The sequence below is a fragment of the Mycobacterium hackensackense genome (genome assembly GCF_025822555.1).
GTDB lineage: Bacteria > Actinomycetota > Actinomycetes > Mycobacteriales > Mycobacteriaceae > Mycobacterium > Mycobacterium fluoranthenivorans.
The window spans coordinates 55,397-112,538 of the sequence record NZ_JACKUC010000029.1; the positions used below are offsets into that span (position 1 = coordinate 55,397).

Genomic DNA, 57,142 nt, shown 5'->3' on the forward strand with positions numbered 1-57,142 from the left:
GGGCGTCGGTGTAGCGCAGCTTCCACATCAGTTCGACGATGCGCCCCAGATCCGGACCTTCGAAGGCCAGGATCCACTCGTAGTCGCCGAGCGCGAACGCGGGCACCGTGTTGGCCCGTACATCCGGGTACTCCCGGCCCGCCATCCCGTGCTCGACGAGCATCTTGCGGCGCTCGTCGTCGGGCAGCAGGTACCACTCCAGGGACCGCACGAACGGGTAGACGCAGACGTAGTCGCCCGGGTCTTCGCCCGCGATGAAGGCCGGGACGTGGCTCTTGTTGAACTCGGCCGGGCGGTGCAGCGCGACCACGCTCCAGACCGGATCACTGGCCTGCCCCAGGGTGGTGCGCCGGAAGTCCCGGTAGGTGGTCTGCAGGTCCTCGACCCGTTCGGCATGGGTCCAGATCATGAAATCGGCGTCGGCGCGGAAGCCGGCGACGTCATAGAGCCCGCGCACCACGACACCCCGCTCCTCCTGCTGTTTGAGGAACGTCGCGGTCTCATCGATGAGCGCGGACCGGTCCGCGTCCAGCGAGTCGGGCTGCACGGCGAAAACCGAGATCATCATGTATCGGGTCATCGAGTTGAGCGCGTCGTAATCGAGCTTGGCCATGCGGCTATCGTGCCACGCCGGGGCCCGCCAGTTTCCCGGCCGCCCGGGTGGCGGCCGCGACACACGCGGGCACCCCGATACCGTCCAGGTAGGCGCCCGCGACCGCCAGTGTCGGCGGCAGCCCGGCTCGCACTTCGGCCACCAGATCGGCGTGTCCCGGACCGTACTGCGGCATGGCGTCGATCCACCGCTGCACCCGGCAGTCGACCGGGTCGGCGACGATCCCGAAGAGCCGGTCCAGGTCCTCCAGGGACCAGCTCAGCAGTCGGTCGTCGCCCACGCTGCGGGCCAGCTGATCGCCGTAGCGGCCGAATGACAGCCGCACCAGTTCGACATTGCCGCGCCGTCCCCACTTCTGCGAGGTGAGCGTGATCGCCTTGGTGTGCAAGGCTTCTCCGCCGGCGACCAGCACACCGGACTGTGGGGGCAGCGGGGTGCCGCCGGGCAGGGCCAGGGCGACCACGGCCGACGAGGCCACCGTCACCCGCCGTGCCGCCGCGGCGCTGCGCGGCGCGACGTGCTCGATCAGTCTGCTCAGCCGCGGCGCCGGTACCGCAAGCAGTACCGCGTCCGCACTCCAGTGGCCACCTTCGTCGTCCACCAGATCCCAGCCGCGCGCCGACCGCATCACCCGTTCGATCCCGACCTGTACCCAGCGCACACCGGCCCGGCGGGCCAGTTCGTCGACCAGCAATCCGTAGCCGCCCGCGATGGCGCCGAACAACGCGCCGTCCCGCGGCGGTGGCAAGGCATCGCGCACCGCGGCGCTGAGGTTGCGGGCGCCCCGATCCAGTGCGGCGGCCAGGGTGGGAACCGCCGAGCGGATCCCGATGGTCTCGGCCGAGCCGGCGTAAACCCCGGTGAGCAGCGGCTCCACCGAACGCGTCACCACCTGCTCGCCGAATCGGTCCCCGATCAGCTCGGCGACGGACGGATCCGCGCCGGTACGCCAGTGCAACGGCCGCCCGGGTTCGGCCTCGATACGCGCGACCGTCGCGTCGTCGACCAGACCCGCCACCGACGCGGCCTGCGCCGGGATGCCCTGCAGGGTTCCGGTGGGGACCGGGTGCAACCGGCCCTGGGTGAACAGCAGCGGCCGCGCCCCGGTGCTGGCGACCTGCCGGCCGGCCAGGCCGAGTTCGTCGAGTAGCGCGGGCACCTCGGGCCGCCGCGCGATGAACGCCTCGGCGCCCAGGTCCACCGGCACACCGCCGACCTGTTCGGTGCGCAACACCCCGCCGAGGCGGTCGGCCGGGTCGAACAGGGTGATCGACGCATCCGGCCCGGCGGCAACGCGCAGTCGATACGCGGCGGTCAAGCCCGAAATGCCGCCGCCGACAACGCAGTACGCCGATTTCACAATGAATGCACCAGCTCCACCAGATCGGTCACCACCCCGGGCTCGGTCGCCGGCAGCACGCCGTGACCGAGATTGAAGATATGCCCGCCCGCGCCGGCTTCCTGGGCGCGGCGGCCGTCGGCCACGACGGCGCGTGCCGCACGTTCCACCACCGGCCAGCCGGCGAGCAGTACGACCGGATCCAGGTTGCCCTGCAGGACGGTGCCCGGTCGCACCCGCGTCGCGGCGTCGGCCAGCGAGGTCCGCCAGTCCACGCCGACCACGGTGGCCCCGGCGTCACCCATGGCGCCGAGCAATTCGGCCGTTCCCACCCCGAAGTGCGTCATCGGCACGCCTTCGCCCTTGAGCGCGTCGAACACCCGTGAGCTGTGCGGCAACACCGAGGCCCGGTAATCGGCCAGCGACAACGTGCCCGCCCAGGAGTCGAACACCTGGATGGCGTCCACGCCAGCGGCGAGCTGCTCGGTCAGGAAGGCGATGGTCAGGTCGGTGAGCGCCGTCATCAGCGCATGCCAGGTGTCCGGGTCGCCGAGCATCATGGCCTTGGTCTTCTCGTGGTTGCGGCTGGGCCCGCCCTCCACTAGATAGGACGCCAGGGTGAACGGGGCGCCCGCGAAACCGATCAGCGGCACCTCGCCCAGGGCGGATACCAACAGCTTGACCGCGTCGGAGACGGGTGCGACCTGGTGCGGTTCAAGGGGTTTCAAGGCGTCGACGTCGGCGCGGGTGCGTATCGGGTGGTCGATGACCGGACCGACGTCGGGCACGATGTCCAGCCCGACACCGGCGGCCCGCAGCGGCACCACGATGTCGGAGAACAGGATGGCCGCGTCGACACCGTGGCGTCGCACCGGCTGCAGGGTGATCTCGGCAACCAACTCCGGGTCGAAACACGCATCGAGCATCTTGTGGTGGGCGCGCAACTCCCGGTACTCGGGCAGCGAACGACCCGCCTGGCGCATGAACCACACGGGTATACGCGAGGGCGTACGTCCGGCGGCAGCGGCGAGAAAAGGAGACTCGGGCAGGTCACGGCGGGTATTCATCGGCCCCCATGTTAGCCGCGGGGGTCTGCGCCGGACTCTGGCGTGCCTCGAGGCAGAAATCCGGCGCGCCTGCGCACCCCCGGGGCCGGTTGGGTCTAGCGTGATTTGGTGTGACGTCCGCCGAACCGGCCCAGTTCCGTACCGCGGTCGCAGCAATGAATGCTGCGACGGTGCGGCCGGAAATCGAGCTGGGCCCGATCAGGCCGCCGCAACGGCTGGCCCCCTTCAGCTACGCGCTGGGCGCCGAGGTTCGCCACCCTGAGACGACGATCGTTCCCGAGCGTTCCGAGGGTGACGCCTTCGGCAGGCTGATCCTGCTGCACGATCCCGAGGGTGCCGAGGCCTGGGACGGCACCATGCGCCTGGTCGCCTATATCCAGGCCGACCTGGACTCCACCGAAGCCGTCGATCCGCTGTTACCCGAAGTGGCCTGGAGCTGGCTGGTGGACGCCCTGGAGTCGCATGCCGAGGCCGTCACCGCGCTGGGCGGCACCGTCACCGCCACCACGTCGGTGCGTTACGGCGACATCTCCGGCCCGCCCCGGGCCCACCAGCTGGAGCTGCGCGCGTCGTGGACCGCCACCAACCTCGAGCTCGGTCCGCATGTGCAGGCGTTCTGTGAGGTTCTCGAGCATGCGGCCGGCCTTCCGCCGGCGGGAGTCACCAGCCTGGGCTCCCGTACCCGCGCCTGATGACCGAGACCGACCCCGAGCCTGACGGCGCAGCCCCTGACAGCGTCGAGCCAGAGGCGATTCCCCTCCTGGCCCCCGCCGAGGGTGTGCCACCGCTGTCGATCTATCCGAGCGATATCGCCCGTGCTGCCGAACGGCTGGCCGGCGGTACCGGCCCGTTCGCCATCGACGCCGAACGGGCGTCGGGATTCCGCTACTCCAACCGGGCATACCTGGTGCAGATCCGGCGCGCCGGGGCCGGCACCGTTCTGATCGATCCGGTCAACCACGGCGGGGACCCCCTGCAGGTGATGGCACCGGTCGCCCAGGTACTCGGCACCGACGAGTGGATACTGCATGCCGCCGACCAGGATCTGCCGTGCCTGGCCGAGCTCGGGATGACGCCACCACGGCTGTACGACACCGAACTGGGCGGCCGGCTGGCCGGCTTCGAGCGGGTGAACCTTGCCGAGGAAGTCCGTCGGCTACTGGGGCTGGGCCTGGTGAAGGGGCACGGCGCGGCCGACTGGTCCAAACGGCCACTCCCCCAGGAATGGCTGAACTACGCCGCACTGGACGTCGAGGTGCTGGTGGAACTGCGGCACGCAGTCGCCGCGGTGCTTGAGGAGCAGGGCAAATCCGACTGGGCTGCACAGGAATTCGAGTTTCTGCGGACCGCCGAGGCCACAGTCACCAGGCGCGACAAGTGGCGCCGCACCTCCGGTATCCACAAGGTCCGCAACCCGCGGGCCCTGGCCGCGGTGCGGGAATTGTGGACCACTCGCGATCACATCGCCGCCCGCCGGGATATCGCGCCCGGCCGGATCCTGCCCGACTCGGCGATCATCAGCGCCGCCACCGCCGATCCGGACACCATCGAAAAGCTCACCGCACTACCGATTTTCGGCGGAAGTCGACAGCGGCGCAGTGCACAGGTCTGGCTGGATGCGCTGGACCGGGCCCGTCAGGACACCGATCCGCCGACCGGCACCGAACCCGTCAACGGCCCGCCGCCGACGTCTCGGTGGTCGCGGCGCAAGCCCGAGGCCGCCGAACGGCTGGAGAAGGCGCGCGCCGGACTGGCCGAACTGTCCCAACGGGTTTCGGTTCCCGCCGAGAACCTGTTGACTCCGGACACGCTGCGCCGGTTGTGCTGGGACTGGCAGCCGGTGCCCGACGTAGCGACCGCCGTCGACGAGTTCCTGACCCAGGCCGGGGCACGACCATGGCAGCGCGAACTCACGGGGCCGGTGCTGACGGCAGCGCTCACGATCGATGTGAGCTGAGAGCGCGGGGCTGTCGCTCAGTCGACCTGTTCGCTGACGTGGTCGCCCACCGGGCTGCCCAGCGCCGCCACCCAACCGGTGATCTGCCGGGCGAGATGCTGATCGGTGAGTCCGATCTCGGTGAGGATCTCCGAGCGCGACGCGTGCTCCAGGAACTCCTGCGGAACCCCGACATCGCGGCATGGAACGTCGATCTCGTTGCGGCGCAATGCAGCCGAGATCAGCGAACCGATCCCGCCGTTGACGCCGTTGTCCTCGAGGGTGACCACGAGTTTGTGCGCGGACGCCAGCGCGTGCAGCGCCCTGGGAACCGGAATCACCCAGCGCGGGTCCACGACCGTGACACCGATGCCTTGCTGCTGCAGACGCTCGGCGACGGCGAGTCCCATCACCGCGAACGAACCGACCGCCACGAGCAGCACGTCGGTTGACAGACCGTCGGCCGGTACCGCCAGCACGTCGACCCCGTCGCGCCGCTCCAGCGCCGGAATATCTTCGCCCACTGCGCCTTTGGGGAATCTGATGGCGGTCGGGCCGTCCTTGACGTCGATTGCCTCGCCGAACTCCTCGCGCAGCCGGGCGGCGTCACGCGGTGCGGCGACCCGGATACCGGGCACGATGCCCAGCATCGAGAGATCCCACATACCGTTGTGGCTGGCACCGTCGTTGCCGGTGACGCCGGCGCGGTCCAGCACCATGGTGACCGGCAGCTTGTGCAGCGCGACGTCCATCATCAACTGGTCGAACGCCCGGTTCAGGAATGTCGAGTAGATGGCCACCACCGGGTGCATACCACCCATCGCCAGCCCGGCCGCCGACGTCATCGCGTGCTGCTCGGCGATCCCGACGTCGAAGAAACGGTCCGGGTACTCCTGGCGGAACGCGCTCAGGCCCGTCGGGCCCGGCATGGCCGCGGTGATCGCGACGATATCGCGGCGCCGGGCGGCCTTCTTGATGAGTTCGTCGGAGAACACCGCCGTCCAGCCGGGCGCCGCCACCGACGTGGGCCGACCGGTGTGCGGGTCGATGACGCCGGTGGCGTGCATCTGTTCGGCTTCGTCGTTCTCGGCGTGCGAATACCCATTGCCCTTGCGGGTGACGACGTGCACGATCACCGGGGCGTTGAACCCGCGCGCGCTGCGCAGCGCCGCCTCGACCGCACGCTCGTCATGCCCGTCGATCGGGCCGACGTACTTCACGCCGAGGTCGGTGAACATCACCTGCGGCGACAGCGCATCCTTGATACCCGCCTTGACGCTGTGCATGCACTGGTAGCAGAGCTCGCCGATCAACGGCACACCGCGCACGGTGTCGCGGCCCTTCTCCAGCAGTTTCTCGTAGCCCGGCTGCAGCCGCAGGGTGGCCAGGTGGTCGGCGAGCCCGCCGATGGTCGGTGCGTAGCTGCGTCCGTTGTCGTTGACGACGATCACGATGGGCCGGTTGGCAGCGGCGATGTTGTTGAGCGCCTCCCAGCACATACCGCCGGTGAGGGCGCCGTCGCCGACGACCGCGACCACGTGGCGATTGCGGTGGCCGGACAGCTCGAAGGCCTTGGCCAGCCCGTCGGCGTAGGACAGCGCGGTGCTGGCGTGGCTGGATTCGACCCAGTCGTGCTCGCTCTCGGCGCGGGACGGATAGCCCGACAGGCCACCCTTCATCCGCAGATTCACGAAGTCCGCGCAGCGGCCGGTGAGCATCTTGTGCACGTAGGCCTGATGGCCGGTGTCGAAGATGATGGGATCGTGCGGGGAGTCGAAGACCCGGTGCAGCGCAAGGGTCAGTTCGACCACGCCCAGGTTCGGGCCGAGATGACCGCCGGTTGCAGCAACCTTGTGAATCAGGAATTCACGGATTTCACCGGCCAGGTCGTCGAGCTGCGACTGGGAAAGGTGCTGCAGATCTGCGGGGCCGCGGATCTGTTCAAGCATCCCGCCAGTTTACGCACGCACCACGTGTCAGTCCCGTCGAGCCTGATAGATGTCGGGCACCCCATCGTGGTCCGCATCGGTGGTTTCCAGCACATGGATCCGCCGGTATGCGGCGTTGCGGCTGGCCAGCACGACGGCCGCCAACGCCCCGGCCAGCACAGATCCGGACAGCACCGCGATCTTCACATCGACATCGGCCACGCTGCCGTCTTCGAAGGCCAGCTCACCGATGAGCAGCGACACGGTGAACCCGATCCCCGCCAGTAGTGCGACGCCGAGCACATCACGCCAGGCCAGCTCGTCGTCGAGGCTGGCCTTGGTGAATCGGGCCAACAACCATGTGGTGCCGAACACACCTATCGGCTTGCCCACCACCAAACCCGCGATGACACCGAGCGTCACGGGGTGTGTCAGGGCGTCGGCGAAGCCGTGAAATCCACCGACGGTGACACCTGCGGCGAAGAACGCGAACACCGGCACCGCCACCCCCGCCGAGAGCGGCCTGATCGTGTGCTCGATTGTCTCGGCCGCGGCGTGGCGGCCCAGTGCAGGCACCGTGAAACCGAGCAGCACGCCGGCCACCGTCGCGTGCACACCGCTGGCGTGCACCAGCGCCCACGCCGCGACGGCCAGCGGGACGAGCAGTGCCGGATGCCGGATGCCTTTTTGCACGGCCAGCCCGAAGAGCGCGATGGGTATCAGGGCGGCGAGCAGAGGCCCGGGCGCCAGGTGGTCGGTGTAGAAGGCGGCGATGACGGTGATCGCCAGAAGATCATCGACGACGGCCAAGGTGAGCAGGAAGGTTCGCAGGGCCGTCGGCAGGTGGGTGGACAACACCGCCAGCACCGCGAGTGCGAACGCGATGTCGGTGGCGATGGGCACTGCCCAGCCGCCGAGGTTCTCCCGGTGATGCGCGTTGACGGCGATGAAGATGCCCGCCGGGACGATCATGCCGCCGATGGCGGCCGCGATGGGCAGAGCGGCGCGGGCGGGGTCTCGGAGGTCGCCGGCCACGAACTCCCGTTTGAGCTCCACCCCCACGACAAAGAAGAAGATGGCCAGCAGACCGTCGGCCGCCCACGCGCTGATGGACAGATTCAGATGGAGCTTCTCTGGGCCGAGGACGAAGTCCGACAGTTCTTTGTAGCTCGCCGCCCATGGCGAGTTGGCCCAGATGAGCGCCGCTCCCGCCGCGATGAGCAGCAAGACGCCACCGACGGTTTCGCTGCGCAGGGTTTCGGTGAGCCGCTTGGTCTCCGGCCAGGAGCTGCGGGTGAACAATCGGCGCGTGATCATCTCGTTCCTCGGTCAGCAGTCAGCGACGCCGACCAGACTTCCCGGCACACCCGGGGCCAAGGCTATCGTGCGCACCTCCAGCTCGCCGCGTCTCGACCGCAAGCGACGACGCGCGAGCCGGCGCCGGCACTTGTCACAGAGCCGAGGTAATATCGCACATATGTTCGAACACTCGGCAGATCGGTGCACCCGCGAGGCAGCCTTGCGGGACCGCATCGCCGAGCTCGAACGACAGAAATCGGCCGCGGTGGCCGAGCAGGCCCGCCTGAGCGTGGAGTGGGAGAAAGTGCGCCGGACCGCCGAGGCCACGGCCGGCGTGCCCGTGTCCAAACGCGGTCGCGGCCTCGGCAGCGAGATCGCGCTCGCCCGCCGCGAGTCCCCGAACCAGGGGTCCAAACTGCTCGGATTGGCCAAGGCGTTGGTCCACGAGATGCCCCACACCTTGGCGCTGCTGACGGCGGGGCTGCTCTCGGAGTGGCGCGCCACCCTGATCGTGCGGGAATCGGCCTGCCTGACCGTCGAAGACCGCCGCCGGCTGGACAACGAACTGTGCGCCGACCCGAACGCTCTGGAGGGGTTCGGGGACGCTCGAATCACCGCCGAAGCCAAGAAGATCGCCTATCGACTCGACCCGCAGGCCGTGGTCGACCACGCCGCCAAAGCCCCCAAGGATCGCTACGTCTCCGTCCGTCCCGCGCCGGAGGGCATGACCTACGTGACGGCGTGTGTGCCGATGCCACAAGGCGTCGCCGTGTACGCCACCCTCGACAAGGCCGTCAAGACCAACGCTGATGACCGCACCCGCGGGCAGGTCATGGCCGACACCCTGGTCGAGCGGATCACCGGGCGTCCCGCCGAAGAACCCGTCCCCGTGACGGTGAATGTGGTGCTCTCCGACGACACCTTGGTCGACGGCGGCGACGATGCAGCCACCGTGGAGGGTTACGGACCGGTCCCGGCCGATGTGGCGCGCTCGCTGATCACCGACAGCCTCGACAACGACGGCGAGGTTGCCCTGCGCCGCCTGTATGCCAGCCCGGCGGGCGGCGCGCTGGTCGCCATGGAGTCGAAGTCGCGCACCTTCCCGAAAGCGTTGGCTCAGTTCATCCGGTTCCGCGATGACACCTGCCGCACCCCGTACTGCAACGCCCCCGTCCGGCACATCGACCACGCTCACCCAGCCCATCGGGGCGGACCGACCACTGCCGTCAACGGTCAGGGCTTGTGCGAACACTGCAATTACGTCAAAGAACAGTCCGGCTGGGCGGTCCGCGTGGTTCCCGGCGAATCCGGCCGGCATACCGCCGAATACACCACCCCCACCGGTGCGGTCTACCGGTCCACCGCGCCACCGATCGCCGGCGGTATGCGGGTACTCACCCGCGACATCCACATCGTCATGCCACGCAGGGCGGCATGACTCAGCGGGTCAGTACCGCCACGCATTCCACGTGATGCGTCAACGGAAACGCGTCGAACACCCGCAGCTGCTCCACGGTGTAGCCGTGCCGCAGGTACTCCCCCACATCGCGGGCGAATGATGCTGCCTCACAACCGATGTGGATCACCCGCGGCACCCCGGCGATCAGGTCGATGATCTCCCGGCCGGCACCTGTGCGGGGCGGATCGAGCACCGCGACATCCGCGCTGTCACGCCGCCCGGTCAACGCCCGGCGCACGGAGTCGGTCACCACCGACACCCACGGCATATCGGCCAGCGCGGTCCGGGCCGCCCGTGCCGAGCCGCGCGAGGTGTCGACCGTCAGCACCTGCCCGGTCTCCCCCACTTCGGTCGCCAGCGCCGCCGCGAAAACCCCTGCGCCGCCATACAGATCCCACGCCGTCATGCCGGGCTCCAGCCGCGCGGCATCACGGATCAACGCGCTGTAGACCTCAGGTGCATCGCGATGCGCCTGCCAGAACGCCGTCACCGGCACATGCCACTCGCGGTCCCCGATCCGCTGCAGCGCCTCGTACTGTCCCTCGACCACCTGAGTCTGCTTGGCCGGCCCCGTCTGAACGATGTGGCGCACACCGTCGTCGTCGACCGCGATGTGCAGCTGCGCACCGGGTGGCCAGCGCGATCCGTCCACACCGTCCACCAGCCCCGGCGCAAGCTGACCGCAGTTCAGTTCGGGATACAGCTCGGTGCTGTGGTAGCGGTGAAACCCGGCGTGCCCGGATGCGGAGACGTCGAGACGGACCCGGGTGCGCCAACCGGTGGACCCCACCGCGCCGACCTGCTCGGCCGCCCCCGACCATTCGTAACCGCCCAGGCGGCCCAACTGGTTGGCCACCACCTCACCCTTGATCCGGCGAGCGGCCTCCGGTGCGGCGAAGGCCAGGTCACAACATCCCGCACCATCCACCCCGGCGATCGGGCACAGTTCCTCGACACGGTCGGGTGATGCTTCCAGCACCTCGACAACGTCTGCGTGCCAATAGGATCCGCGTTCGGCACGGACCCGTACCCGGACGGTTTCACCGGGCAGCGCGTACCGCACGAACACCACTCGGCCGTCGTGGCGCGCCACGCAGCTACCACCGTTGGCCGCGGGCCCCGTGGTCAGGGTCAGCTCGGTCGTCGACTCGCTCAATCCAGGAACCCTCTGCGCGCGTCACCGGGCGCCGACTGCGGCGCCAGCTTCTTGAGCCGTTCCGACGAGCTCAGCTGCCACGGCACCGAGGTCACCATCACGTTGGGTTCGAACAACAGCCGGCCCTTCAGCCGCAGGGCGCTCTGGTTGTGCAGCACCTGCTCCCACCAATGCCCCACCACATACTCGGGGATGAACACCGTCACCACCGTCCGTGGCGACTCCTTGGTCACCCGCTTGACGTAATCGAGTACCGGCCTGGTGATTTCCCGGTAGGGCGACGCGATCACCTTCAGCGGGACGGTGACATCGCTGTCCTCCCATTCGTGCACCAGCTGCCGTGTCTCGGCGTCATCCACGCTCACGGTGATGGCTTCCAGCACGTCCGGGCGGGTGGCTCGCGCGTATGCCAGCGCGCGCCGGGTCGGCAGATGCAGCTTGGACACCAGCACGACGGCGTGATTTCGGCTGGGCAGCACGATGTCGCCCTCGGACTCCTCCTGAGCCACCAGTTCACGGGCCACCGTGTCGTAGTGCTTGTGGATGAGCTTCATGATGACGAACAGCGAGGACATGGCCAGGATCGCAATCCAGGCACCGGCAAGGAATTTCGTGATGACGACGATGACCAGAACGGTGCCCGTGCACACCAGTCCGATGGCGTTGATCACCCGGGACCGCATCATGTGCCTGCGCACCGCCGAATCGGTCTCGATGCGCAGCAGTCTGGTCCAGTGCTTGACCATGCCGATCTGGCTGAGGGTGAACGAGACGAACACGCCGACGATGTAAAGCTGGATCAGCGCGGTCACTTCGGCGCGGAACGCGATGACGAAGGCGATGGCCGCGAACGCCAGGAACAGGATGCCGTTGGAGAACGCCAGCCGGTCACCGCGGGTGTGCAGCTGCCGCGGTAGGTAGCGGTCCTGGGCCAGGATCGAGCCCAGCACCGGGAACCCGTTGAATGCGGTATTGGCGGCCAGGACCAAGATCAGCGCCGTGACACCGGCGATGGCGTACAGGCCGATCGGGAAATCGTGGAACACGGCGTCGGCCAGCTGCGCCACCAACGTCTTCTGGTGATACCCCTCGGGTGCCCCGATGAGCTGTTCGGAGCTCTCGGCCATCTTCACGCCGGTCTCCTTGGCCAGCACGATGATGCCGAGGAACAGCGTCGTGGCGATGCCGCCGAGCAGCAGCAGAGTGGTCGCCGCGTTGCGCGACTTGGGTTTCTGGAATGCGGGCACACCATTGCTGATGGCCTCCACGCCGGTCAGCGCCGCACATCCCGAGGAGAACGCGCGGGCCACCAGGAACACCATCGCCAGCCCGAGCACGTCGCCGTGCTCGGAGTGCACATCGAAACCAGACGACTCGGCGCGCAGTTCATGGCCCAACACGAAGATCTGGATGAACCCCCAGGCCAGCATGAGATACATGCCGATCATGAAGGCATAGGTGGGAATGGCGAAGGCGGTACCGGATTCGCGGATACCGCGCAGGTTGAGCGAGGCCAGTATCAAGATGGCGGCCACCGCGAACAACACCTTGTGCTGGGCGATGAACGGCACCGCCGACCCGATGTTCGACATCGCCGAGGCCATCGACACCGCCACCGTGAGGACGTAGTCGACCAGCAGCGCGCTGGCCACCGTCAGTCCCGCGGTGCCGCCCAGGTTGGTGGTGACCACCTCGTAGTCACCACCGCCGGACGGGTAGGCGTGCACGTTCTGCCGGTAACTGGCGATCACGACCAGCATCACGGCGGCGACGGCCAACCCGATCCACGGCGCCATGGTGTAGGCGCTCAGCCCGGCCACTGACAGCACCAGGAAGATCTCCTCAGGTGCGTAAGCGACCGACGACAGCGCATCGGAGGCGAACACGGGCAGCGCGATCCGCTTCGGCAGTAGCGTGTGCGCGAGCTTGTCGCTACGGAACGGCCTTCCGAGGACCAGCCGTCGCGCGGCGGTCGAGAGCTTGGACACGAGTGCCAAGACTAAGCCCACCGGCGATTGGCTGTAGCGTTCCGGGTGCGCAGGGTTGAATGGACTGTGGATGAAACGCTGTTCCTGGCAGACGGCCGAGAGGACCCAGGGTGCGGGTAGTGGTGATGGGATGCGGCCGAGTGGGCGCATCGTTGGCCGACGGGTTGTCCCGGATCGGCCATGAGGTAGCTGTGATCGACCGTGACAGCACGGCCTTCAACCGGCTCAGCCCCGAGTTCACCGGGGAGCGCGTGCTCGGAATGGGTTTCGACCGGGACGTGCTGCTGCGAGCCGGTATCGAGGAGGCCGGCGCGTTCGCCGCGGTGTCCTCGGGCGACAACTCCAACATCATCTCGGCGCGGGTGGCCAGGGAGACGTTCCGGGTGGAGCGCGTGGTGGCCCGCATCTACGACGCCAAGCGCGCCGCGGTCTACGAGCGCCTCGGCATCCCCACGGTGGCGACCGTGCCGTGGACCACCGACCGGCTGCTCAACGTGCTGACCCGCGAAACCGAGACCACCAAGTGGCGCGACCCGTCCGGCAACGTCGGCGTGGCAGAGCTGCCGCTGCACGAGGAGTGGGCGGGCCGGCCGATCACCGCCCTGGAGACCGCCACCGGCGGCCGGGTCGCCTTCCTGCTCCGGCTGGGGACGGGACTGCTCCCGGACGCCAAGACCGTCATCCAGGCCGGCGACCACGTGTTCTTGGCCGCGATCTCCGGCCATATCGCCGAAGCCATGGCCATCTCCGCACTGCCGCCGAGCGAGGACGAGAACTGATGAAGGTAGCCATCGCCGGTGCCGGCGCCGTCGGCCGCTCCATCGCCCGCGAGCTCGTCGAGAGCCACGACGTCACTCTGCTGGAACGTGATCCTCAACACATCGACGTCGACGCCATCCCCGCCGCGCAGTGGCGGCTCGGCGACGCCTGCGAACTGAGCCTGCTGGAATCGGTGAAGCTCGAGGAGTTCGACGTCGTGATCGCCGCAACCGGCGACGACAAGGCCAACGTTGTGCTGAGCCTGCTGGCCAAGACCGAGTTCGCGGTACCGCGGGTGGTGGCCCGGGTCAACGACCCCCGCAACGAGTGGCTGTTCGACGACAACTGGGGCGTCGACGTCGCGGTGTCCACGCCACGGATGCTCGCCTCACTGGTCGAAGAGGCGGTCGCCGTGGGTGATCTGGTGCGGCTGATGAGTTTCCGCACGGGACAGGCGAATCTGGTCGAGATCACCCTGCCCGACGACACCCCGTGGGGCGGCAAGGCCGTCAAACGCCTCCAATTGCCGCGTGACGCCTCGCTGGTGACGATTCTGCGCGGGTCGCGGGTGATCGTCCCGGAGAGCGACGAACCGCTTGAGGGCGGCGATGAGCTGATCTTCGTGGCGGTCGCCGAAGTCGAGACCGAGTTGCGCGAACTGCTGCTGCGCCCCGAGCGGGCTTAGCCTTCCGCCGACTCGCACAGTGCGGCGTGATGCGCGTGCACGGCACGCTGGGCGAACCGGATGGCGAAGTAGGTGACCACCGCGGCGACTCCCGTCAGCGGCCATCCCATCGCGATGCGGGCCACGCCGAGCCAGCCGGTCTGATCCGAGTCATACAGGTGGTGCTGCACCACGAAGCGTGACGCGAACACCGCCACCCATACCAGGGTGGCGATGTCGAAAGCGAGTACGGCACGGCGCACTTCGCGCCAGCCCCGCCCGTGGTCGTTGATCCAGCCCCACACGTAACCGACGATGGGCCGCCGGATCAGCACCGACAGGGCGAACACCGCGGCCCACACCAGCGAAGACCAGATTCCCAGCAGGAAATAGCCTTTCGAGGCGCCCACCAGGTAGGCGATCAGCGCGCTGATTCCGACGCCCATGAAACCGGACACCGCGGGCTGCAGCGATTCCCGACGGACAAGCCGCCAGACGAGAACCAGGGCCGCCACGCCGAGTGCGGCGAAGATGGCGGGCATGAGGCCCGCTGTGGTCGATACCGGGACGAAGACGACCACCGGCAGCGACGAATAGATCAGGCCGCTGATGCCGCCCATTTGGTCGAGAACCGCGCGTGCATTGTTCTGCTCTGTCCCCTGGTCGGGGTGGGTCACTTCTGAATCTCGTAGTGCGGGTTATAGATCGCCTTGGCGCCGTTCTCCAGCGTGCCGAGGCGGCCGTGCACCCGCAGGGTGAGGCCGGATTCGATACCGGGGATACGGCGCTGCCCCAGCCAGACCAGCATCACCGAATCGGTGCCGTCGAAAAGTTCGGCGCGGACACCGCTGCCACAACCCTTCGCGTTGGTCTCGACACAACGCAGGGTGCCGACCATCGTGACTTCTTGACCGCGATGACAGTCGATTGCGCGCTGCGCGCCGGTACTCGCCGCCTCGCCACTGAGCTCTTCGACGTCGAGCTGCTCCGGGTCTTCTGTGAGCCGCCGAGTGAGCCGGCGCAGATACCCTTCGGCCGTAGCCATGGCCTCTCCCTTGCCGTAAATCCGTCGTGGATTTACTTCCTGACTGTCGCCACGGTAGACCTCTTGGGTCCGAATCGCCACGTCGCGTCGGGCGCGTCGCACCGATGGGTGCACCATCATGTGGTGGCAGTGAATTTGCGTGGGGTGACGACGGTCCTGCTGGCCGGTACCGGGTCCGACGACGACTATGTGTACCGGGCGTTTTCGGGTGCATTGCACGAGGTCGGCGCGGTGCTGGTGACCCCGCCGCCGCAACCCGAACAGCTCATCGCGGGATACCTGGCCGCGTTGGACGAGGCGGTGCGTGGTGACGAACGCAACATTATCGCCGTCGGTGGCGTGTCGATCGGTGCGGCCGTCGCGACGTCCTGGGCCCTCGCCCATCCGGCACACGCGGTCGCGGTGCTGGCCGCCCTTCCGGCGTGGACCGGACCGCCCGACAACGCGCCCGCAGCCTTGTCGGCCCGGCACACCGCACAACTGCTGCGCACCGACGGGCTGGCCGCAACGGTGGCCACGATGCGCGCCTCCAGCCCCTCGTGGCTGGCAGAGGAACTCACCCGGTCCTGGCTGGCGCAGTGGCCGGCACTGCCCGACGCGATGGACGCGGCGGCCGGGCACGTCTCGCCCACCAGCACAGAACTGGCCACCTTGACGGTCCCGATGGGCGTGGCCGCGGCGACCGACGATCCCATCCACCCGGTCGATGTGGCCCTGGAGTGGGTGGCCGCGGCACCGCACGCCGCGCTGCGCACGGTCACCCTGCACGAGATGGGCACCGACCCGGGCGTACTGGGCGCGGCGTGTGTCGGCGCCCTGCTGGATCTCTAGCCGCCGGTGATGGTGCTGCGCAGCTGCTGCATCGCCGACATGGCGGTGCGCCGGGCATCCGGCGCCGGCTCTGCCGGTTCCCCGGCCTGAGCCTGCGCCTGGGCCTGGGCCGCGCGCAGCTGCTCGGCCATCGGGTCCGGCAGCTGCACGGTCAGCGGGGTGCGCACCGGCAGCGGTGTGTCGCCGCGCCGAACCACGGTATCCGCCAACGCTTCCCGGGCCTCGACCGCAAGCGCGTCGATGGTCTCGGGTGAGCCGTTGACCACGCACCGGATCATCCACCGGTAGCCGTCGATGCCGATGAAGCGCACCACGCCGGTGCCCTGACCTTGCGGAGCCGCGGTGACGCCGACGACCTCACGGCCCCAGCGCCCGTCCTCGATCCGCACCTTCGCGCCGTCCTTGCGCAGCGAATCGGCCAGCTCGCCGGCAACCTCACGCCAGAGCCCGGTCGACTTCGGCGCGGCGTACGCCGCGATGGTGAACCGGCCGCTGGGGGTGACCACCCACACCGAGCTGGGTACCCCCTGCTCGGTCAGCTCGACCTGTACCTGCCCGGCCTCGGGCATCGGGATCAGCACGGAACCGAGGTCCAGGCGGGCCACCGTGGCCACCTCGGGATCGTCGAAGTCCTCGATATCGAACGGGCCGTCGAAATCTTCGTCGTTATCTGCCATCACAAACTCGCATGTCCGCCGGAGGAACCGTGGCCACCAGCGCCACGGGAAGTGTCAGCCAGCCCGGCCTCGTCGAATGACGACACCTCGACCAGCTCGGGAAGTTCGACCCGTTGCACCAGCAGTTGAGCGATGCGGTCACCGCGCTTGATCGCTATCGGCTGGTCCGGGTCGAGATTGATCAGCGCCACCTTGATCTCGCCACGGTACCCGGCGTCGACGGTGCCGGGACTGTTCACGATCGAAAGCCCCACGCGCGTAGCCAAACCCGAACGCGGATGCACCAACCCGACCATCCCGTGCGGAATGGCGACGGCGATCCCGGTCGGCACGAGGGCGCGGTGGCCGGGTGCCAGATCCACGTCGACAGCGCTGAACAGGTCCACGCCTGCGTCGCCGTCGTGGGCCCGGCTGGGCATCGGTAGCTCGCGGTCCAGACGCACGACCGCCAAAGTGGCTGACACGACGGCTTACTCTACAACCGCGGCGATTACTCTTGGGCACGTGTCGGACACGCGCGCAGCCACCCAATCGGTCCGTTATCGGGAACGGCTTCGGGTGCCGTGGTGGTTCTGGCCGCCGGCCCTGGGCCTGGCGGCCCTGATCGCGACCGAGGTCAACATGGGCGTCGCCGCCCTCCCCGATTGGGTACCGTTCGCGGTCCTGCTGCCGGTGGCCGCCGCCACGCTGCTCTGGATGAGCCGCTGGGAGGTCCGGGTCGTCGACGGCGCCGACGGCCGGGCCGAAGCCGAATTGTGGGCCGGACAGGCGCACTTGCCGGTGGGTGTCATCTCCCGGTCGGCGGAGGTGCCGAAGTCGGCGAAATCGGCGGCCCTTGGTCGCCAGCTCGACCCCGCCGCCTACGTCCTACACCGGGCCTGGGTAGGACCCATGGTTCTGGTCGTCCTCGATGATCCGGACGACCCCACCCCGTACTGGTTGGTGAGCTGCCGGCACCCGGACCGGGTGCTGGCAGCCCTTCGCTCGTAGTTCAGGCCGCGCAATCGGTGCAGATCATCACGCCGTTCTTCTCGCTCGCGAGCCGGCTGCGGTGATGCACCAGGAAACAGCTCGAGCACGTGAATTCGTCGGCCTGCTTCGGCACGACACGCACCGACAACTCTTCACCCGACAGATCCGCGCCGGGCAGTTCGAACGATTCCGCGGACTCGGATTCATCGACGTCAACGACCGCCGATTGAGCCTCGTTACGCCGCGCTTTGAGCTCCTCAAGCGAATCCTCGGACACGTCATCGGTCTCTGAACGCCGCGGAGCGTCGTAGTCGGTAGCCATCTCATCCCCTCCGTTACCTTGCAGCAGAGCTTTGTACCAGCGTCGAACGCCTACACCAAATGATTCGTGCCCCGAATCCACTCAGAACGGGTGTGATTTATATCACATCCCAAATCCCCAGGTAGGGGATGGTGCCGGTATGAGCCCTTAAGGTGCAGGGGTGGTCGCTCTCATCACCGACGGCACGGCGTTCGACAAACACGGTCGCCCGTTCCGCAGACGGAACCATATTCCCGTCCTGTGTCTGTTCCTCGCGCTGGCAATAGCGACCGGCGTGGTGTGGGTGATCGCCCTGAACCGGCCGACCGATGTCCACGAAGCCGTCGTCTGCAACGCTCCCCCGGCGGCCACCGACCCGAATCAGCCGAAACTGGGCCAGCAGGTGTCGCGCCAGACCATGACCGAGGTGGTGCCGGCCAAGCTCGCCGACACCAAGACCAAGGTGCTCAACGCCAGCGGCCAGGGCGGTCAGGCCGCCGAGGTGTCCAGCGCCCTGCGTGATCTGGGCTTCGCCCAGCCGACCGCGTCCAACGACCCCGTCTACGCCGGCACCCGGCTGGAGTGCCAGGGCCAGATCCGGTTCGGCCCGGCCGGCCGCGCGGCCGCCGCGGCGGTCTGGCTGGTGGCGCCGTGCACGGAGCTGTTCCAGGACCAGCGCACCGACGACTCCGTCGACCTGGCGATCGGCACCGAGTTCGGCGAGTTGAGCCACAACGACGATATCGACGCCATGCTGGCCAGCTTGCGCCCGGACGCCACCCAGCCGCCCGATCCAGCACTGCTGCGCACCATCCACGGCGCCGCCTGCTGAGCTAGCGGGCGCCCAGGGTCCGCAGTGCGTCGCCGAGCGCGGCGGCCACCCCCGGGGCGGCCGCGCACAGCAGGTCCGGGTCCGGCAAGTCGACGACGGCACCGGCTTCGGTCGCGATGAGTACCCCGGCCGCCCAGTCCCAGACGTGCACGTCGTCCTCGTAGTAGGCGTCCAACTGGCCGGCCGCCACCATGCACAGATCCAGGGCGCACGAGCCGATCCTGCGGATGTCGCGTACGTCCGGCAGCAACCCGGCCAGCACCTGCGCCTGCCGGGCCCTCCGCTGCGACTCGTAGGAGAAACCGGTACCGACCAGCGCGAGCGACAGGTCGTCGATGGCGTTGCAGCGCAACGCCGTTGACCGACCGTGGCGTGTCACGGTGGCGCCGTGCCCGAGCGCGGCCGAGTACAGCTCGCCGGTCGCCACATTGGCGACCGCGCCCGCGACGGACCGGCCGTCGATCTGGACCCCGACCGACACGGCGTAATCGGCGATCCCGTAGACGAAGTTCACCGTGCCGTCGATGGGGTCGATCACCCAGACCGGACGGCCCGGTTCGACATCCGTGGACCCGCCCTCCTCCTCGCCGAGGACCTGATCGCCCGGCCGCAGCACCGCGAGCCGGTCGCGGATCAGCCGTTCGGTCTCGGTATCCACCACGGTGACCGGGTCGGTCGGCGTGCTCTTGGTACGGACCGGACCGTCGGCGCCGGGGGCGCCGGCGTCGTCTCCGAACACCTCATCGCGGCGGCGCACCACGAAAGCGGCGGCCTCGGTGGCCAATTGCTCGGCCACGGCGCGCAAAGTCAGCGGATCACAGTTGTTGGTTTCCACTCGACCATCGCAACACAGCACGTCTCGGGGCACTAATGTGTGTGGCGCGTCGCACCCGCCGGACCTTGTACGAGGAGCGTTCTATGACCGCCACCGAACCGCCCGCCGCCGAAGCCGGTAGCAGCACCCCACGCCGCGGATTCGGCGTCGACGTGGGCGGCAGCGGGATCAAGGGCGGCATCGTCGACCTGGACACCGGCGCCCTCATCGGCGATCGCGTGAAGGTCCTGACCCCGCAGCCCTCGACCCCGGAGGCCGTGGCCAAGACGGTGGCCACCGTGGTCCGCGAATTCGGCTGGACCGGCCCGCTCGGTGTCACCTACCCGGGTGTGGTGACCGACGGGATCGTGCGCACCGCGGCCAACGTGGACAAGGGCTGGATCGGCGCCAACGCCGCCGAGATCATCGGCAACGAGCTGGGCGGGCAGGTCGTGACGGTGCTCAACGACGCCGACGCGGCCGGAATCGCCGAGGCCCGGTTCGGCGCGGGCAAGGACAAGACCGGGGTGATCGTGCTGCTGACCTTCGGGACCGGGATCGGTTCGGCGGTGATTCACAACGGCGTGCTGCTGCCCAACACCGAGTTCGGCCACCTGGAGGTGGGCGGCAAGGAGGCCGAGCATCGCGCCGCGTCCTCGGTGAAGGAACGCAAGGAATGGAGCTACGAGCGCTGGACCGAAGAGGTCACCAAGGTGCTGGTGGCCATCGAGAATGCGATCTGGCCGGACCTGTTCATCGCAGGTGGAGGCATCAGCCGCAAGGCCGACAAGTGGATCCCGCTGCTGAAGAACCGCACCCCGGTGGTGGCCGCGACCCTGCTCAACGAGGCCGGCATCGTCGGTGCCGCGCTGGCCGCCGACACGGCGCACGGCACCGCCTGACGCGACGCGCGCGAGAAGGCCAATTTGCCGCACGGCACAGCCGTATCTCACACTGTCGTTACAATGGTCAACGGCGGCCGCCTACCGAAATAGCGGCGGGTTTCCGAGCAGAGATCATCGCCGATATTCGACACAGCCGACGCTTTCCGGTGACGCATGCGTGCGCCCCGGAATCCGCAAGACCGAAAGGGTGTACGTGGCAGCGACAAAAGCAAGCCCGGCAACCGACGAGCCGGTGAAGCGCACCGCCGCCAAGACTCCTGCCAAAAAGGCTCCCGCCAAGGCCGCAGCTGCCAAGGCCCCCGCGAAGCGCGCAACCAAGGCTCCCGCCAAGAAGGCCGCAGCCAAGGCTGCGGGCGCGCCGGACCCCGATGCCGACGTCGTAGACCTCGCCGAGGATCTGGAGAACGACGATCTCGAGGCGGAGCCGGGCGACGATCTCGAGGTCGAGGAGGTCGAGATCGACGACGACCTCGACACCGACGACGCAGACGAGAGCACCGACGGCGACGAGGACGGTGAAGACGCCGAGACCGACGGCGAGGTCGAGATCGTCGCGGTGGTCGTGCCGGGCGCCAAGCCGGCGGCGAAGGCCGCCGACGAGGAGCATCCCGAGCCGACGGAGAAGGACAAGGCCTCCGGTGACTTCGTCTGGGACGAGGAAGAATCCGAGGCCCTGCGCCAGGCCCGCAAGGACGCCGAGCTCACGGCATCGGCCGACTCGGTCCGCGCGTACCTGAAGCAGATCGGCAAGGTCGCGCTGCTCAACGCCGAGGAAGAGGTCGAGCTCGCCAAGCGTATCGAGGCCGGGCTGTACTGCACCCAGTTGATGGTCGAGTTCGCCGAGAAGGGCGAGAAGCTCACCACCGCTCAGCGCCGCGACTACCAGTGGATCTGCCGCGACGGTGACCGCGCCAAGAACCACCTGTTGGAGGCCAACCTGCGTCTGGTGGTGTCGCTGGCCAAGCGCTACACCGGCCGCGGTATGGCGTTCCTGGACCTGATCCAGGAGGGCAACCTCGGTCTGATCCGCGCGGTCGAGAAGTTCGACTACACCAAGGGCTACAAGTTCTCCACGTACGCCACCTGGTGGATCCGCCAGGCCATCACCCGCGCCATGGCCGACCAGGCCCGCACCATCCGTATCCCGGTGCACATGGTCGAGGTCATCAACAAGCTGGGCCGGATCCAGCGCGAGCTGCTTCAGGACCTGGGCCGCGAGCCCACGCCCGAAGAGCTGGCCAAGGAAATGGACATCACGCCGGAGAAGGTGCTGGAGATCCAGCAGTACGCGCGTGAGCCGATCTCCCTGGACCAGACCATCGGCGACGAGGGCGATTCGCAGCTCGGTGACTTCATCGAGGACTCCGAGGCCGTGGTGGCCGTGGACGCGGTGAGCTTCACCCTGCTGCAGGATCAGCTGCAGTCGGTGCTGGAGACGCTGTCCGAGCGCGAGGCCGGCGTGGTCCGGCTGCGCTTCGGCCTGACCGACGGTCAGCCCCGCACCCTCGACGAGATCGGCCAGGTCTACGGCGTGACGCGGGAACGCATCCGCCAGATCGAGTCCAAGACGATGAGCAAGCTGCGCCACCCCAGCCGCTCGCAGGTGCTGCGGGACTACCTGGACTGAGCGACACTCTCAATTATTACTCTGACCAGCAGATTCGCTGGTCAGTTCAGAAATAGTAGACAGCTACAGCGCTTCCAGTCAAGATATCGGTATGGCGAGTCGCAAACCGATACCCCTTGATCTGGGAGCGCTGTTGCCGTCCTGGGAGCTGTCATTGCGTGCTGAGCGCAAGTCTGCGGCCACCATCAAGGTCTATGGCGACGGTGTGCGGGCGTTCTTGCGGTGGTGCGCCGAGCGCGGACACTCCCCCGCGCTCGACCGCGATCTGATGAAGGCGTTCGTCGCCGATCTGCTCGACGCTGGAGCCGAACCGTCGACCGCGCGCTCGCGCCAGCTGGCCATGCGCCGATTCTCCGCGTGGCTAGAAGAGGAAGGCGAGATCGACGAGGATCCGCTGCTCGGCCTCAAAGCGCCGAAACTGGACACGAAGGTCACCGACTCACTGTCCGACGACGAGCTGCGTAAGCTGATCAAGGCGTGCGGCGGCAAGGAATTTCGAGACCGCCGCGACGAGGCTATCGTCCGACTGATGGCCGAAACAGGTATGCGGGCCGGAGAGGTGTGCGGCCTCACCGTCGATGACATCGACCTGAACCGTGGAATAGTCACCGTCCGGCGCGGCAAAGGCGGCAAGGGTCGCATCGCGCCGTTCGGCCCGTCGACCGGCGTCGCGATCGACCGCTACCTACGCACCCGGCGAACACACCTGCTCGCCGCGACATCCACGCTATGGCTTGGTGACCGCGGCAAAAGCCTGGAGTACTACGGCCTACACAAGACTCTGAAGTATCGGGCAGATCTGGCGGGGCTCAAGCACTTTCACCCACACCTGCTGCGGCACACCGCCGCCTCGCGCTGGCTCGCCGCAGGTGGCTCCGAAGGTGGTCTCATGTCAGTCGCCGGGTGGGCAACCCGGGACATGATCGACCGCTACACCCGTTCCACCGCAGCCGACCGAGCTGCGGCCGAGGCGCGCAATCTGAACCTGGGAGAGCTGTGACCATGGGCAAGACGTCGCCGAAGCCGCGGGTCACCTTTATTTGCCCGAAATGCAAGCAGCGGATCGCATGGATTCTCACCCCCGCGCAACTGCGCGTCAAGGATGCGTTGACGGCCAATCCCGAGGACGAGACAGTACCGCCTCCGCCGTGGCCGGTGCTTTTTCACCGAATCGCCGAACCCGAACCGCTTGCCCCGCGAAAAACAGCAGCTTTGTCTCGGAGGCTAAAAGGTCAGCGCAGCAAGGGGTTTCACGGGTCCTACCTTGCGCAAAACGCCGACGACATTGTGGTGTTGTGCCATGCAGCGTGCGGCGCGAAGTTCTCAGTTCCAACGAACGGTCTGCTGGCCGCCATGGCCGATGGTCACCGACCCCGTCAACTGCTGCCGACACGCCGAGCGCTGTAGGTTGCCGAGAGACCCGAATCGGGCAGCGCTATGGTGGCGTGAATCGTGCCCCGAGCTAGCTCGGAACGACTCGCACTTTTCTCGATGGGCGGCGGGTCAAGACTCCCTTGAAACGGAGCTTGACTGTCCATGCCTACATCACGTGAAAGCGAACTGCTAGGCCGCATCGGCGCGTACAAATCGTGGGCCAACACCCCCGACCGCGCCGCTCGCACCGCCCCCGCCCGGCGCGCACTGCTGGACAAATTCGAGCAGCAGGTGGACCCAGACGGCGCACTCACCCCCGCAGAGCGGGCAACGAGAGCGGCGTACGCCCGCAAAGAGTACTTCCAGCGACTTGCCCTCAAATCGGCCAGAGTTCGGCGCAGCCGTGCGGCGAAGGCAGGCAAGGCGGCCGGGTGAGCTACTACTCAGCTGACGGCAGCCTCATCGACCACGAACGGTCGGCCTGTCTGGCTGATGTCGGTGCGGCAGGCTACCTCGCGGCCGTCTGCATCACCCCAACCGGGGACGACGTGCTGTGGTTGGTCTGCTGCAAGGAGCTTCACAACGAGCGCCCTGCTCACGGCGAGCCGGATCAACCACACGAGAAGCTCGGCCGACTACCGGGCAACGTTCGCGACCGCGTGTGGGGGGACGCGATCCTGTGTGGGCATCCCCGCCGAAACGGGCTGCTCTGCCGGCATCGAGTCAAAGAGCCGGGCCAAGCCTGCGGCTTCCATTCGGCGAGGGCGGCCAAGTGACATCGGCCCCATTTCTGCGCGTCATACCCGCTGAGGTCCGACGTTACGGCCCCCCTGCCGCCATTGTCTTGGCGCACATCCGCTTCCGCTGCCAGACAGACGGGCATGGCTGCGTCGTTCGCGACGGTCACAGGTGGTGGCGCGCATCTCGCAGCGTCATCGCGATCGAAGTCGGCATGTCCGTCAAGGTCGTCAGGAAAGCACTGCAGGACTTGGGCGACGCAGTAGTCGTTGCACACTTTCCACCATTAAGCGACCAGTCGCTTGCATACCGGATCGACACAGCGCTGACCAGCCAGAAGCCCCATAGGGCAGACGCTGACCAGCCAGGAGCCCCACAGGGCAATTCAATTGCCCCACAGGGCAAGGCACCGTGCCCCACAGGGCAAGGCACCGTGCCCCACAGGGCATCTGTACCTCTATGTAGAGAACTTAAAGAAGAAGAGAGTGAGAAGGCAGCTGCCTCACCCGGGCATCTGCTTGATGACACACACACCGATCGACCTCCATCGAGATTCTGTGATGCCCACCCCCAGGGCACTCGCAAGCGCTGCCCTGATTGCGGTAACGCGCGAACCGCTTTCGAGGCATGGAAGGAAAATCAGGCCGCCGCTGACGTGGCTATCGCGGCTGCCGAGGACCGTGACCGCGTGCTTCGACGCACCCTGATCGCGAGCTGCCCTGACTGCCACGAAACGAACGGTTGGGTGACCGCGGACGAGGACGGCACCCCAAATCTGAACGGGCAGTTCTCAGCTAAGTGCAAACACCCCAACATGACAGTCGCGCCGGTCAGGCGCGTGTCGTGAAGCACTACCGAAGCTCGTCGAGGAGGAAATCGATATGCCATGCCGTCACTGCGCACACTGCCGCAACGGGGGTGACGTCAAGGAAACCGACCGCGCCAGGTGGATTCGTCGACTCATTGACGAGTGCGACAGGTGCGATCAGGCAGGCCGACTCGAAGATCAAACCCACTGCCCGGACCATCCCAACTTCCGGATGCCGAAGAGTGAGACCGAGGCTCAGTGGGGCATCTGACCCTGACGGCACTGAACTTGCCCCCAGCGCTGCCAGGGGCGCGTTGTCGGGGCCGTCCGCATTTGTTCGACGGGGCAAGTTCTCGCGAGGCCACAGCGACCGCTCAGGCCCGTCTCGCTCAAGCGCTGAGGCTCTGCGCCCTCTGCCCTGCCTTGGACGACTGCCGCACCTGGCTAGAGGCCCTACCGCCAGACGACCGACCAATTGGCGTCGCCGCCGGACAACTCCACCCACCCGGCCCCCCGAAGGCCGACCACGAACAACCACGAAAGGACCACGACGAATGACATTCCAGGCACCCAGCACCGCCGAGTTACAGGCGGCCATTGAGACCGGTCAGCCGATCAACGTCGGCTGGACAAACCACGAGAACTCGCCTGCGTTTCGGAACAAGATCGCCCAGCTCGCCTCTGCGCCCCGTGATGACGGGTACTACGCGTCATCGCAAATCGCCTCGGCCGCAGCCCTCATGCCAGGCCAGGGCGACCCGTCAGCGCCCGCGTCGGGGTTTACCCCAGATCCTCATCAAGGAGGGTCCGGGATGAGGCCGAACCCCGGTCAGGGCACCTCTGGCGGGGGCGGCTTCTTTGACATCGCACCGCCGAGCATGGCTGACAAATCGAAGCAACTTAAAGCTCTGCAGCACAACATAAACCGAATCCCCGGCACGTACCTCGGACAGGACTACTGACCATGACCACACCGATTCACAACCAGGTTGTCGACCTCGAAGACCAGATCAATGCAGCCGAAGCGCGTGCGCAGCAGATGCGCGAACACGCCAAAGCCATCGACACCGCGGGCTACGAAGCCCGGAACGCAGCCGACTACGAACACGTGCAATACCTCCACACGGCGGCCGATGAATGCAACCAGGCCCGTACCAAAGCCGAGGCTCGCTTCACCGATCTCAGCACCGCAGAACGCCTGGACCACGCCAAGCTGTTCGCAGCGTTCATCGCGCTCAAAGACGCCGACGCACGGTGTGAAGCGGTTTCCGTCGACTACATGACCAGGATTGGCCGCCACGAGGAACCGACCGTCAGCGTGCACACAGGCGTGGCGATGGGTCACCGCGGTGTCGGCACATCGGCAAAGTTCAAACGCACCACATGGACCGAGACGCTTGAGGGCGTCATCAGCGCCCGCCACGCACGCATTGCCACCGAGCACCGCGGTGAGCTGATCAAGCGAGCAGATGACAAAGCCGAGGCCGCGAGTGACCAGGCCCGTGCTGAGGCGTCGGCAACAGCGCAAGCGGCGCTGGCCGCCAGCGAGTAGAGAACCTGCGGACGGGCTGGGTCCGATCATTGTGGAGGTTAAACACACCTGGCGCACTACCCAGGCGCGCCAGGAACGCAAGGACGATGAGCGGAGTACCCTTTCGGCCGCCGCGGTGACGCGTCCTGCCTCCTGGATCGATCCCCCCAGCCCGTCCGCGCGGCACTGCATGCCAGGGGTACGGGGTAACCCCCTCCCCCGGGGCCTAACCCCGAGAAGCCATAGCACCTTCAATGCTGCGTGCGACTCTGACCGCTGTTTTTGCCTAGGGCACTACTCCCATCCACCGAATGTGATAACGGCCGTAGTCCAAAAAGCGGGCCGCAGAAGACCGCACAGACCGCCCCACACCCTCCTCAGTAGCCACAAAACCAGGTCCTCACCAGCCACTCAACCGCACGAAATAGCACCGAAAGCGAGCCTCTGATGGCCGATTACGACGGCGGATCTGCGTCAGTTCGCATCCGCCCCAACATGTCCCGGTTCAGCACCGACCTCGACGCCGATCTGCGCCGCGTTGATGCCACCGTCGAAGTCGCAGCCCGCATCGGGGATATCGACGACGCGACGCTGACCGCGTGGCGGGCCGAGCAAGAGGCGCGCGAGGTCCACGTGCGGGTCACCACGGACACCTCGGCGATCGACCGGGCGGTCAACGAACTGTCCCGCAGCACGGGCGGCCTGGGTGGCGGCTTGAACCCGGGCGGGCTGCTGCTGGGCCTGTCCCCGGCGCTGATCGATCCGGTGATCGCCAGTGTCGGGGCACTGTCCACGAGCGTGCTGCAGCTCGCTGAGGCGGGGCTAGTGCTGCCCGGTGCGATCGGCGGCGCGGTTGCCTCGATCGGCACGTTCAAACTGGGCCTGTCGGGCATGGAGGACGCCTACACGGCCCTGGAGAAGGCCCAGGACGGCAGTGCGAAATCGGCGGCGGCAGCCAACAAGGCGATGGGCGAGCTGGCCCCCAGCGCGCGGGCGTTCCTCACCGAATTCATGGGCATCAAAACGGAGTTCATGGACAACAACGTCCAGCAGAATCTGTTCAGTGACCTGGCCACCTCCGCCCGGGAGCTGGCCAGCCGCGATCTGCCCATCCTGAAATCGGGGCTGGGTGACATCGCGACCAGTCTCAACGACAACATCAAAACCCTGTTCTCGTCGCTGGGGTCCGAACAGGGGCAAGGCATCCTTGACAGAATTCTGGGCAACACCGCCGATGCCCAGGCGCGCCTCTCGGCCGTAATTGACCCGCTGGTCCGGGGACTGGGCACGCTGACCGCCGCCGGTACCGACGCCCTTCCTGGGCTGGCCGACGCGCTCGGCACGGCCTCCGAGCGGTTCGCCACGTTCATCGAGGCCGCCGACAAAGACGGCTCGCTCAAAAAGTGGATCGATGAGGGGATCGACGCCGCCGGGAACCTGCTGGGCACCGTCAAGAACATCGGTGACGCGTTCGTGTCCATCGCCCGAAACGCTGGCGGGGACGGACTGCTTGGCACCCTCGATGATCTCACCGGCAAGTTCGCCGACTGGCTGCGCACCGCAGAGGGTCAGAACAGCGTCCGCCAGTTCTTCGAGGACGCGAAAAAGTCTGCGGCGGAATGGCTTCCGATCCTGCGCGACATCCCAGGCATTCTCGGCGGCATCATCCAGGGCGGGCGTGACATCGCCTCGGTCGTCGTTCCGCCGTTCAGGGACATCAGCCATTTACTATCCGAGAATCGCGATCTCGCCAAGGCGGTCCTGGAAGGATTCCTAGCCTGGAAGACGGCACAATTCGCCGCCGGAATCGTTGGCGAGATCACCAAGATTTCAGGCGCGCTGGGCGCCAAGGGCGGCGGCGGCCTGCTGGGCAAGCTCGGCGCTGCGATGTTGATGTTTCAGGTGCTCAATGACCAACATCTGCCCGGGGTCAACGGACCTGGTCCCTACACTGGCCCGGATCTGGGCGGGCAGGCCACGTCGGCGGCTACCGGTGCGTTACTCGGCGGCCAGGTCGCCGGTGTCCCGGGCGCGGTCATCGGCGGCGCCGCGGGCGCCACTGCACCGGTCATCATCGACCTGGCCACCCCTGACCCGTCCGCAGAAAACGGCGTCCTGCCCACCGCGCCCAACAGCGCCAACCCCGCCACAGTGGGCGGCATCCCAATCCCCGGCCTGCAAATGCCCTCGCGCGAGCAGGGCGGCGTGACAGACGGCCCCACATCGGGGTATCCCGCGATCCTGCACGGCCGCGAGTTCGTCCAGCAGGCATCAGCGGTCGCCAAATACGGCGTGCCGTTCATGAACGCCGTCAACGAGGGCCGCCTCGATCCAAGTGACCTGCCGATGTTCGACACCGGCGGCTACATCGATGAGCACGGCAACCCGATCTACCCCGGTGGCGCGATGCCGGGCCCGGTCGGCCCGGCCCCGCAGCAGGCGTCCGGCGGGCTGATGTCGGCGCTCGGTTCGTTCCTGTCCGGCGTCCAGGCCCCACTCGGCAACGTACTGGCCCTGGGGCAGGGTCTGGCGGGCCAGCACGGCGGCGGCGCTGACGGCCCGGCGCAGAGCTTCAACGGGTTTTCCAACCCGTTGGCCTCGGTGCCCGGCGTTTGGGGCCTGGCGGGCGCACTGGGCGGCCAAAACCCAGCATCGGATCTGATGCAGTGGGGATCGAACACCGCCGACTGGATGGGCAAGTTCGTGTCCAACACCGCCATGAAGTTCGGCACCACCCTCTGGCAGGGCGCACTAGGCATGGTGGGGCTGGAGAACAGCATCCTCTCGCCCAACAACGCCTACATGAAAGCGGCCATGGAGGGCCTGGGCTACTACGGCGACCTATCGGGCAGCCTGGCCGGGGATTCGTCCGGCCGTGGTGAGGGCAAGGGCGCGACGGCCAAGCAGATGCGCGAGGCCGCCGACCGGATCTCTGACCGTGACGCGGCGGTCGCGATCGCCGAAGCCCGGGTGCGCGAGTTGGGCTCCGATGCCACTGATTCGCAACGACTTTCGGCGCAGAATGCACGCGATCGGGCGGTCCGCGAGGCGGCCGAAGCGCGCGACGATTTGGCAAGCCTGCAACAGGGCGGCGGGACGGTGCTCAATCCGGCCGGCGGTGCCTCGTTGTACGCGACCGCCCCGACCGGCAGTAGTGGCGGCGCAGAGCGGTGGCGCCCGACCGTCATGGCCGCGCTGCAACAGGTCGGAGGCCGCTACGGCATCACCAACATCGACGGCTGGGCTGACGCCCTGATCGGCCAGATTCAATTCGAATCGGGCGGCAACCCAGGTGCACTGAATCCCAAAGACTCAGACGGGCTGCCCGCGATCGGACTGGGCCAGTTCAAGCAGGGAACATTCAACGCGCACAACATCACTGGCGGTAGCATCAACGACGGCGTGACCCAGATTTACGCCATGATCGACTACGTTTCCAGCCGCTACGGCCAGAACGCAGCGGGCATTCCCAACGGGATCAACCAGGGCCACGGCTACGCCGTGGGCGGCGAGATTCAGGGCATTGGTGGGCCGACCTCCGATCTGGTGCCGATCATGGCCAGCGCCAAGGAGCACATGTTCAGCGTCGCTGATGTGGAGGCGATGGGCGGCCACGACAACGTGTACGCGTTCCGTGCCGCCCTGCACACCGGCGGCGTCGGTGGATACGCCCCCGGTGGTGAATTGCTGATGTCTCCGGGCATGCGGCAGGCGTGGAACGCGACAATGCAGCACGCGCCCACCCCGCCCCGGCCCAGCTTCAACGACGGTCAGCACGCCCAAACGATGAACCCGCGCCCATCGGCGCCTGCCCCCGCACCAGCCCCCAGCGGCCCGCCCGCCGCCACACTGGCACCCGCCGCGCCTCCGGTGCCCGGCCCGGCACTGGAGGAGCCCAGCGCGCCAGGGACAGAGCTGGCACCCCCGCCCGTGTTCACCACCAACGCCCCGGCCCCTACGTCATATGACCACAACCTGGCTGCCGTCAACACCGCGATCGATTCCTCGGCGGCGGTCCTGGGCAACATCGCCGCCACCGCCGCGTCTATGGGCATGGGCGCAACCGGCGGCGGCGGAATGGGCGCCGGGCTGGCGTCCTCCATGATTCAGGGCGGCGTCCAGCAGGCCGGAAAGGTCGCTAAGGGCGTGGCCAACGTCGTATCCAGTTCCCTGGTCGGCAACACACAACTCGGTACGCCCAACCTCCCGGCATACGGCTGGCCCGCGACGATGGTCCGGCCGCAAGAGCTACCGAGCGCGGAGCTTAAACCGCACGCCCAGGCGGGAGGCGGGGGGCCGCGCACCTACGTCGGCGGCATCTACGGCCACAACACACAAGACGTATTCCGCGAGCTTCGCATCCGCGAAGCCCAAGACCAACAAGGGAGCTTCGCCGGACTATGACAACACCAACTTTCACCGTGCTCGACTCACTCAAAGAATGCGCCGCACGAGGCCACTTCACCCTCCGCTGGGCCTGCAAACTACTCGACCTGGCCGACATGCTCGCCCCGCCCTACGAAGTCGAAGCACTCAGATTCGAACTCGACCAACTACGCGAAGTCCTCACCGAAGCGATCCACGCGCATGTCCCCGAAGACGACGAACACGCCGACTACTTCAGCGACGGCCGACCCATAGTGACAGCCGTTTCGCTGGGCAGCGACGGCGCGATCGGACAACCCTGGTCCGCCGACCCCACCAGCTGGCGCGATCAACCCCGGATCGCCCGCGAGTTCCGAGTCCCCTCCGGCACTCAGTGGCGCATCGCCATACTGAGACCCGGCGAAGTAGACGCGGTTGCGATCCACAGCAAGTCGTTGGGCTACAGCCCCGATTGACCCCAGGGTCAGAGGTCTGGCGTCAAGGGTGGCTTGACGCCCGCTTCCAGATCGGCGGAGGTTGCAAACCGGTGGCCTGGCAGCAGCTCGGCCAGGTTGTCGGCGAGCTGGCGCGCGTCGGCGGTCACCGTGTCCTCGTTGGCTCCGTAGACATCTATGGCGACGGCGAAGCCCGGATATTCGTCGCCGAACTCGACGCCAGTTTCGATCGGTCGGCCCACGGTCGGCAGATACGCGTCCACAGCGGCGCGCACTTCATCCACCGTCGCGCCGTGCGACACGTACACCGTGGCCGAACTCATGGCGTCCATGCTACGGGCCAATCGCGCCTTTCTTCGCCGTGAATGAAATGAGGGCACGGTACCGGCGGGGCGCAGGGGGATGTCGTCATTCCACCGGTCGACCGGGCGTTCTGTCATTTCCGCGACCTAATCTCGCCCATGGGCTCCGGGATCGCCATATTGCTGAAAATACTTGTCGGCGGCGCGAGCGTGCCGCTCACTGATTTGCTGGCGATAACGTCCCAGGCTCAAAGCAGCTATAGCTTCCCGCTGACGTTCGTTTGACACCCGCGTGTACATCTGAGTCGACTGAATCGACTTGTGCCGCATAAGTTCCTGAACGACTCGAATGTCGTTGCCGTCATCAAGCAAGCTAGTGGCGTACCAGTGCCGCAGGCAATGCGGCGTACCGCGTACGCCCGCTCGGCGCATAGTTAGTCGAATCACGTCAGACACCGATTTTGAGTGCATGGGCTCGTTGGGATGCCCGCGCATCGGGAACCAGTAGCCCGTGGCTGGCATCGTACTGGCCAGCTCGATTAGCAGAGGATGCATTGGGATTGACCGCACCCTGCGGCCTTTACCTTTAACCCACAGCAGCCTGGCGGGCAAATCCACGTCCTGACCCCTGACTCGCGCGATTTCGCTAACTCGTAGCCCCGCCAATAAGGCCAGCAGAATCATCGATCGAGTGGATGACCACATTCTTGCTGCAAGAAGCACTGGCACGTCAGAATCTGCGATTGGGCGAGGAACACGGTCCGGCGCCTTCGGGGTTCCGACCTTGATCATCGGATTATCGGCGCGGCGGTCTACGATCTGCAACCACTTAAACCAAGACGCGAGATAAGACGTGTAGGCACAGGCAGTAGAGTCCGACCAGTCATCTGCATGGTCGGCCAACCACCGCGAAATATCCAGCGGTCCAGCGCTGACGGGCTGCACCTGGGTTTCCTCGTAGAACGCACGCAGCACCCGGACCCTCTCGGACACAGTGACGGTGGACAACCTTTGTCCGTGCTGCCACAGCTCCCAGTCGTCTAGGCCGACCACCACCGTGCTCATAGCGGTGTCACCGAGAAGGCATCACCGAGAGTTGCAAACATCTGCCCACAATGGACGCATCGTGGAATCCCAGCCCTAGTGTGGTTGGCCACCGCCTCTCGCAGCCACGCCTCTTTGTGGTGGCCGCACGCATTGGCCTGCTCACATCCGTGCAAGTTGATCCTCCAGGACGCGGGACGGCGGCAAGCGGCACCTGTCAGTGTCGCGATCTCGCAGTGCACGCTGTCGTGAAGTCTCGCTACGAGCGTGTCGAAATCACGGATAGTTGTCATGGAGGATGACCTCTCTCGTTCAGTGAGAGTCGCCTTACTCAGTCCAAGATATTCGGGGCTACCCCGCTCGCACCCGATCTGCTCAGATCAGGCCCCCTACAGCGCATATCGACCCCTAGTGCGGGACTACCTGGACTAGGTTCTTGAGAACGACGACATGGTCGCCACCCGGTTGGGGTGGCGGCCATTCGTCGTTCTAGTGGGCCGCGTGCTGTTTGGAGCCGTAGACGCGCTCCATCATCGCGGTATCGGTGTGTACCACCACCCGGATCGTCTTTCCGTCGCGAATGGTGAAAACTTCGGCGTCGCGCGCCTTTTCACCGGCGGCGGCGACCTCGGTGAGCGCCACCACCGTGTCTCCGTCGGCGAGCAGTTTGTTCATCGTCACCGTCGGGCTCTTCTCACCCAGCTTGGCCAGGTACTGGCCCAGCTCACCCTTGCCGTGGTAGGTGCCGCTGATCGTGCTGTTGCCGGGCTGCACCCACTCGACGTTGTCGTCGAACAACGCCATCACGGTCTCCATATCGCCGCTGGCGAAGGCCTGGTAGCCCCGTGTGACGAGTTCGATATTGTCCTGTTCCTCTGACATTGCCGTTCCTTCCGCCGATCCGATATTCGGCTGTGACGGGCTGAGCCGCTCAGGGAAGTCACGCGAAGTCGGCTCTCGGATCAGTCAGACCCTTCACGCGCCATATCGAATGTAAGCCTCCCGCCGCTGGATGTACACGCAAACATTCACCGGTCCTCGCGGGGCTAACCGGCCTTCGCCGCACACCGTTTGCCGGCCACGGTCGGTCTAGACGTCGAAGATCGTCTGGCCCGCGCTGGAACCCGTGTAGGAGATGTAAATCGGCCCCAGCGCGAACGGCGCCGTACCGGAGTTCATGTAGGTGTCCGACGTGACGGTCGGACGGTTCCCGGACGTCGTCGTGTACGAGTACAGCAACGTCGTGCCGTCGCTCGTGTAGACCTTGATGACCGTGCCGACGGGCACGCTCGATCCTCCCCCGACCAACGACGACGGGATGGTGCCGTAGACGCCGCCGGAATCGATCACCGTCAGCACCTGCGTGACGACCCCCGTGCCGACCTGCACCTCCAGCGTCGTCCAGGGAGCCCCACTGAGCGTCACGAGAGCCGACCGCGGGTTGGGGCCGAATTCCAGCAGACCGTCCTGCTCGTCGATCAGCACGCCGTAGTTCAGGTCACCGGGCAGCGCGGAGATCACCGAACTGGGGCCCGGCCCATACGAATTCGGTCCGATACCGAGGATGCCGACCACCCCGTCGCGGGCGGCGAACGAGGCGAACGCCGACTGCGAAGCCGCACTGACGATATCGACCGAGGTGGGCCCGGAGACGATTCCGTTGCCGAAATCCACTGTGGTCGTGTAGGTGTCGAAGGTGTAGCTCAGTCCACCGGAGTATCCGCTGGCCCCCGATCCCGTCGAGGTACCCAGGTCCTGTTGTGTCCCCACGTACTTGGAGGTGATCACCAGGCCCACGGATCCGGTGTCCACCAACACCGGCACGCTCGGCCCACCGTTGACCGAGATGTGGATCACCGGCTCGGTGCCGTAGACCATCTTCAGCGCGACGGACGCGTTGACCTCACCCGAGACCGGCACGGTGACCGTCTGGGCGGTCGTCGCCAGGCCGTTGGTGGCCACGACGGTGAACGTGTCGGTGCTGCCACTGGTCAGCGCGGCGGCCAGGCGGGCGGCGACGGTCGGGGTGTAGGTGAACGCACCGGTCGACGTCACCTTCACCGTGCCGTCGGCCGGCGCGGTGATCACCTTGTACGTCAACGTCTTTCCGGACGGGTCGGTGTAGGAGACGGTGCCGGTGACCGCACCGGTGGTGGTGCTGGGCGTACCGACCGTGATGGTTCCCGCCACCGGTGTGTCGACGCCGTTGGTGACGGAGAGGGTGGCACCGGAGCCGCTGAGCAGCGTGTCGACCGCGACACCGAGTCCGGTGGTGACGGCCAGCCTGTTGGTGGCGGCGTTGATCACCGACACCGAGTCGGCGCCGGTGTTGGTGACATAGAGCGCGCTGCCGTCGGCACTGATCGCCAACCCGACCGGTGCACTGCCCACTCTGATGGTTTTGGTGACGATCCTGGTCGCGGTGTTGATCACCGTCACCGTGCCCGAACCCGCGTTGGCGACATAGAGCCTGCTGCCGTTGAGCCGCAGCGCCAGCCCCGAGGGCGTGCTGCCCACCCTGATGGTCTTGATGACGGTGTCGGTGGCCGTGTTGATCACCGACACCGTGCCCGAACCCGCGTTGGCGACATAGACGGTGGCACCGTCGGCACTGACCGCGATGGCGCCGGGGTTCTTTCCGACCGTGATGGTTCCGGTGACGGCGTTGCTCGCGGTATCGGTGACCGACACCGTGCCCGCGCTCGCGTTCGCGACGTAGGCGGTCTTACCGTCGGGGCTGAGCGTGCCGGTCCGTACGAACGGGGTACCACCCGTGCCGGTGCTGTCGGTGACCCCGAGCACGGCGGGGGCGACCGTCACGGTGACGGTCTCGGCGGTCGAGGTGATCGAATTCGCGGCGCTCACGGTGAATTTGTCGGTGACCGGTGTGGTCGAGACTCCGGCGGCCAGGCGGGCGACCGTGTTCGGGGTGTAGGTGAATTCACCGGTGACCGCATCCAGGGTGATCGTGCCCTTGGTGGTCGCCGTGGTGACCGCGTAGGTCAGCGGCAGCTGCGGGTAGGGCTCGGTGAATTCGACTGTGCCGGTGACGGTTCCGGTCGAGTCTGCCGAGCCCACACTCGGCGTGCCCGCGACCGGCTTATCCCCCAACGGGGACACCGACACCGTGACGGTCTTGGTGACCGTGGCGCCGTGACCGTCGTCGACCGCGACGGTGAAGGTGTCGTGTGTGGCGGCGGTGCCGGCACCCTTGGCCGCGGCGGCCAGGCGCGCGTCGGTGGTCGGGGTGTAGGTGTACGCCCCGGAACTCGCGTCCAGCGTGAGGGTGCCTTTGGCGGTGGCAGTCGTCACGCTGTAGACGACGGTGTCCTTCTCGGCGTCGGTGGCCTTGATCGTGCCGGTCACCACTCCGGTCATCGAATTCGGACTGCCCACGGTGGCCGAGACTTTCGGCGCACTGTCCCTCGGCGCAACGGTCACGTCGACGGCGCTGGTGACGGTGCCGCCGTGGCCGTCGGAGACGGTGATCGTCACGGTGTCGGATTTGTCGGCGTCGGTGGCGGTATCGGAGGCCGCGGCGTGCCGGGCAGCGGTAGTCGGGGTGTAGGTGAACGCCCCCGTGCCGGTGTTGATGCTGACGGCGCCTTTGGCCGCGGTGGCCGCATAGGTCAGCTTGTCGTTGTCGGCGTCGGCGGCGGCGACCGTGCCGGTCACGACACCGGTGGCGGCGTTCGGTGCGCTCACGGTCGGGATGGTGCTGATGACCGGGGCCGTATCGGCCGGGGTGATCGTCACCGTCACCTTGGTCACCACCGTGCCGCCGTAGCCGTCGGACACGGTGACGGTGAAGGTGTCGGTCTTCACCGAGGACGACGCCCCGGTGGCGGCCGCGGCGTGCTGGGCCGCCGCGGTCGGGGTGTAGGTGAACGCACCCGTCGACGAGAAGGCGATGGTGCCCTTCGTGGGCGTCGCGCTGTAGCTCAACGTGTCACCGTCGGGATCGGTGGCGCTGACCGCGCCGGCCACCTGTGTCGCGGCGAGCACCGGCGCGGTGTTCAGCGGTGCGACCTTCACGGTCACCGTCTGGGTTGCGGTGCCGCCGTTGCCGTCCGACGCGTCGACAGTGAAGGTGTCGGAGGTGGCCGTCGTCGCACCGATGGCCGCGGCCGCGTGCCGGGCGGCGGTGGTGGGGGTGTAGGTGAAGGTTCCGGTGGACGTGTTGAGCGCCACGGTGCCGCCCGCGGCGCTCTGCGCGGCGGCGGTGTAGGTCAGCGTGTCCTTGTCGGCGTCGGTGGCGACGACCTTGCCGGTCACCACGCCGGTGCTGCTGTTGGGTGTGCCCACCGTCGCCGTGCCGAACACCAGATCGGCATTGGCGGTCGCCACGGCCAGCGCGCTGACGGTCGCGGTGGCCGCGACCGGTGTGACGACGGTGTCCTCGGTGGCCCCGATCTGGCGGCGAGCGGCCGCGGCGAGCACCCACACCGCGGGCGACTCCGCCGGCGTACCCCGGCCTGACCCACTCACCGTCCACGGCGCCGTCAAGGCGCGCACCACGGCGCGGAACGTCTGGGTCAACCCCGGGACGACGTGTGGCGTCACCGAATTCACCCGCACCGCGGCCACTTCCGCGGGCGCGGCGGCCGGAACGGGGCGCGCCGGTGCGGGCGCGTCCTGCTCGGCGGCGGCCTCGCCATGCCGGGCGGGTGGTGCCGAAGGGGTATCCGCCGCGGCGGTGGACCCTGTCGACGTCTTCGGAGTCGCCACGCCAGCGGACGGGTTGCCGGAGTGCGCGGAATGGTGCGGCTTCCTCGGCACGCTCAGGGTGGGCAGGTGCCACACATGAACGGAGGTGGGCCGGCTCGTCTCGGTGGCACCGGACGTGGTCGAAGCTGCCGACGTGGCCGGCGTGGCTTGCGATGACGTGGCCGACGAGGAACTCGTGTCATCGGCGCGCGCGACGACCGGGCCGGCGGCCAGTGCCGCGCCCACCCCCAACGTCACAGCCCCGGCGCCGAGCCAGGCAAAAGGTTCCCGGCGCCCGCCGGATCGTTGACGCGGGGACGGGTGCCGTGCTCGACGCGCCATGGATCCTCTACTCGGTAGAACGAATTGGGAGGACCCAAATCGACGGTGCTGACGCTGAATTATCAGAGATCGGTGGCGTCGGCGGGTAGCCCATGCGCACCGACTCCCAGCAAACTGACAGGAGCGGTGCCGCGTCAGTGTCTGCGTGGCCGCAATTTGTATGAGGCAGGCCACGACTCGCGGGACTCGTCACCGGTCAGTGGCACGCCCTGGGAACCCAGCTTCACGTCGTAGGCCTCCATCTCGGCGCCCGCCTCACGATCGGCCTTCTCCCGGGCCAGGTAGTACAGCTGATCGATTTCCAATTCCTTGAACGCCACGAACGTGGTCTTGCGCACGGTGTGCGGGCTGGTCGCCTCGGCGATCAGCTGTTCTGTCAGGGCACGCGAGGCCACCACGGCGGCACCGAACACGACGAACGGCACCACCCAGGAGCAGAGGTAGGACAACGGTGTCCCGGCGTCCAGGATGCCGGCGGTGCCGGACACGATCGGCGGGACGGCCGCCGACACCGTCATGGCGGCGAAGGCACCGACCCAGATCCAGGTGATCCTGGTGGTGATCGGCCCGAACAGATCGCTCTTGCGCACCTCGGGCGCCTGATCGGCCTCGGCGAGTTCCCGCACGAACGGTCGGCCGGCCAGCAGCCCGGCAAGCGCCACGACCAGGATGGCGGCGGTACTCAGCGGCTGGATCCACCGCTCCAGAAATGGCTCGCCCAGGGTGAACGTCAACACCGCCAGAACCACGAACGTCGCGAGAGCACCGATCTCGAGGGTGCGCCAGGCGGCTCCCCTGATCCGGCTCACCGTCGACGACGCCACCGCGACCGCCAGTGCGGCCAGTGCGGCGACCCCGAACGGGACATTCCCCACCAGCACCCAGTAGACGATCCACGGCGCGAAACCCGACAGTATGGCCACGGTGGGTCAGTTTACGAAATGCGGTGTATTTGTCACCCCTCGCCCGGGCCGCCGGGGTACCTCAGCGGATCACCACCGCGCTGGGTTCTCGCGGCCCACCGAGCATTTCACGGTGCGACGGCGGCTGTCTGCCGTCCTCGTCGGTGAGGCCGTAGCGCTGCGCGAGCTCGGCACCGATCAGGGTGTGCCCGCTGAGATCGGCCAGGCCCGGATCGCGGTACAGCGCGTCGATCAGATGGCCGGTGAACTCCGGGGTCTCCGCGTGCGCGGCGGTCTTCGCCAGGGCCTCGGGATGACCGTCGAACGCGGCGCGAAATCGCTCGGTCAACAAGATGCCCATCCAGATCGACACACAGGCCACCCCGGTACCGCGGAAGTCCACGGCCATATCGGCGGCCATCTTGTCGATGCCGGCCTTCTGCGCGCCGTACGCGGGGCCGTGCATGTAACAGACCGAACCGGGCGAGGAGGTGAACGCGATCAGCCCACGCTCACGGCGCACCAACAGTGGCGCCGCATGCCAGGAGGCGACATACGCCGACCGCAGGCCCACATCGAGGACATCACCCAACTCGATGGGCTTCTCCCAGAAGGGTTTCGAACCGGTGAGCTCATCGTGGACGACGGCGGCGTTGTTCACCAGCAGATCGAGGCCGCCCTCGGCCGAATCGACGCGCGCGAACAACTCGGCGACCGCACCGTCGTCGGCGTGGTCCACCCGCACCGCGACACCGCCGGGTGGGGCCTGCGAGATGGTCCGGCCGGTGGCGTACACCCGCCAGCCATGGCGGCTCAACGCCGCCGCGATACCGCGGCCGGCGCCCCTGCTGGCACCGGTCACCACCGCGACTGGCCCGCCCGTCATCGCGCCGGCCACTCAGCAAACCGCCCGTCGGCAGCGGGCAGGTATCGGGTGACACTGGTCACAGCATTTGCCGGGAGCGGCCCGTACAGATGCGGGAAGAGCATCGATTCCGGATCGGTCGGCACGCCCGGTTCCCAGCGCACCGGATCGGCCAACTTAGCCGGGTCGATGCTCAGCAACACCAAATCGGTGCGCCCGGCGTACAGCCGATTGGCGGGCAGATGCACCTGTTCAGGTGCGGAAAGATGAACGAAGCCCACTTCTTCCAACGAAGACGGGCGATGTTCACCCGCCCGCTGCGCGGTTTCCCACTCCTGCGCTGCACACAGATGGACGAACGCCTCAGGGTCGCGAATCATGCGCCCAGCCTGCCCGCCCTGCAATCCGAGTGGCCAGTGAGACACGACACACCGGTAAACCCCAAGGGAACAAGGCCGGAACCCCATACGTCTGACACAGTAGAACAACGCAACAAGCAGAACGGAGGACGTGCCGTGAACGCAATCCTGACCAGTCCGGAGCTGACCCGGGCCGATCGCTGCGACCGCTGCGGTGCGGCTGCGCAAGTGCGCGCCACGCTTCCGTCGGGCGCCGAGCTTCTGTTCTGCCAACACCACGCCAATGAGCACGAAGCCAAGCTGATCGAGCTGGCCGCGGTGCTGGAGGTCAAGTCGGTCGACGCATAGGGAATGCTGGACTGGTCATGAGCGACCAGCCCCCCGCAAAACCGACGCGCCACCACATCTGGCCGATCACCCGCCGCACCTTGTCCAAGGCCTGGGACGATTCGATCTTCTCCGAGGCCGCCCAAGCCGCATTCTGGTGTGCGTTATCGCTGCCGCCGTTGCTGCTGGGGATGCTGGGCAGTCTGGCCTACCTGGCACCGCTGTTCGGTCCGGACACCTTGCCGACCATCGAGAACCAGCTGATCAGTACGTCGGGCCGGTTCTTCTCGCAGAACGTCGTCAACGAGATCATCGCGCCGACGATCTACGACATCGTGCGAGGCGCCCGCGGCGAGGTGGTGTCCCTGGGTTTCGTCATCTCGTTGTGGGCCGGGTCGTCGGCGATCTCGGCGTTCGTCGACTCGGTGGTCGAGGCCCACGATCAGACCGAGCTTCGCCACCCGGTGCGGCAGCGTTTCTTCGCCCTGGGCCTCTACGTGGTGATGCTGATGTCTGCGGTGCTGACCGCGCCGTTCATCGCGCTCGGCCCGCGCAAGATCTCCGAGTCCATCCCGGAGAGCTGGGACAACGTGCTGCAGTACGGCTACTACCCGGTGCTGGTGGTCGTGCTGATCGTGGGGGTGACGATCCTGTACCGGGTGTCACTGCCCGCGCCGCTGCCGACGCACCGGCTGGTGGTGGGCGCGGTGCTGGCCACGGCCGTCTTCCTGATCGCGACGGTGGGCCTGCGGATCTATCTGACGTGGATCACGGCGACCGGTTATACGTATGGCGCCCTGGCCACGCCGATCGCGTTCCTGCTGTTCGCGTTTCTGCTGGGGTTCGCCATCATGATCGGCGCCGAGCTGAACGCGGCGATCCAGGAGGAGTGGCCGGCCCCGGACACGCATGCGCGCCGGCTGCGGGAGTGGATCGAGGAGAAGGCCGACATCCGCAGCGGCGACGACGCGGCTACTTCTTGAGCTGTTCGTAGATCCGCTTGCAGTCCGGGCAGACCGGCGAGCCCGGTTTGGCGGCCTTGGTCACCGGGAACACCTCACCGCACAGCGCGACGACATGCGTACCCATGACGGCACTTTCGGCGATCTTTTCCTTCTTCACGTAATGGAAGACCTTGGGGGCGTCGTCGTCGGTTCCGTCATCGACACGTTCGTCGGTATCCGGGCGTTCGATCGTCTGGGTCTGCATCCGTACATTGTGCCTGGCCGGGTCCGGCGTTGCGAAGATGTGGGAGAGTGGAAGTTATGAAACACGGCCCGGAGCTGGGTTTCGACGACGACGGTCGACCGATCCTGATCACCCGCGCCGCCCTACCCTATGAAGAGCAGCATCGCGCCAGGATGCGCAAGTACTTCACCCTGATGGCGTTCCGGATCCCGGCCCTGGTGCTGGCCGCCGTCGCCTACGGAATCTGGCACAACGGGCTCATCTCACTGGGCATCATCGTGTTGTCCGTCCCCTTGCCGTGGATGGCCGTGCTGATCGCCAACGACCGCCCGCCGCGCAAGGCGACGGAGCCGCGCCGCTACGCGGCCGGAGGCCCACGTCGCACTCCCCTGTTCCCCACCGCCGAGCGTCCCGCACTGGAACACGCGCCGCGCACCGAACGGGACCCCGACACCGAACCCTCCTGATCGCTGCGTTCCCACCTGAGCGCCCTTCTTGCGCACTTCTCAGGACATTCTCAGGTCACCGCGAAAAAACCGCAGGTCAATAGGTGTGACATCGGGAACCAGCGGGAACTCTGGGCACTGTACGGACGTTGAACGCAGTGAAAGTTCCAGCCGATCAGGAGGCCTGTAAATGGCGATCGCCAGCATCAGTCGTGTCGACAGCGATCTGGACGCTCAGAGCCCAGCCGCCGATCTCGTCCGGGTGTATCTCAACGGCATCGGTAAGACCGCGCTGTTGACCGCCGCAGACGAGGTCGAGTTGGCCAAGCGCATCGAGGCGGGCCTGTACGCCCAGCATGTGCTCGACACCCGCAAGCGTCTCGGAGATGCCCGCAAGAAGGATCTGGCCGCGGTGGTGCGTGACGGCGATGCCGCCCGCCGCCATCTGCTGGAGGCCAACCTGCGCCTCGTGGTGTCGCTGGCCAAGCGCTACACCGGGCGCGGTATGCCGCTGCTGGACCTGATCCAGGAGGGCAACCTCGGGCTCATCCGCGCCATGGAGAAGTTCGACTACACAAAGGGATTCAAGTTCTCCACCTACGCGACGTGGTGGATCCGGCAGGCCATCACGCGTGGCATGGCCGACCAGAGCCGCACCATCCGGCTGCCCGTGCACCTGGTGGAGCAGGTCAACAAGCTGGCCCGGATCAAGCGCGAGATGCACCAGAACCTGGGCCGCGAGGCCACCGACGAGGAGCTCGCCGAAGAGTCGGGCATCCCGGTGGAGAAGATCAACGACCTGCTGGAGCACAGCCGCGACCCGGTGAGCCTGGACATGCCGGTCGGAACCGACGAAGAGGCCCCGCTGGGCGACTTCATCGAGGACGCCGAGGCCATGTCGGCGGAGAACGCGGTGATCGCCGAGCTGCTGCACACCGATATCCGGTACGTGCTCGCGACGCTGGACGAGCGCGAACAGCAGGTCATCCGACTGCGCTTCGGCCTGGACGACGGGCAGCCGCGCACCCTCGACCAGATCGGCAAGCTGTTCGGACTGTCCCGTGAGCGGGTGCGCCAGATCGAACGTGAAGTGATGGCCAAGCTCCGCAATGGCGAGCGTGCCGAGCGGTTGCGCTCCTACGCCAGCTAGGTTTCCTCTCAGGTGATGCCCGTCGCGTTCGCGCGGCGGGCATCACACTGTTCGCAAGGGGGATGTTGGAGCCCTGTTCAGGCGGCCAGACCGGTAGACTCGGCAGCTGACGGAGGGCCTGGAAGGTAGCGCATGAATGATCTGATCGACACCACGGAGATGTATCTGCGGACCATCTACGACCTCGAGGAAGAGGGCGTGGTGCCGTTGCGTGCCCGTATCGCCGAACGCCTTGAGCAGAGCGGGCCGACCGTCAGTCAGACCGTGTCCAGGATGGAGCGCGACGGCCTGCTGCACGTCGCGGGCGACCGCCATCTGGAACTCACCGAGAAGGGCCGCTACCTGGCCGTCTCGGTGATGCGCAAGCATCGCCTCGCCGAGCGCCTGTTGGTCGACGTGATCGGCCTGCCCTGGGAGGAAGTGCACGCCGAGGCCTGCCGCTGGGAACACGTGATGAGCGAGGACGTGGAGCGCCGCCTCCTGCAGGTCCTCAACAACCCCACCACGTCCCCGTTCGGCAACCCCATCCCCGGGCTGTCCGAGCTGGGCTACGGCGAATCGGGCATCCCCGAGGACGCAAACCTGGTGCGCCTCACCGAATTGCCGGCCGGATCGCCGGTCGCGGTGGTGGTGCGCCAGCTCACCGAACATGTGCAGGGCGATGTCGAGCTGATCGGCCGGCTCAAGGACGCCGGCGTCGTCCCCAACGCCAGGGTCACCGTGCAGGTGAGTGACGAACCGGGCGGCCAGGGTGGCGTGCTGATCCTGATTCCGGGGCATCAGGAAGTCGAGCTACCGCACCATATGGCCCACGCCGTCAAGGTGGAGAAGGCCTGAACAGGTCATCGGCCGCGCTGACCGAACGCGCGCCGCGGGGGTAATTGCACGCCGAGTTGCGCTGCGGTCCGATAACCGGTGAGCGCCAGTTCGCGTATCTGCCGCGGGTGCATCCCCGACTGAAGGGCCTGGTCCAGCATGCCGGCCATGCGGTGGGTCGCCTGGCATTTCAGCGCCGCTTCCAGGGAGATCCCGGCGAGTGGGCCGTCGCCGCGCACGTAGGCCGAGAAGGCCACCAGCACCAGGGCCTCCGTCCGCCACGGTTGCGGCAGGATGCGTGCCAGCCGCGTCCACAGCGACTCCGCCTCGGCGGCCCGCTCCCCGACCGCCAGCGCATAGAGCGTGTCCCGGACCCGGGGGTCGGTGAGCGCGCACGCCAGGGCCGCCACCTCGGCATCGTCGGGATCGGTCCCGGCACCGACCTGTTCGGCCATCCGCAGTGCCAACCGCACCGCCTCCGCGGCAGGGGTCGGGTCACCTGTGGCGCGACGCGCTATCTGCTCGGTCAGCCGGTCGCAACGGTCCAGGTCGACGATATCGACGACCTGTTCCAGCTCCTCACGCCGACCGTAGAGCCTGCGCCCCTCAAGCACTGCTGCCGCCGCCATCGGCGACGATTCGGGATCGTCGATCACGCCGCCGGCACCGCACCCGTCGGCGCAGCGCCACCGTCCGCCCGGGGTGACCCGGTCCACCACGAGCGCGGCCAGCAGCGTGATCGCGTGCCCGTCCAGCGACTCCGCCAGCCGGTCGGCCAGTTCGAGGTGGTCACCGGCGCAGGCGCTGCAGTCCGGCATGTTCTCGTCGACGATGACGGCGATCGCCGCGTCCGGACACGACGACGCCACCACCGACGCGAAATGCTCGGTGCCCGCCGTGAGAGCGGCGCTGAGGTCCACCCGCAGAACGGGGCCGATGTCACCGCGGTCGACTGTGACCAGGACCAGCGAGTGGACGGGGACGAAACCGAGGACCGCGGGCAGCGCCGCGATCAGGGCGGCAGGCCGGTCGAGATCTGTGAAGCGAGGTTGTGTGGTCATATCCAGACCGTCACAGGCCGCACCGTCACCCAAGGCGATAAACGGGCCCCGGCGGCACCGGCTGTGGATGAATCGGTAACTGTGGATTGATCGACTGTTGTTCACACGCCATTACCCGCCGTCGACGTGCGAGATCGCCGGAACCGGCGTAGGACTTCACACATGGGTTCCATGCAGGAGTACGACCTCGTCGTCATCGGTTCCGGCCCCGGCGGCCAGCGGGCAGCCATCGCCGCCGCCAAGCTCGGCAAGTCCGTGGCGGTCATCGAGCGGGGCGCGATGCTGGGCGGCGTCTGCGTCAACACCGGCACCATTCCGTCGAAGACGTTGCGCGAAGCCGTCGTCTACCTGACCGGGATGAGCCAGCGCGAACTGTACGGCGCCAGCTATCGCGTCAAGGAGAAGATCACCCCCGCCGATCTGCTGGCCCGGACCCAGCACGTGATCGGCAAGGAGATCGACGTGGTGCGCTCGCAGCTGATGCGCAACCGGGTCGAGCTCTATGTCGGGCACGGCCGGTTCGTCGACGACCACACCGTGGCGATCGACGATCCCGGCCGCGCGGAGCGGATCACGGTGCGCGGCCGGTATTTCGTCATCGCCACCGGCACCAAACCCGCCCGCCCGAGCGGCGTCGAGTTCGACGAGAACCGGGTGCTGGACTCCGACGGAATCCTTGACCTCAAGGCCATCCCGACCTCCATGGTGGTGGTGGGCGCCGGGGTGATCGGCATCGAGTACGCCTCGATGTTCGCCGCCCTGGGCACCAAGGTGACCGTCGTCGAGAAACGCGACGCGATGCTGGAGTTCTGTGACCCGGAGATCGTCGAGGCGCTGCGATTCCACCTCCGCGATCTGGCCGTGACGTTCCGGTTCGGCGAGGAGGTCACCGCCGTCGACGTCGGTGCGGCCGGCACCGTGACCACCCTGGCCAGCGGTAAGCAGATCCCGGCCGAGACGGTGATGTACTCCGCGGGCCGCCAGGGCCAGACCGATCACCTCGACCTGGCCAACGCCGGCCTGGAGGCCGACGCCCGGGGCCGGATCTTCGTCGACGACAACTTCGCCACCAAGGTCGACCACATCTACGCCGTCGGCGATGTCATCGGCTTCCCCGCGCTGGCCGCGACGTCGATGGAACAGGGGCGGCTGGCCGCCTACCACGCGTTCGGCGAGCCCACCAAGGGCATGATGGACCTGCAGCCGATCGGGATCTACTCGATCCCCGAGGTGTCCTATGTCGGCCTCACCGAGGTCGACCTGACCAAGGACTCGATCCCGTACGAGGTCGGCGTCTCCCGCTACCGGGAACTGGCCCGCGGCCAGATCGCCGGCGACTCCTACGGCATGCTCAAGCTGCTGGTGTCCACCGAGGATCTCAAGATCCTGGGCGTCCACATCTTCGGCAGTGCGGCCACCGAATTGGTGCATATCGGCCAAGCGGTGATGGGTTGCGGGGGCACCGTCGAGTATCTCGTCGATGCGGTCTTCAACTACCCCACCTTCTCCGAGGCCTACAAGGTCGCGGCGCTGGACGTGATGAACAAGCTGCGTGCGCTGAGCCAGTTCAAGCGTTAGCAGTCCACCTCCGAGGAATCCGGGGTCTGGTCCCCCGGCCCACGCGCCTCGGCGCGGACCAGCAGATCTTCCGGCGCCTCGTCGAAAGGTGGTGAGTACGACAGGTTTTCGGCACATCCACCGCCATCGAGCCCACCCGTCAGCCCGGTGATGGTCGAGCCGACCAGCCACGGTGAACCGCTGGTGCCGTCGACCAGGCCACCGCAGCGCAGCAGCGGGAACCCGGCCTTGGTGGTGCTCGTCGTGCCGCGGCAGCCGATCGGACCGCCCCCCACTCCCATCGGGTAGCCGGTGACCGCGACATCGGTGCCGGACGCCGGCGCGGTTCCCAGCCGCAGCCCGCCGCCGACCGACGCGGCCAACGATCCGCCACCGGCCCGGCTGACCCTCGCGATGGCGAAATCGGCGCGGGGGTTCTGGTTCGCACTCCACCGCGGGTCCAGATAGACGGCGTCGACATGCCACAGGTCGTCGGCCGAGGCCACCCCGGCGAATCCGGCCGCGAAGTTCGCGTCCGCACCCCCGTCCAGACAATGTGCCGCGGTCAGGATCAGGTCTCCGCTGGGTGAATCCAGCACCGCCGCGGTGCACGCGTGCAGGTCGCCCCCGCCGACGAACAGCGCGCCGATGCGCCGGTCAGGCGCGACCGGGGCAGCCTCCGGGGTGCCGGTCGCGACGGCCGAACTGTGCACCATCTGGGGCGCGGCGGCGCACCCGGCGAGCAGCGCACCCATCAGTGCCACCACCATTACCCTCACCGTCATGCGCACGAGATGATCCTGCCCGAGAAACCTGTTGAAAGTGCTGGGAGCGTGTAGGCCGGGGCCCCGCGCCGGCCGGGCGACAAAATGCGAGACACTAGGTGAAGAGGAGGTGACGCACATGGACGATCAGACAGGTCATCCGGATCCGCGCTACCAGCCCGAACAGACCGGCATGTACGAGCTGGAGTTTCCGGCCCCCCAGCTGTCCTCGTCGGATGGGCGGGGACCGGTGCTCATCCACGCGCTGGAGGGGTTCTCGGACGCGGGACACGCGGTCAAGCTGGCCGCGCAGCACTTGAAGGACACCCTGGACACCGAGTTGGTCGCGTCGTTTGCGGTCGACGAACTGCTGGACTACCGATCCCGACGTCCGTTGATGACCTTCAAGACCGACCATTTCACCAGCTACGAGCAGCCGGAACTCAACCTGTACGCGCTGCGTGACACCGCGGGTACACCGTTCCTGCTGCTCGCCGGTCTTGAACCGGATCTGCGCTGGGAGCGGTTCATCACCGCGGTGCGCCTGCTGGCGGAGCGACTCGGGGTCCGTCAGGTGATCGGACTCGGCACCATCCCGATGGCTGTACCGCACACTCGGCCCGTGACGCTGACCGCGCACTCGACCAACAAGGACCTCATCAAGGAGTACACGCCGTGGGTCGGCGAGGTGCAGGTTCCGGCCAGTGTGTCGAACCTGCTGGAGTTCCGGATGGGACAACACGGTCACGACGCGATGGGCTTCACCGTGCATGTCCCGCACTACCTCGCGCAGACGCCCTTCCCACCGGCCGCCGAGACGTTGCTGGCGGAGGTGGCCCGGGCGGCAACACTGCAGATCCCGCTGACCGCGCTGGGCGAAGCCGCGGCAGAGGTGCACACCAAGATCAACGAGCAGGTGACGGCGAGCGCCGAAGTCGCTCAGGTGGTGACGGCACTCGAGCGACAGTACGATGCATTCGTCGCCGCTCAGGAAAACCGCTCGTTGCTGGCCCATGACGAGAACCTGCCCAGCGGCGAGGAACTGGGCGCAGAATTCGAGCGGTTCCTGGCACAGCAAGCTGACGACAAAGACGAGGGCGACAGCTAGCCGATACAGCTTCGATGACGAGGCTTGGGAGGATGTGGCGGAGATGACCGAACGGAAACCCAAGCTGCACTCGGTGCGGGAAAGTACGCCGTCCCTGCAGTTCCGCACCATCCACGGGTACCGGCGTGCGTTCCGCATCTGCGGGTCGGGACCGGCGATCCTGTTGATCCACGGGATCGGTGACAACTCCACGACATGGCACACCGTGCAGACCGCGTTGGCGCAGCGGTTCACGGTCATCGCCCCCGACCTCCTCGGTCACGGCCAGTCCGATAAGCCGCGCGCCGATTACTCGGTGGCCGCATACGCCAACGGCATGCGCGATCTGTTGTCCGTGCTGGACATCGACCATGTGACGGTTGTCGGCCATTCGCTCGGCGGTGGGGTGGCCATGCAGTTCGCCTACCAATTCCCCCAGCTGGTCGACCGGCTGGTACTGGTCGGTTCCGGCGGCGTCACCAAGGATGTCAACGTCGCCCTGCGGATCGCCTCGATGCCGATGGGCAGCGAGGCGCTGGCGCTGCTGCGACTGCCGTTGGTGCTGCCCGCCCTTCAGATGGCCGGGCGGGTCGGTGGTGCACTGTTCGGTTCGACGGGGGTCGGGCGTGATCTGCCCGATATGCTGCGGGTGCTCAACGACCTGCCCGAGCCGACGGCGTCCTCGGCGTTCGCGCGCACCCTGCGAGCGGTCGTCGACTGGCGCGGCCAGGTGGTCACCATGCTGGACCGATGTTATTTGACGGAATCGGTTCCCGTTCAGCTCGTTTGGGGCAAGAAGGATTCCGTCATCCCGGTCAGTCACGCCCACCTTGCACACTCCGCGATGCCCGGATCGAAGTTGGAGATCTTCGACGGTTCCGGGCATTTCCCGTTCCACGACGATCCCGACCGCTTCGTCGAGATCGTCGAGCGCTTCATCGACTCCACCCAGCCGGCCCCCTACGACCAGGAACTCCTCCGGGACCTGTTGCGGGCCGGCATCAGCGAAAAGGCGATCACCGGGCCACTGGACACCCGGGTCGCCGTGCTCGATGCGATCGGTGGGGACGAGCGAAGCGCCACCTGACTACCATCGACGTCATGGCCGTCGAAGTCAGCGTGCTGCGAGTGTTCACCAGTCCCGAAGGCGAGTTCGGTAATCCGCTCGGCGTGGTGGACGCCGCAACCGTGGATCCGGCCGACCGGCAACGGTTGGCCACCGAATTGGGTTACAGCGAAACCATTTTCATCGACATTCCGGAACCGGGTGCGACGACTGCACGCGCCCATATCTTCACTCCCACCACCGAGCTGCCGTTCGCCGGGCATCCCACCGTGGGTGCGGCCTGGTGGTTGCGGGACCGCGGTATCCCGGTGCGGACCCTGTCGGTACCCGCCGGCCTGGTGCAGGTCGAATACACCGAGGACGGTCTCACCGCCGTCAGCGCCCGTGCCGAGTGGGCCCCGGAATTCGCGATCTACGAGCTGGATTCGGTGGCCGAGGTGCGCGACGCCGACCCGTCGGACTACCCCGATGACACCGGGCACTACGTGTGGGCCTGGACCAGCGCCGCAGACGGGGCGCTGCGCTCGAGGGTGTTCGCCCCACACGTGGGAATCGTGGAGGACGAGGCGACCGGCGCTGCCGCGGTGCGGATGACCGACTATCTCAGCCGGGATCTGCACATCACCCAGGGCAAGGGCTCGGAGATACACACCTGGTGGGATCCGCAGGGCTGGGTGAAGATCGCCGGGCGCGTGATCCGCGACAGCGACACCGTGGTCGAATGAGCGGGCTCAGCCGGTGCTCGTCACGCGGCGATGGGCGCGCAACGCCTCGATCTCGCGCTCGAAATCGGCGGCCGAGCTGAACGACCGGTACACGGACGCGAATCTGAGGTAGGCGACCTCGTCGAGGTCGCGAAGCGGCCCGAGGATGGCGAGCCCGACCTCGTGGCTGGGAATCTCGGGCGAGCCCGCGGCCCGCACCGCATCCTCGACCTGCTGGGCCAACAGGTTGAGCGCATCGTCGTCCACCTGACGTCCCTGGCAGGCGCGACGGACACCCTTGATGACCTTCTCACGACTGAACGGTTCGGTGACGCCGCTGCGCTTCACCACGGCGAGCACCGCGGTCTCCACGGTGGTGAACCGGCGCCCGCACTCGGGGCAGGAGCGGCGGCGCCTGATGGCCTGCCCCTCGTCGGTCTCGCGCGAGTCGACGACCCGTGAATCAGGGTGACGGCAGAACGGACAGTGCATCACCGCTCCTTCGCCGCACCGAATGTCGACCACTTCGAACGACTCCGAGCCTACCTGCACCACCCGCAGGCGTCGCTCGTCTGTCCTGATTGGGCGCTGGACGGGCGGCCGGCCGGGCACCGCCGACATTGGGCGGCAGCGCGTTTGGCCACTCACGAGTCAGCCGATCGGCGCGATGAGGGTCCGCCCGGCGGGCACCGTAGCGGAGTCGAGCTTGTTGAGTTCCTTGATCCGGTCGACCACCGAGTCGACGGGTGCGTCGGGAGCGACCCGCTGCGCCACATGTTGCAGCGTCTCCCCCGCCTCGACCTGCACCACCGACAGCCGGGTGGGTACCTGCACCGCAGCCTGGTCGACGTCACCGCCCACCTGGGCGACCAGACCCAGCCACACCGTGATCGCGGCGGCGATCAGCGCCAGCACCACGGTGGTGACCGGGGTGATCGGGCGGCGGCGGTGCGAGGCCCGTGACATCAGGACGCCGGTGCCGCGGTGCCCGAGCGGGGCACCCGAGGGCCGGCGCACCTGCGGGCGACGGCGGCGCACGACCACATCCCGCGGCAACGGCCACACCTCGGCGGCGGCGCGCCGCCGGACCTCGACCTGGCCGCGGCCCACGGGGCGCGCGTCGAAGCGAGATTCGAACTCGCGATCGAACTCGCGGTCGAACTGGGTGTCGAATCGAGTCTCCAGAATGGTCATTTCTCCGCCTTTCGCCGAGTGGGCCTGCCGATCGTTCGCTTGTGTGTTCGAAGATAGTCGATCATGTGTTCGATGGATAGAACATGTGATCGAACTGTTGCAAACGATAAAGGCACCCACCGACAAGTGGCGACGCACGCCGACACGCCTCGAACACATGTTTGATTAATGGTGCCGAGGCGACTAGATTCGGCGCCATGAGCGAGCACACCGACACCCCTGAGGCGCGTTCAGGACTCACCGAGCGGCAGCGCACCATTCTGGAGGTCATCCGCGCGTCGGTGACCAGCCGTGGCTACCCGCCGAGCATTCGGGAGATCGGTGACGCGGTCGGCCTGACGTCGACCTCGTCTGTCGCACACCAACTCCGGACGCTGGAGAAGAAGGGCTATCTCCGGCGCGATCCCAACCGTCCTCGCGCGGTGGACGTCCGGGGTTCCGACGATACGGTGACGCCGATCGTCGCCACCGACGTCGCCGGATCCGACGCGCTTCCCGAGCCGACGTTCGTGCCGGTGCTTGGCCGGATCGCCGCCGGTGGCCCGATCCTGGCCGAGGAAGCCGTGGAGGACGTGTTCCCGTTGCCCCGCGAGCTCGTCGGCGAAGGGTCGCTGTTCCTGTTGAAGGTGGTCGGCGAATCCATGATCGACGCAGCCATCTGCGACGGCGACTGGGTGGTCATCCGTCAGCAGAACGTCGCCGAGAACGGCGATATCGTCGCGGCGATGATCGACGGCGAAGCCACGGTCAAGACGTTCAAGCGCACCCGGGGTCAGGTGTGGCTGATGCCGCACAACCCGGTGTTCGATCCGATCCCCGGCAACGACGCAGTGGTGCTGGGGAAGGTCGTCACCGTCATCCGCAAGATCTGACGGAGATCAGTTGGCCCGTACGAATCCGTTCGTCACCGCGAACTCCTCATTGACGAACCAGATCTCAGCCGGTGTCTGGTCATAGCCGGGCGTGCCGGGCGTCCAATACTGGCCCGTGCCGGTATGCGCCTTGATCAGATAGCCCTCGGGTGCGCGGTACGGGTCGCTACCCGCCAGACGCATCGAGGTATTTGCGGGATCCGGCTCCTCGATATGGATCGCCGCGTGGCGTCCGCTGGGGAAGTCGGGTTCGTAGGTCGAGCGCGGAATCGGCGGTAGGCCCGCCACCAGGGGTACGGCGGCAGTCTCCGGTTCGGGCTCGGCGTCGTGGTCCACCTCGGCGTCGTGGTCCACCTCGTCGCGATCCACGCCGTCGTCGTCCCCGCGCGCGTCGTCATCCTCGGGCACATCGGACTGGATGCGGGTGGGGGCCGTGTCGACAGAGTCGGCATCGGAGTCGAATTCCAGCGATTCGTGGGCATCGGGTTCGGCCGGTTCGCCGGCTTCGTCGTGCTCCTCGGCGCCGAGCCCCGACAGCGCCCAGGGACTCTGCGGCGAGTAACCGCCGGGCTCCTGGCCGAATGCGGCGGGCCCACTCTCGTACTCGTCGGGCTCGTGTGACTCGGCGCGGCCGTCGTAGCCCGAATCGTGTGGGCTCCGGTAGCCGGCCGCGTACTCGTCCTCACCGTAGCGATCGCCGTCGTAGCCATCGCCGTTGTAGTGCTCGCCGTCGTAGTGCTCGCCGAAATGGTCATCCCGTGACCGCCGGTTGCGCAGCACCGCCGTGATGATGAGGCCGACCAGTGCGAGCAGCGGGATCAGGCCCAGCAGCCACCACCAACTCCACGCGTACCACTTCTTGCCTGCAGCACTGCTCGGCTCTGCGGCGGGGGCCTTGGGCGCATCGGCACCGGGCACCTCGAGGCCGGCCAGTTGCGACTGCAGATTCGCGGGCTCCGTCGTGAACTTATGGGTCGACTGGTCCCACGAGATGCTGCCGCCGTTGAACTGCTGGGTGATGACATCACCGTTCTGGGTCTGATCGCTCTTCGGTGCACCCAGATCCCCGGTCGCACCGCCGAGTTTGTCCCACGCCGCGTTCATGGCGCCACGGACGATCACGGCGCCGAAGTCGGGAGTCCAGAAGATGACGGGCTTGTCCGCGGCAGCGAAGGGCACGAACCGGCTGGCCGGGGCCAGCCCGCCGTCGGATTCGCTGGCAGTCGGGAAGCCGAGATCGCCGGTGGGTCCACCAACGCTCTCGTACTTGGCCAGCACCTGACCGGTGACGACATCGGCGCCGGTGGCCGGGCTGTAGAAGATCTTGCCGCCGGCGTAGTTCTGGCCGACACCGTCGGTGCCGATGGCGTACTGACCGCCGTCCGGGGCACCGAGCGGACCCAGCGCTCCACCGGCGGCGCGGCGGGCCGCCGCGATCTCCGAGGTGGCGTCGGACGGGACCTCCAGGCCGGCGAGTTGATCGGCGAGTTCGGGCGGCGTCGTGGTGAAGGTCTTGGTCTTACGGTTCCACGACACCTCACCGCCGGTGAACTGCTGGGAGATCACCTCCCCGCGCGAGGTCTCGTCCCCGGTGGGCACGCCGAGCACCGCGGCGGATCCACCGAGCTTGTCCCACGCGGCGTTGATCGCCCCGCGGACCACTCTGGCTCCGTTGTCCGGTGTCCAGAAGATGACGGGGTTGTCCGCAGCACTGAAGGTGGTGTTGCGACTGCCGGGCGCCCGGCCCGCTCCCTCATCGATCGTCGGGAAACCCAGATCGCTGTCCGCGGGACCGCCCAGGGACTGATATTTGTCCAGGATCGCACCGGACATGATGTGCGCGCCGGTCTGCGGAGTGAAGAAGATCTTGCCTCCGGCGAAGTTCTGTCCGAAGCCCGCGCCGACGGCGTACACCTCGCCGTCCTTGGCGCCGAGGGGTCCGGTGTCGCCACCGGCACCGTCCCACGCGGCGCTGATCGCCGCGTCGGCGTCGCTCTCGGGCGTGGCCCAAGCCGGTGCCGCGAACACCGTTGCCATCACGGCGGCCGCCACCATCATCGGCGCCGCCAGCCCCAGCAACGCTCGCCCGGCGGCGGTACGCAGCCGGGTTCGCTGCCTGGTCATCGGTCCTCCCCAACTCGTGCAAAGCATGAGAAAAGTATCGCTTTCGTCAACTTTGCGTCAGCCGGGCGCCATCTCGTGGGATATCGCGACCTGTAGAGAACGCGTGTCGGGCCGGCGGAGCGTCGGCATCGGACCTCAGACGCCCAGGCCGCGGCCGATGATCTCCTTCATGATTTCGGTGGTACCGCCGTAGATGGTCTGGATCCTGGAGTCCAGGAAGGCCTTGGCAATCGGGTACTCACGCATATAGCCGTAGCCACCGTGCAGTTGCAGACAGCGGTCGACCAGCCGGACCTGAGCCTCGGTGGAATACCACTTGGCCATCGCCGCCTGGTCGACGGTCAGCTTGTGGTCCAGGTGCAGCCGGATGAATTCGTCGACCATGATCCGCACCGCGGTGGCCTCGGTGGCCAGCTCGGCGAGCACGAATCGGTTGTTCTGGAAGCTGCCGATCGGCTTGCCGAACGCCTTGCGCTCCTTGGTGTACTGCAGTGTCGCCTCCAACGTCGCCTCCATCGCGGCGGCCGCCATGACGGCGATGCTGATCCGCTCCTGCGGCAGGTTCTGCATCAGATAGATGAAGCCGAGTCCTTCCTGCCCGAGCAGGTTCTCGACGGGCACCTTCACATCGGTGAACGACAGCTCCGCGGTGTCCTGCGCGTCGAGTCCGATCTTGTCGAGATGGCGGCCGCGTTCGAAACCCGCCATCCCCCGTTCGACGACCAGCAGGCTGAAACCCTGAGCCCCCTTGTCCGGGTCCGTGCAGGCCACCACGATGACGAGGTCGGCGTGGATGCCGTTGGTGATGAAGGTCTTCGAACCGTTGAGCACGTAGTGGTCGCCGTGCTTGACCGCCCGGGTCTTGATGCCCTGCAGGTCACTTCCGGTGCCCGGTTCGGTCATTGCGATCGCCGCGATCAATTCGCCGCTGCAGAACCCGGGCAGCCAGCGCTTCTTCTGTTCCTCATCGGCGAGCTCCAGGAAATAGGGCGCGATGACGTCGTTCTGCAGGGTGAAGCCCAGGCCGCTGTGCCGCCCCGCACTGGTCTCCTCGGTGACGACGACGTTGTAGCGGAAGTCCGGGTTGCCACCGCCGCCGTACTCCTCGGGTACGGCCATACCGAGAAAGCCCTGCTTACCGGCCTCGCGCCAGACCTCGCGGTCGACGATCTTGGCCTTCTCCCATTCTTCTTGGAACGGTGCGGCGTGCCGGTCGAGAAATGCGCGGTAGGACTCGCGGAACAGGTCATGCTCCGGTTCGAACAGGGTGCGCTCGAACTTGACGACGCCCATGGTGTGACCTCCGGTACTGGATTTCGGGTGTGTGGCGCCCAACATACCAACCAGATGGTTGGTCGGACGGCGGGCCCACCACCCTAGGATTGGTGCGTGTCACGTGCCAGCCACTCGCATTGGGGTGCCTTCACCGCCGAACTGAGCGCCGGTGACATCTCGGCCGTGACGCCGATGGCCACCGATACCGACCCCTCACCACTGCTGGCGAACCTCCCCGGTTCGCTGCGGCACCGGGCCCGGGTGGCGGGGCCGGCCGTGCGCCGCGGCTGGCTGGACGACGGGCCCGGGCCCAGCGGTGCCCGCGGAGCCGACGAATTCGTCGCGGTCACGTGGGACGAACTCACCGAACTCCTCGCCGACGAACTGCGCCGCGTCATCGACAGCCACGGCAACGAGGCCATCTACGGCGGGTCCTACGGGTGGGCCAGCGCCGGGCGCTTCCATCACGCCCAGAGCCAGGTGCACCGGTTCCTCAAACTGCTCGGCGGCTACACCTCGTCGCGCCACTCGTACAGCCTGGGCGCCACCGGGGTCATCATGCCGCGGGTGGTCGGCACCCACGATGACCTGTTCAAACGTTCCACCGGATGGGATGTCATCGTCGAGCACACCGACCTGCTGGTCTGCTTCGGCGGTATCGCACTGAAGAACACCGGCATCAATCACGGTGGCACCACGGCACATCCGGCCCGTGCGGCGCTGCGCCGGTTCCGCGACCGCGGCGGTCAGATCGTGTCCTTCTCCCCGCTGCGCGACGATGTCGAGGGCGAATACGAGTGGCACGCACCGGTACCCGGTACCGATGTGGCGATCATGCTGGCGCTGGCCCATGTGCTGGCCACCGAGAATCTCGCGGACCGGGAGTTCCTGGCCACCTACTGCACCGGGTACGACCGGTTCGAGCGCTACCTGCTCGGCACCGACGACGGCATCCCGAAGTCGCCGGCCTGGGCGTCGGCCCTCAGCGGACTGCCCGCCGAGACCATCGCCACGCTGGCCCGCCGGATGGCTGCTGCCCGCACCCTGGTCACCGTGAGCTGGTCGCTACAACGCATCCGGCACGGCGAGCAGGCCCCGTGGATGGGCCTGACGCTGGCCGCGATGCTCGGTCAGATCGGGTTGCCCGGTGGCGGATTCGGGCACGGCTACGGGTCGATGAACGAACCGGGCCTGGCCCCGTTGCGATACCGGCTGCCCGTGCTGCCCCAGGGCCCCAATCCGGTGTCGACGTTCATCCCGGTCGCCGCGATCAGCGATATGCTCCTGCACCCGGGGGAAGAATACGACTACAACGGGCTGCGGCTGACCTACCCCGATATCCGGCTGGTCTACTGGGCGGGCGGGAACCCGTTCCACCACCACCAGAACATCCCGCGGCTGCGGCGGGCCCTGGCCCGGCCGGACACCGTCGTCGTGCACGACCCGTACTGGACGGCGATGGCCAAACACGCCGATATCGTCGTGCCCTCGACCACCGCCTATGAGC

General features: G+C 67.3%; 54 protein-coding genes (2 of these 54 cut by a window edge). 27 read left to right on the forward strand and 27 right to left on the reverse strand.

Going from position 1 to position 57,142, the window contains the following annotated elements; translation table 11 throughout:
• The 3 genes in view from hemQ to hemE are tightly spaced (at most 4 nt apart) and all read right to left on the reverse strand, a layout consistent with a single transcriptional unit that may run on beyond the window.
• Window positions 1–613, reverse strand: the 5' portion of a protein-coding gene (hemQ, locus tag H7J86_RS03380; RefSeq protein ID WP_090356433.1) for a hydrogen peroxide-dependent heme synthase. Its footprint begins 80 nt before the window's first position; the window shows 613 of its 693 coding nt (coding positions 1–613); it begins with the start codon at window positions 611–613; the stop codon falls past the left edge of the window.
• Window positions 614–617: 4 nt separating this feature from the next.
• A complete protein-coding gene (locus H7J86_RS03385) occupies window positions 618–1,973 on the reverse strand; it encodes a protoporphyrinogen oxidase (protein WP_187099085.1) in 1,356 nt (451 codons plus the stop codon).
• A complete protein-coding gene (gene hemE / locus H7J86_RS03390; RefSeq protein ID WP_187099084.1) occupies window positions 1,970–3,019 on the reverse strand; it encodes a uroporphyrinogen decarboxylase in 1,050 nt (349 codons plus the stop codon). The genes H7J86_RS03385 and hemE overlap by 4 nt, the downstream gene beginning before the upstream one ends.
• Before the next feature lie 155 nt (window positions 3,020–3,174).
• Here hemE and H7J86_RS03395 point away from each other — a divergent pair, with 155 nt between their 5' ends.
• The gene (locus tag H7J86_RS03395; protein ID WP_208410941.1) at window positions 3,175–3,711 is read left to right on the forward strand and encodes a DUF3000 domain-containing protein; all 537 of its coding nucleotides are present in this window, start codon (window positions 3,175–3,177) and stop codon (window positions 3,709–3,711) included.
• Window positions 3,711–4,976, forward strand: a complete 1,266-nt coding sequence (locus H7J86_RS03400; RefSeq protein WP_187099083.1) for an HRDC domain-containing protein — start codon at window positions 3,711–3,713, stop codon at window positions 4,974–4,976. The genes H7J86_RS03395 and H7J86_RS03400 overlap by 1 nt, the downstream gene beginning before the upstream one ends.
• 17 nt (window positions 4,977–4,993) lie before the next feature.
• Here H7J86_RS03400 and dxs read toward each other — a convergent pair whose 3' ends face one another.
• Together dxs and nhaA are read right to left on the reverse strand one after the other, a co-directional pair.
• Entirely contained in the window at window positions 4,994–6,904 is a 1,911-nt protein-coding gene (gene dxs / locus H7J86_RS03405; RefSeq protein ID WP_187099082.1) for a 1-deoxy-D-xylulose-5-phosphate synthase, read from the reverse strand.
• Between the two features lie 27 nt (window positions 6,905–6,931).
• A complete protein-coding gene (nhaA, locus tag H7J86_RS03410; RefSeq protein ID WP_267289384.1) occupies window positions 6,932–8,200 on the reverse strand; it encodes a Na+/H+ antiporter NhaA in 1,269 nt (422 codons plus the stop codon).
• A gap of 160 nt (window positions 8,201–8,360) precedes the next feature.
• On the opposite strand from nhaA, the gene H7J86_RS03415 reads away from it, so the two are divergent.
• On the forward strand, window positions 8,361–9,620 hold the full coding sequence (locus tag H7J86_RS03415; RefSeq protein ID WP_267289386.1) for an HNH endonuclease: 1,260 nt from the start codon (window positions 8,361–8,363) through the stop codon (window positions 9,618–9,620).
• A 1-nt stretch (window position 9,621) separates the two neighbouring features.
• On the opposite strand, the gene H7J86_RS03420 is transcribed toward H7J86_RS03415, so the two are convergent.
• Window positions 9,622–10,797, reverse strand: coding sequence for a class I SAM-dependent RNA methyltransferase (locus H7J86_RS03420; protein ID WP_267289388.1), 1,176 nt, complete (start codon window positions 10,795–10,797; stop codon window positions 9,622–9,624).
• A complete protein-coding gene (locus tag H7J86_RS03425) occupies window positions 10,794–12,785 on the reverse strand; it encodes an APC family permease (protein ID WP_090356462.1) in 1,992 nt (663 codons plus the stop codon). The genes H7J86_RS03420 and H7J86_RS03425 overlap by 4 nt, the downstream gene beginning before the upstream one ends.
• A 110-nt stretch (window positions 12,786–12,895) precedes the next feature.
• Between H7J86_RS03425 and H7J86_RS03430 the strand changes: the two genes are divergently transcribed.
• Window positions 12,896–13,564 (forward strand): potassium channel family protein, encoded by a 669-nt coding sequence (locus H7J86_RS03430; RefSeq protein WP_090356464.1) that lies wholly within the window; start codon window positions 12,896–12,898, stop codon window positions 13,562–13,564.
• A complete protein-coding gene (locus H7J86_RS03435; protein ID WP_090356466.1) occupies window positions 13,564–14,229 on the forward strand; it encodes a potassium channel family protein in 666 nt (221 codons plus the stop codon). The genes H7J86_RS03430 and H7J86_RS03435 overlap by 1 nt, the downstream gene beginning before the upstream one ends.
• On the opposite strand, the gene H7J86_RS03440 is transcribed toward H7J86_RS03435, so the two are convergent.
• The gene (locus tag H7J86_RS03440; RefSeq protein WP_267290561.1) at window positions 14,226–14,828 is read right to left on the reverse strand and encodes a DUF3159 domain-containing protein; all 603 of its coding nucleotides are present in this window, start codon (window positions 14,826–14,828) and stop codon (window positions 14,226–14,228) included. The two genes, H7J86_RS03435 and H7J86_RS03440, sit on opposite strands and share 4 nt — an antisense overlap.
• 53 nt (window positions 14,829–14,881) lie before the next feature.
• A complete protein-coding gene (locus H7J86_RS03445; RefSeq protein ID WP_090356470.1) occupies window positions 14,882–15,253 on the reverse strand; it encodes an OB-fold nucleic acid binding domain-containing protein in 372 nt (123 codons plus the stop codon).
• 123 nt (window positions 15,254–15,376) lie between these two features.
• Here H7J86_RS03445 and H7J86_RS03450 point away from each other — a divergent pair, with 123 nt between their 5' ends.
• A complete protein-coding gene (locus H7J86_RS03450; RefSeq protein WP_267289390.1) occupies window positions 15,377–16,084 on the forward strand; it encodes an alpha/beta hydrolase in 708 nt (235 codons plus the stop codon).
• Here the strand turns inward: H7J86_RS03450 and H7J86_RS03455 are convergent.
• Both H7J86_RS03455 and dut read right to left on the reverse strand, forming a co-directional pair.
• Complete coding sequence (locus H7J86_RS03455; RefSeq protein ID WP_267289392.1) at window positions 16,081–16,761, reverse strand: DUF3710 domain-containing protein; 681 nt, start codon at window positions 16,759–16,761, stop codon at window positions 16,081–16,083. The two genes, H7J86_RS03450 and H7J86_RS03455, sit on opposite strands and share 4 nt — an antisense overlap.
• Window positions 16,761–17,225 (reverse strand): dUTP diphosphatase, encoded by a 465-nt coding sequence (gene dut, locus H7J86_RS03460; RefSeq protein WP_090356474.1) that lies wholly within the window; start codon window positions 17,223–17,225, stop codon window positions 16,761–16,763. Before dut ends, H7J86_RS03455 begins: the two co-directional genes overlap by 1 nt.
• 40 nt (window positions 17,226–17,265) lie before the next feature.
• Between dut and H7J86_RS03465 the strand changes: the two genes are divergently transcribed.
• Window positions 17,266–17,751 (forward strand): DUF3093 domain-containing protein, encoded by a 486-nt coding sequence (locus tag H7J86_RS03465; protein ID WP_090356476.1) that lies wholly within the window; start codon window positions 17,266–17,268, stop codon window positions 17,749–17,751.
• 1 nt (window position 17,752) lies between these two features.
• Here the strand turns inward: H7J86_RS03465 and H7J86_RS03470 are convergent, their stop codons facing one another.
• Window positions 17,753–18,055: a DUF4193 domain-containing protein gene (locus tag H7J86_RS03470; RefSeq protein ID WP_090356478.1), complete on the reverse strand. Its 303-nt coding sequence runs from the start codon at window positions 18,053–18,055 to the stop codon at window positions 17,753–17,755.
• Between the two features lie 160 nt (window positions 18,056–18,215).
• Between H7J86_RS03470 and cei the strand changes: the two genes are divergently transcribed.
• The gene (gene cei / locus H7J86_RS03475; RefSeq protein WP_090356480.1) at window positions 18,216–18,866 is read left to right on the forward strand and encodes an envelope integrity protein Cei; all 651 of its coding nucleotides are present in this window, start codon (window positions 18,216–18,218) and stop codon (window positions 18,864–18,866) included.
• Between the two features lies 1 nt (window position 18,867).
• Here cei and H7J86_RS03480 read toward each other — a convergent pair whose 3' ends face one another.
• Complete coding sequence (locus tag H7J86_RS03480; RefSeq protein ID WP_267289394.1) at window positions 18,868–19,701, reverse strand: inositol monophosphatase family protein; 834 nt, start codon at window positions 19,699–19,701, stop codon at window positions 18,868–18,870.
• Window positions 19,702–19,784: 83 nt separating this feature from the next.
• On the opposite strand from H7J86_RS03480, the gene ppgK reads away from it, so the two are divergent.
• From ppgK to H7J86_RS03520, 8 genes are all read left to right on the forward strand, one after another.
• Window positions 19,785–20,582 carry a polyphosphate--glucose phosphotransferase gene (gene ppgK / locus H7J86_RS03485; protein ID WP_167158850.1) on the forward strand — a complete coding sequence of 266 codons (798 nt, stop codon included), beginning with the start codon at window positions 19,785–19,787 and terminating at the stop codon, window positions 20,580–20,582.
• A 196-nt stretch (window positions 20,583–20,778) separates the two neighbouring features.
• Window positions 20,779–22,212, forward strand: coding sequence for an RNA polymerase sigma factor (locus H7J86_RS03490; RefSeq protein ID WP_090357226.1), 1,434 nt, complete (start codon window positions 20,779–20,781; stop codon window positions 22,210–22,212).
• A 91-nt stretch (window positions 22,213–22,303) separates the two neighbouring features.
• Window positions 22,304–23,212 (forward strand): tyrosine-type recombinase/integrase, encoded by a 909-nt coding sequence (locus H7J86_RS03495; protein ID WP_267289396.1) that lies wholly within the window; start codon window positions 22,304–22,306, stop codon window positions 23,210–23,212.
• Window positions 23,213–23,214: 2 nt separating this feature from the next.
• The gene (locus H7J86_RS03500; protein WP_267289398.1) at window positions 23,215–23,619 is read left to right on the forward strand and encodes a hypothetical protein; all 405 of its coding nucleotides are present in this window, start codon (window positions 23,215–23,217) and stop codon (window positions 23,617–23,619) included.
• A 129-nt stretch (window positions 23,620–23,748) separates the two neighbouring features.
• The gene (locus H7J86_RS03505; RefSeq protein ID WP_267289399.1) at window positions 23,749–24,021 is read left to right on the forward strand and encodes a hypothetical protein; all 273 of its coding nucleotides are present in this window, start codon (window positions 23,749–23,751) and stop codon (window positions 24,019–24,021) included.
• A 2,075-nt stretch (window positions 24,022–26,096) separates the two neighbouring features.
• On the forward strand, window positions 26,097–26,684 hold the full coding sequence (locus H7J86_RS03510; RefSeq protein WP_267289400.1) for a hypothetical protein: 588 nt from the start codon (window positions 26,097–26,099) through the stop codon (window positions 26,682–26,684).
• A gap of 426 nt (window positions 26,685–27,110) precedes the next feature.
• Entirely contained in the window at window positions 27,111–31,067 is a 3,957-nt protein-coding gene (locus H7J86_RS03515; protein ID WP_267289401.1) for a lysozyme family protein, read from the forward strand.
• The gene (locus H7J86_RS03520) at window positions 31,064–31,504 is read left to right on the forward strand and encodes a hypothetical protein (RefSeq protein WP_267289402.1); all 441 of its coding nucleotides are present in this window, start codon (window positions 31,064–31,066) and stop codon (window positions 31,502–31,504) included. The genes H7J86_RS03515 and H7J86_RS03520 overlap by 4 nt, the downstream gene beginning before the upstream one ends.
• An 8-nt stretch (window positions 31,505–31,512) precedes the next feature.
• On the opposite strand, the gene H7J86_RS03525 is transcribed toward H7J86_RS03520, so the two are convergent.
• The 7 genes from H7J86_RS03525 to H7J86_RS03555 form a co-directional block, all read right to left on the reverse strand.
• Window positions 31,513–31,806: a hypothetical protein gene (locus tag H7J86_RS03525; RefSeq protein ID WP_267289404.1), complete on the reverse strand. Its 294-nt coding sequence runs from the start codon at window positions 31,804–31,806 to the stop codon at window positions 31,513–31,515.
• Window positions 31,807–31,932: 126 nt separating this feature from the next.
• On the reverse strand, window positions 31,933–32,850 hold the full coding sequence (locus H7J86_RS03530) for a tyrosine-type recombinase/integrase (protein ID WP_267289406.1): 918 nt from the start codon (window positions 32,848–32,850) through the stop codon (window positions 31,933–31,935).
• A gap of 468 nt (window positions 32,851–33,318) precedes the next feature.
• The gene (locus H7J86_RS03535; protein WP_090356487.1) at window positions 33,319–33,711 is read right to left on the reverse strand and encodes a nuclear transport factor 2 family protein; all 393 of its coding nucleotides are present in this window, start codon (window positions 33,709–33,711) and stop codon (window positions 33,319–33,321) included.
• 207 nt (window positions 33,712–33,918) lie between these two features.
• The gene (locus tag H7J86_RS03540) at window positions 33,919–37,878 is read right to left on the reverse strand and encodes a PecA family PE domain-processing aspartic protease (protein WP_267289408.1); all 3,960 of its coding nucleotides are present in this window, start codon (window positions 37,876–37,878) and stop codon (window positions 33,919–33,921) included.
• A gap of 134 nt (window positions 37,879–38,012) precedes the next feature.
• On the reverse strand, window positions 38,013–38,801 hold the full coding sequence (locus tag H7J86_RS03545) for a hypothetical protein (RefSeq protein WP_267289410.1): 789 nt from the start codon (window positions 38,799–38,801) through the stop codon (window positions 38,013–38,015).
• A gap of 61 nt (window positions 38,802–38,862) precedes the next feature.
• Window positions 38,863–39,666, reverse strand: a complete 804-nt coding sequence (locus H7J86_RS03550) for an SDR family NAD(P)-dependent oxidoreductase (protein WP_267289412.1) — start codon at window positions 39,664–39,666, stop codon at window positions 38,863–38,865.
• A complete protein-coding gene (locus H7J86_RS03555) occupies window positions 39,663–40,025 on the reverse strand; it encodes a DUF952 domain-containing protein (protein WP_187099070.1) in 363 nt (120 codons plus the stop codon). Before H7J86_RS03555 ends, H7J86_RS03550 begins: the two co-directional genes overlap by 4 nt.
• A gap of 135 nt (window positions 40,026–40,160) precedes the next feature.
• Here H7J86_RS03555 and H7J86_RS03560 point away from each other — a divergent pair, with 135 nt between their 5' ends.
• On the forward strand, window positions 40,161–40,352 hold the full coding sequence (locus H7J86_RS03560) for a DUF7455 domain-containing protein (protein ID WP_090356496.1): 192 nt from the start codon (window positions 40,161–40,163) through the stop codon (window positions 40,350–40,352).
• Window positions 40,353–40,369: 17 nt separating this feature from the next.
• Complete coding sequence (locus H7J86_RS03565) at window positions 40,370–41,314, forward strand: YihY/virulence factor BrkB family protein (RefSeq protein WP_267289414.1); 945 nt, start codon at window positions 40,370–40,372, stop codon at window positions 41,312–41,314.
• Here H7J86_RS03565 and H7J86_RS03570 read toward each other — a convergent pair.
• A complete protein-coding gene (locus H7J86_RS03570) occupies window positions 41,304–41,540 on the reverse strand; it encodes a DUF3039 domain-containing protein (RefSeq protein WP_090356499.1) in 237 nt (78 codons plus the stop codon). The genes H7J86_RS03565 and H7J86_RS03570 overlap by 11 nt on opposite strands.
• 56 nt (window positions 41,541–41,596) lie before the next feature.
• On the opposite strand from H7J86_RS03570, the gene H7J86_RS03575 reads away from it, so the two are divergent.
• The 3 genes from H7J86_RS03575 to H7J86_RS03585 all read left to right on the forward strand — a co-directional run bounded on the left by H7J86_RS03575 (window position 41,597) and on the right by H7J86_RS03585 (window position 43,952).
• A complete protein-coding gene (locus H7J86_RS03575) occupies window positions 41,597–41,986 on the forward strand; it encodes a DUF3099 domain-containing protein (protein WP_267289416.1) in 390 nt (129 codons plus the stop codon).
• A 169-nt stretch (window positions 41,987–42,155) separates the two neighbouring features.
• The gene (locus H7J86_RS03580; RefSeq protein WP_090356502.1) at window positions 42,156–43,115 is read left to right on the forward strand and encodes a sigma-70 family RNA polymerase sigma factor; all 960 of its coding nucleotides are present in this window, start codon (window positions 42,156–42,158) and stop codon (window positions 43,113–43,115) included.
• Window positions 43,116–43,247: 132 nt separating this feature from the next.
• Window positions 43,248–43,952, forward strand: coding sequence for an iron-dependent transcriptional repressor DtxR (locus tag H7J86_RS03585; protein WP_090356504.1), 705 nt, complete (start codon window positions 43,248–43,250; stop codon window positions 43,950–43,952).
• A 5-nt stretch (window positions 43,953–43,957) separates the two neighbouring features.
• Here the strand turns inward: H7J86_RS03585 and H7J86_RS03590 are convergent, their stop codons facing one another.
• The gene (locus tag H7J86_RS03590; RefSeq protein WP_187099069.1) at window positions 43,958–44,992 is read right to left on the reverse strand and encodes a DUF4192 domain-containing protein; all 1,035 of its coding nucleotides are present in this window, start codon (window positions 44,990–44,992) and stop codon (window positions 43,958–43,960) included.
• A 171-nt stretch (window positions 44,993–45,163) separates the two neighbouring features.
• On the opposite strand from H7J86_RS03590, the gene sthA reads away from it, so the two are divergent.
• Window positions 45,164–46,570, forward strand: coding sequence for a Si-specific NAD(P)(+) transhydrogenase (gene sthA, locus H7J86_RS03595; protein ID WP_170847223.1), 1,407 nt, complete (start codon window positions 45,164–45,166; stop codon window positions 46,568–46,570).
• On the opposite strand, the gene H7J86_RS03600 is transcribed toward sthA, so the two are convergent.
• On the reverse strand, window positions 46,567–47,334 hold the full coding sequence (locus H7J86_RS03600; protein WP_187099068.1) for a trypsin-like serine peptidase: 768 nt from the start codon (window positions 47,332–47,334) through the stop codon (window positions 46,567–46,569). The two genes, sthA and H7J86_RS03600, sit on opposite strands and share 4 nt — an antisense overlap.
• A gap of 118 nt (window positions 47,335–47,452) precedes the next feature.
• Between H7J86_RS03600 and H7J86_RS03605 the strand changes: the two genes are divergently transcribed.
• Genes H7J86_RS03605 through H7J86_RS03615 form a run of 3 tightly spaced genes read left to right on the forward strand, consistent with a single transcriptional unit; the run spans window position 47,453 to window position 50,191 of the window.
• Window positions 47,453–48,421, forward strand: a complete 969-nt coding sequence (locus H7J86_RS03605; RefSeq protein ID WP_187099067.1) for a proteasome assembly chaperone family protein — start codon at window positions 47,453–47,455, stop codon at window positions 48,419–48,421.
• A 43-nt stretch (window positions 48,422–48,464) separates the two neighbouring features.
• Window positions 48,465–49,487: an alpha/beta fold hydrolase gene (locus tag H7J86_RS03610; RefSeq protein ID WP_090357232.1), complete on the forward strand. Its 1,023-nt coding sequence runs from the start codon at window positions 48,465–48,467 to the stop codon at window positions 49,485–49,487.
• Between the two features lie 14 nt (window positions 49,488–49,501).
• Window positions 49,502–50,191, forward strand: coding sequence for a PhzF family phenazine biosynthesis protein (locus H7J86_RS03615; protein WP_090356511.1), 690 nt, complete (start codon window positions 49,502–49,504; stop codon window positions 50,189–50,191).
• A 6-nt stretch (window positions 50,192–50,197) separates the two neighbouring features.
• Here the strand turns inward: H7J86_RS03615 and nrdR are convergent, their stop codons facing one another.
• Entirely contained in the window at window positions 50,198–50,662 is a 465-nt protein-coding gene (nrdR, locus tag H7J86_RS03620; protein ID WP_090357234.1) for a transcriptional regulator NrdR, read from the reverse strand.
• A gap of 159 nt (window positions 50,663–50,821) precedes the next feature.
• Window positions 50,822–51,364 (reverse strand): LysM peptidoglycan-binding domain-containing protein, encoded by a 543-nt coding sequence (locus tag H7J86_RS03625; RefSeq protein ID WP_090356513.1) that lies wholly within the window; start codon window positions 51,362–51,364, stop codon window positions 50,822–50,824.
• A 197-nt stretch (window positions 51,365–51,561) separates the two neighbouring features.
• On the opposite strand from H7J86_RS03625, the gene lexA reads away from it, so the two are divergent.
• Entirely contained in the window at window positions 51,562–52,236 is a 675-nt protein-coding gene (gene lexA, locus H7J86_RS03630; RefSeq protein WP_090356515.1) for a transcriptional repressor LexA, read from the forward strand.
• A 6-nt stretch (window positions 52,237–52,242) separates the two neighbouring features.
• Here the strand turns inward: lexA and H7J86_RS03635 are convergent, their stop codons facing one another.
• Both H7J86_RS03635 and H7J86_RS03640 read right to left on the reverse strand, forming a co-directional pair.
• Window positions 52,243–54,360 carry an LGFP repeat-containing protein gene (locus H7J86_RS03635; protein ID WP_267289418.1) on the reverse strand — a complete coding sequence of 706 codons (2,118 nt, stop codon included), beginning with the start codon at window positions 54,358–54,360 and terminating at the stop codon, window positions 52,243–52,245.
• Between the two features lie 135 nt (window positions 54,361–54,495).
• The gene (locus tag H7J86_RS03640; protein ID WP_090356518.1) at window positions 54,496–55,653 is read right to left on the reverse strand and encodes an acyl-CoA dehydrogenase family protein; all 1,158 of its coding nucleotides are present in this window, start codon (window positions 55,651–55,653) and stop codon (window positions 54,496–54,498) included.
• A 96-nt stretch (window positions 55,654–55,749) separates the two neighbouring features.
• Here H7J86_RS03640 and H7J86_RS03645 point away from each other — a divergent pair, with 96 nt between their 5' ends.
• Window positions 55,750–57,142, forward strand: the 5' portion of a protein-coding gene (locus H7J86_RS03645) for a molybdopterin guanine dinucleotide-containing S/N-oxide reductase (RefSeq protein WP_267289419.1). Its footprint extends 890 nt past the window's final position; the window shows 1,393 of its 2,283 coding nt (coding positions 1–1,393); its start codon is at window positions 55,750–55,752; its stop codon lies off the right edge, out of view.

Coding starts and splice junctions, on each gene's coding strand:
- hemE (WP_187099084.1), bottom strand. CDS start 3,019: ATGAATACCCGCCGTGACCTGCCCGAGTCTCCTTTTCTCGCCGCTGCC.
- H7J86_RS03395 (WP_208410941.1), top strand. CDS start 3,175: ATGAATGCTGCGACGGTGCGGCCGGAAATCGAGCTGGGCCCGATCAGG.
- H7J86_RS03400 (WP_187099083.1), top strand. CDS start 3,711: ATGACCGAGACCGACCCCGAGCCTGACGGCGCAGCCCCTGACAGCGTC.
- dxs (WP_187099082.1), bottom strand. CDS start 6,904: ATGCTTGAACAGATCCGCGGCCCCGCAGATCTGCAGCACCTTTCCCAG.
- nhaA (WP_267289384.1), bottom strand. CDS start 8,200: ATGATCACGCGCCGATTGTTCACCCGCAGCTCCTGGCCGGAGACCAAG.
- H7J86_RS03415 (WP_267289386.1), top strand. CDS start 8,361: ATGTTCGAACACTCGGCAGATCGGTGCACCCGCGAGGCAGCCTTGCGG.
- H7J86_RS03435 (WP_090356466.1), top strand. CDS start 13,564: ATGAAGGTAGCCATCGCCGGTGCCGGCGCCGTCGGCCGCTCCATCGCC.
- H7J86_RS03440 (WP_267290561.1), bottom strand. CDS start 14,828: ATGGGCGGCATCAGCGGCCTGATCTATTCGTCGCTGCCGGTGGTCGTC.
- H7J86_RS03445 (WP_090356470.1), bottom strand. CDS start 15,253: ATGGCTACGGCCGAAGGGTATCTGCGCCGGCTCACTCGGCGGCTCACA.
- H7J86_RS03455 (WP_267289392.1), bottom strand. CDS start 16,761: ATGGCAGATAACGACGAAGATTTCGACGGCCCGTTCGATATCGAGGAC.
- H7J86_RS03470 (WP_090356478.1), bottom strand. CDS start 18,055: ATGGCTACCGACTACGACGCTCCGCGGCGTTCAGAGACCGATGACGTG.
- ppgK (WP_167158850.1), top strand. CDS start 19,785: ATGACCGCCACCGAACCGCCCGCCGCCGAAGCCGGTAGCAGCACCCCA.
- H7J86_RS03495 (WP_267289396.1), top strand. CDS start 22,304: ATGGCGAGTCGCAAACCGATACCCCTTGATCTGGGAGCGCTGTTGCCG.
- H7J86_RS03500 (WP_267289398.1), top strand. CDS start 23,215: ATGGGCAAGACGTCGCCGAAGCCGCGGGTCACCTTTATTTGCCCGAAA.
- H7J86_RS03505 (WP_267289399.1), top strand. CDS start 23,749: ATGCCTACATCACGTGAAAGCGAACTGCTAGGCCGCATCGGCGCGTAC.
- H7J86_RS03510 (WP_267289400.1), top strand. CDS start 26,097: ATGACCACACCGATTCACAACCAGGTTGTCGACCTCGAAGACCAGATC.
- H7J86_RS03515 (WP_267289401.1), top strand. CDS start 27,111: ATGGCCGATTACGACGGCGGATCTGCGTCAGTTCGCATCCGCCCCAAC.
- H7J86_RS03520 (WP_267289402.1), top strand. CDS start 31,064: ATGACAACACCAACTTTCACCGTGCTCGACTCACTCAAAGAATGCGCC.
- H7J86_RS03525 (WP_267289404.1), bottom strand. CDS start 31,806: ATGAGTTCGGCCACGGTGTACGTGTCGCACGGCGCGACGGTGGATGAA.
- H7J86_RS03530 (WP_267289406.1), bottom strand. CDS start 32,850: ATGAGCACGGTGGTGGTCGGCCTAGACGACTGGGAGCTGTGGCAGCAC.
- H7J86_RS03535 (WP_090356487.1), bottom strand. CDS start 33,711: ATGTCAGAGGAACAGGACAATATCGAACTCGTCACACGGGGCTACCAG.
- H7J86_RS03540 (WP_267289408.1), bottom strand. CDS start 37,878: ATGGCGCGTCGAGCACGGCACCCGTCCCCGCGTCAACGATCCGGCGGG.
- H7J86_RS03550 (WP_267289412.1), bottom strand. CDS start 39,666: ATGACGGGCGGGCCAGTCGCGGTGGTGACCGGTGCCAGCAGGGGCGCC.
- H7J86_RS03555 (WP_187099070.1), bottom strand. CDS start 40,025: ATGATTCGCGACCCTGAGGCGTTCGTCCATCTGTGTGCAGCGCAGGAG.
- H7J86_RS03565 (WP_267289414.1), top strand. CDS start 40,370: ATGAGCGACCAGCCCCCCGCAAAACCGACGCGCCACCACATCTGGCCG.
- H7J86_RS03570 (WP_090356499.1), bottom strand. CDS start 41,540: ATGCAGACCCAGACGATCGAACGCCCGGATACCGACGAACGTGTCGAT.
- H7J86_RS03575 (WP_267289416.1), top strand. CDS start 41,597: ATGAAACACGGCCCGGAGCTGGGTTTCGACGACGACGGTCGACCGATC.
- H7J86_RS03580 (WP_090356502.1), top strand. CDS start 42,156: ATGGCGATCGCCAGCATCAGTCGTGTCGACAGCGATCTGGACGCTCAG.
- H7J86_RS03585 (WP_090356504.1), top strand. CDS start 43,248: ATGAATGATCTGATCGACACCACGGAGATGTATCTGCGGACCATCTAC.
- H7J86_RS03590 (WP_187099069.1), bottom strand. CDS start 44,992: ATGACCACACAACCTCGCTTCACAGATCTCGACCGGCCTGCCGCCCTG.
- sthA (WP_170847223.1), top strand. CDS start 45,164: ATGCAGGAGTACGACCTCGTCGTCATCGGTTCCGGCCCCGGCGGCCAG.
- H7J86_RS03600 (WP_187099068.1), bottom strand. CDS start 47,334: ATGACGGTGAGGGTAATGGTGGTGGCACTGATGGGTGCGCTGCTCGCC.
- H7J86_RS03605 (WP_187099067.1), top strand. CDS start 47,453: ATGGACGATCAGACAGGTCATCCGGATCCGCGCTACCAGCCCGAACAG.
- H7J86_RS03610 (WP_090357232.1), top strand. CDS start 48,465: ATGACCGAACGGAAACCCAAGCTGCACTCGGTGCGGGAAAGTACGCCG.
- H7J86_RS03615 (WP_090356511.1), top strand. CDS start 49,502: ATGGCCGTCGAAGTCAGCGTGCTGCGAGTGTTCACCAGTCCCGAAGGC.
- nrdR (WP_090357234.1), bottom strand. CDS start 50,662: ATGCACTGTCCGTTCTGCCGTCACCCTGATTCACGGGTCGTCGACTCG.
- H7J86_RS03625 (WP_090356513.1), bottom strand. CDS start 51,364: ATGACCATTCTGGAGACTCGATTCGACACCCAGTTCGACCGCGAGTTC.
- lexA (WP_090356515.1), top strand. CDS start 51,562: ATGAGCGAGCACACCGACACCCCTGAGGCGCGTTCAGGACTCACCGAG.
- H7J86_RS03635 (WP_267289418.1), bottom strand. CDS start 54,360: ATGACCAGGCAGCGAACCCGGCTGCGTACCGCCGCCGGGCGAGCGTTG.
- H7J86_RS03640 (WP_090356518.1), bottom strand. CDS start 55,653: ATGGGCGTCGTCAAGTTCGAGCGCACCCTGTTCGAACCGGAGCATGAC.